The organism is Ottowia beijingensis, from assembly GCF_042680925.1.
GTDB classification, from domain to species: domain Bacteria; phylum Pseudomonadota; class Gammaproteobacteria; order Burkholderiales; family Burkholderiaceae_C; genus Ottowia; species Ottowia beijingensis.
Genome location: NZ_JBHUEP010000007.1, coordinates 608494 through 665171, shown reverse-complemented (window position 1 = coordinate 665171; position 56678 = coordinate 608494). Strand labels below are relative to the sequence as shown.

49 protein-coding genes (2 of these 49 only partly in view) are annotated in these 56678 nt (G+C 66.5%); 25 read left to right on the top strand and 24 right to left on the bottom strand.

What is annotated here, in order from left to right; genetic code table 11:
* On the bottom strand, positions 1-160 hold the start of the coding sequence (locus ACFSCU_RS12460) for an O-acetylhomoserine aminocarboxypropyltransferase/cysteine synthase family protein (protein WP_377560835.1). It extends 1139 nt beyond the left edge of the window; only the first 160 of its 1299 coding nucleotides appear in the window; the start codon lies at positions 158-160; the stop codon falls past the left edge of the window.
* 170 nt (positions 161-330) lie between these two features.
* On the bottom strand, positions 331-1416 hold the full coding sequence (locus tag ACFSCU_RS12455; protein WP_180551427.1) for a DUF6817 domain-containing protein: 1086 nt from the start codon (positions 1414-1416) through the stop codon (positions 331-333).
* Positions 1417-1538: 122 nt separating this feature from the next.
* Here ACFSCU_RS12455 and ACFSCU_RS12450 point away from each other — a divergent pair, with 122 nt between their 5' ends.
* The 3 genes from ACFSCU_RS12450 to mnmC all read left to right on the top strand — a co-directional run bounded on the left by ACFSCU_RS12450 (position 1539) and on the right by mnmC (position 4338).
* On the top strand, positions 1539-1811 hold the full coding sequence (locus ACFSCU_RS12450; RefSeq protein WP_180551426.1) for an oxidative damage protection protein: 273 nt from the start codon (positions 1539-1541) through the stop codon (positions 1809-1811).
* A 99-nt stretch (positions 1812-1910) separates the two neighbouring features.
* Positions 1911-2234, top strand: a complete 324-nt coding sequence (locus ACFSCU_RS12445) for a ParB N-terminal domain-containing protein (protein WP_257645881.1) — start codon at positions 1911-1913, stop codon at positions 2232-2234.
* A 64-nt stretch (positions 2235-2298) separates the two neighbouring features.
* A complete protein-coding gene (mnmC, locus tag ACFSCU_RS12440) occupies positions 2299-4338 on the top strand; it encodes a bifunctional tRNA (5-methylaminomethyl-2-thiouridine)(34)-methyltransferase MnmC2/FAD-dependent 5-carboxymethylaminomethyl-2-thiouridine(34) oxidoreductase MnmC1 (RefSeq protein ID WP_377560832.1) in 2040 nt (679 codons plus the stop codon).
* 78 nt (positions 4339-4416) lie between these two features.
* Here the strand turns inward: mnmC and ACFSCU_RS12435 are convergent, their stop codons facing one another.
* From ACFSCU_RS12435 to ACFSCU_RS12420, 4 genes are all read right to left on the bottom strand, one after another.
* On the bottom strand, positions 4417-5649 hold the full coding sequence (locus tag ACFSCU_RS12435) for a branched-chain amino acid ABC transporter substrate-binding protein (protein WP_377560830.1): 1233 nt from the start codon (positions 5647-5649) through the stop codon (positions 4417-4419).
* 96 nt (positions 5650-5745) lie between these two features.
* Complete coding sequence (locus tag ACFSCU_RS12430; protein WP_377560828.1) at positions 5746-6126, bottom strand: hypothetical protein; 381 nt, start codon at positions 6124-6126, stop codon at positions 5746-5748.
* Positions 6127-6129: 3 nt separating this feature from the next.
* Positions 6130-6558, bottom strand: coding sequence for a DNA polymerase III subunit chi (locus tag ACFSCU_RS12425; RefSeq protein ID WP_180551424.1), 429 nt, complete (start codon positions 6556-6558; stop codon positions 6130-6132).
* 30 nt (positions 6559-6588) lie between these two features.
* Positions 6589-8124 carry a leucyl aminopeptidase gene (locus tag ACFSCU_RS12420; RefSeq protein WP_180551423.1) on the bottom strand — a complete coding sequence of 512 codons (1536 nt, stop codon included), beginning with the start codon at positions 8122-8124 and terminating at the stop codon, positions 6589-6591.
* Positions 8125-8150: 26 nt separating this feature from the next.
* Between ACFSCU_RS12420 and lptF the strand changes: the two genes are divergently transcribed.
* The 6 genes from lptF to ACFSCU_RS12390 all read left to right on the top strand — a co-directional run bounded on the left by lptF (position 8151) and on the right by ACFSCU_RS12390 (position 13786).
* On the top strand, positions 8151-9251 hold the full coding sequence (gene lptF, locus ACFSCU_RS12415) for an LPS export ABC transporter permease LptF (protein ID WP_180551422.1): 1101 nt from the start codon (positions 8151-8153) through the stop codon (positions 9249-9251).
* Positions 9248-10357, top strand: coding sequence for an LPS export ABC transporter permease LptG (gene lptG, locus ACFSCU_RS12410; protein WP_333707117.1), 1110 nt, complete (start codon positions 9248-9250; stop codon positions 10355-10357). Before lptF ends, lptG begins: the two co-directional genes overlap by 4 nt.
* A gap of 1 nt (position 10358) precedes the next feature.
* Complete coding sequence (locus ACFSCU_RS12405; RefSeq protein WP_308645890.1) at positions 10359-10745, top strand: sirohydrochlorin chelatase; 387 nt, start codon at positions 10359-10361, stop codon at positions 10743-10745.
* 44 nt (positions 10746-10789) lie between these two features.
* Positions 10790-11731 carry a CysB family HTH-type transcriptional regulator gene (locus ACFSCU_RS12400; RefSeq protein ID WP_180551420.1) on the top strand — a complete coding sequence of 314 codons (942 nt, stop codon included), beginning with the start codon at positions 10790-10792 and terminating at the stop codon, positions 11729-11731.
* A gap of 234 nt (positions 11732-11965) precedes the next feature.
* Positions 11966-13129 (top strand): pyridoxal phosphate-dependent aminotransferase, encoded by a 1164-nt coding sequence (locus ACFSCU_RS12395; protein WP_180551419.1) that lies wholly within the window; start codon positions 11966-11968, stop codon positions 13127-13129.
* A 144-nt stretch (positions 13130-13273) separates the two neighbouring features.
* Positions 13274-13786, top strand: a complete 513-nt coding sequence (locus ACFSCU_RS12390) for an EVE domain-containing protein (protein WP_377560826.1) — start codon at positions 13274-13276, stop codon at positions 13784-13786.
* A gap of 80 nt (positions 13787-13866) precedes the next feature.
* Here the strand turns inward: ACFSCU_RS12390 and ACFSCU_RS12385 are convergent, their stop codons facing one another.
* Complete coding sequence (locus ACFSCU_RS12385) at positions 13867-14823, bottom strand: class I SAM-dependent methyltransferase (RefSeq protein ID WP_377560825.1); 957 nt, start codon at positions 14821-14823, stop codon at positions 13867-13869.
* A 296-nt stretch (positions 14824-15119) separates the two neighbouring features.
* Between ACFSCU_RS12385 and ACFSCU_RS12380 the strand changes: the two genes are divergently transcribed.
* Positions 15120-16109, top strand: coding sequence for a Bug family tripartite tricarboxylate transporter substrate binding protein (locus tag ACFSCU_RS12380; protein ID WP_377560823.1), 990 nt, complete (start codon positions 15120-15122; stop codon positions 16107-16109).
* 154 nt (positions 16110-16263) lie between these two features.
* Here the strand turns inward: ACFSCU_RS12380 and ACFSCU_RS12375 are convergent, their stop codons facing one another.
* The 8 genes from ACFSCU_RS12375 to aceE form a co-directional block, all read right to left on the bottom strand.
* On the bottom strand, positions 16264-17871 hold the full coding sequence (locus tag ACFSCU_RS12375; protein ID WP_377560822.1) for a type I restriction-modification system subunit M: 1608 nt from the start codon (positions 17869-17871) through the stop codon (positions 16264-16266).
* Positions 17868-18878, bottom strand: coding sequence for a virulence RhuM family protein (locus tag ACFSCU_RS12370; protein ID WP_377560821.1), 1011 nt, complete (start codon positions 18876-18878; stop codon positions 17868-17870). Before ACFSCU_RS12370 ends, ACFSCU_RS12375 begins: the two co-directional genes overlap by 4 nt.
* Complete coding sequence (locus ACFSCU_RS12365; protein WP_377560819.1) at positions 18875-20017, bottom strand: restriction endonuclease subunit S; 1143 nt, start codon at positions 20015-20017, stop codon at positions 18875-18877. Before ACFSCU_RS12365 ends, ACFSCU_RS12370 begins: the two co-directional genes overlap by 4 nt.
* Positions 20014-21513 (bottom strand): Fic family protein, encoded by a 1500-nt coding sequence (locus tag ACFSCU_RS12360; RefSeq protein WP_180551416.1) that lies wholly within the window; start codon positions 21511-21513, stop codon positions 20014-20016. Before ACFSCU_RS12360 ends, ACFSCU_RS12365 begins: the two co-directional genes overlap by 4 nt.
* On the bottom strand, positions 21506-24610 hold the full coding sequence (locus tag ACFSCU_RS12355; protein WP_377560817.1) for a type I restriction endonuclease subunit R: 3105 nt from the start codon (positions 24608-24610) through the stop codon (positions 21506-21508). The genes ACFSCU_RS12360 and ACFSCU_RS12355 overlap by 8 nt, the downstream gene beginning before the upstream one ends.
* 123 nt (positions 24611-24733) lie before the next feature.
* A complete protein-coding gene (gene lpdA, locus ACFSCU_RS12350) occupies positions 24734-26599 on the bottom strand; it encodes a dihydrolipoyl dehydrogenase (RefSeq protein ID WP_377560816.1) in 1866 nt (621 codons plus the stop codon).
* 13 nt (positions 26600-26612) lie between these two features.
* Positions 26613-28307 carry a dihydrolipoyllysine-residue acetyltransferase gene (gene aceF / locus ACFSCU_RS12345; protein WP_377560814.1) on the bottom strand — a complete coding sequence of 565 codons (1695 nt, stop codon included), beginning with the start codon at positions 28305-28307 and terminating at the stop codon, positions 26613-26615.
* A gap of 13 nt (positions 28308-28320) precedes the next feature.
* Entirely contained in the window at positions 28321-31038 is a 2718-nt protein-coding gene (gene aceE / locus ACFSCU_RS12340; RefSeq protein ID WP_333707001.1) for a pyruvate dehydrogenase (acetyl-transferring), homodimeric type, read from the bottom strand.
* 180 nt (positions 31039-31218) lie between these two features.
* Here aceE and ACFSCU_RS12335 point away from each other — a divergent pair, with 180 nt between their 5' ends.
* From ACFSCU_RS12335 to ACFSCU_RS12310, 6 genes are all read left to right on the top strand, one after another.
* Entirely contained in the window at positions 31219-33741 is a 2523-nt protein-coding gene (locus ACFSCU_RS12335; protein ID WP_377560813.1) for a PAS domain-containing sensor histidine kinase, read from the top strand.
* Positions 33738-34364 (top strand): response regulator transcription factor, encoded by a 627-nt coding sequence (locus tag ACFSCU_RS12330; RefSeq protein WP_180551415.1) that lies wholly within the window; start codon positions 33738-33740, stop codon positions 34362-34364. Before ACFSCU_RS12335 ends, ACFSCU_RS12330 begins: the two co-directional genes overlap by 4 nt.
* Before the next feature lie 79 nt (positions 34365-34443).
* Positions 34444-35298 (top strand): bifunctional methylenetetrahydrofolate dehydrogenase/methenyltetrahydrofolate cyclohydrolase FolD, encoded by an 855-nt coding sequence (folD, locus tag ACFSCU_RS12325; protein ID WP_180551414.1) that lies wholly within the window; start codon positions 34444-34446, stop codon positions 35296-35298.
* 131 nt (positions 35299-35429) lie between these two features.
* Positions 35430-35561: a hypothetical protein gene (locus ACFSCU_RS12320; RefSeq protein ID WP_257645876.1), complete on the top strand. Its 132-nt coding sequence runs from the start codon at positions 35430-35432 to the stop codon at positions 35559-35561.
* Positions 35562-35834: 273 nt separating this feature from the next.
* The gene (locus ACFSCU_RS12315; RefSeq protein WP_377560811.1) at positions 35835-37865 is read left to right on the top strand and encodes a M3 family metallopeptidase; all 2031 of its coding nucleotides are present in this window, start codon (positions 35835-35837) and stop codon (positions 37863-37865) included.
* A gap of 38 nt (positions 37866-37903) precedes the next feature.
* The gene (locus ACFSCU_RS12310) at positions 37904-38548 is read left to right on the top strand and encodes a DUF4124 domain-containing protein (RefSeq protein WP_180551413.1); all 645 of its coding nucleotides are present in this window, start codon (positions 37904-37906) and stop codon (positions 38546-38548) included.
* 49 nt (positions 38549-38597) lie between these two features.
* Here the strand turns inward: ACFSCU_RS12310 and ACFSCU_RS12305 are convergent, their stop codons facing one another.
* The 7 genes from ACFSCU_RS12305 to ACFSCU_RS12275 form a co-directional block, all read right to left on the bottom strand.
* Positions 38598-39545 (bottom strand): AEC family transporter, encoded by a 948-nt coding sequence (locus ACFSCU_RS12305; protein WP_180551412.1) that lies wholly within the window; start codon positions 39543-39545, stop codon positions 38598-38600.
* A gap of 164 nt (positions 39546-39709) precedes the next feature.
* Positions 39710-40612 (bottom strand): DUF1932 domain-containing protein, encoded by a 903-nt coding sequence (locus ACFSCU_RS12300; RefSeq protein ID WP_180551411.1) that lies wholly within the window; start codon positions 40610-40612, stop codon positions 39710-39712.
* 106 nt (positions 40613-40718) lie between these two features.
* Entirely contained in the window at positions 40719-41876 is a 1158-nt protein-coding gene (locus ACFSCU_RS12295) for an ABC transporter substrate-binding protein (protein ID WP_180551410.1), read from the bottom strand.
* A gap of 55 nt (positions 41877-41931) precedes the next feature.
* Positions 41932-42639 (bottom strand): ABC transporter ATP-binding protein, encoded by a 708-nt coding sequence (locus ACFSCU_RS12290; RefSeq protein ID WP_180551409.1) that lies wholly within the window; start codon positions 42637-42639, stop codon positions 41932-41934.
* Positions 42626-43390, bottom strand: coding sequence for an ABC transporter ATP-binding protein (locus ACFSCU_RS12285; protein ID WP_180551408.1), 765 nt, complete (start codon positions 43388-43390; stop codon positions 42626-42628). Before ACFSCU_RS12285 ends, ACFSCU_RS12290 begins: the two co-directional genes overlap by 14 nt.
* Entirely contained in the window at positions 43377-44345 is a 969-nt protein-coding gene (locus ACFSCU_RS12280; RefSeq protein ID WP_180551407.1) for a branched-chain amino acid ABC transporter permease, read from the bottom strand. The genes ACFSCU_RS12285 and ACFSCU_RS12280 overlap by 14 nt, the downstream gene beginning before the upstream one ends.
* On the bottom strand, positions 44345-45208 hold the full coding sequence (locus ACFSCU_RS12275; RefSeq protein ID WP_333707194.1) for a branched-chain amino acid ABC transporter permease: 864 nt from the start codon (positions 45206-45208) through the stop codon (positions 44345-44347). The genes ACFSCU_RS12280 and ACFSCU_RS12275 overlap by 1 nt, the downstream gene beginning before the upstream one ends.
* Positions 45209-45537: 329 nt before the next feature.
* On the opposite strand from ACFSCU_RS12275, the gene ACFSCU_RS12270 reads away from it, so the two are divergent.
* Complete coding sequence (locus ACFSCU_RS12270) at positions 45538-46371, top strand: IclR family transcriptional regulator (protein WP_180551405.1); 834 nt, start codon at positions 45538-45540, stop codon at positions 46369-46371.
* Between the two features lie 98 nt (positions 46372-46469).
* Here ACFSCU_RS12270 and ACFSCU_RS12265 read toward each other — a convergent pair whose 3' ends face one another.
* Complete coding sequence (locus tag ACFSCU_RS12265; RefSeq protein ID WP_180551404.1) at positions 46470-47438, bottom strand: Bug family tripartite tricarboxylate transporter substrate binding protein; 969 nt, start codon at positions 47436-47438, stop codon at positions 46470-46472.
* 170 nt (positions 47439-47608) lie between these two features.
* On the opposite strand from ACFSCU_RS12265, the gene ACFSCU_RS12260 reads away from it, so the two are divergent.
* From ACFSCU_RS12260 to ACFSCU_RS12235, 6 genes are all read left to right on the top strand, one after another.
* A complete protein-coding gene (locus tag ACFSCU_RS12260; RefSeq protein ID WP_180551403.1) occupies positions 47609-48400 on the top strand; it encodes a crotonase/enoyl-CoA hydratase family protein in 792 nt (263 codons plus the stop codon).
* 72 nt (positions 48401-48472) lie between these two features.
* On the top strand, positions 48473-50374 hold the full coding sequence (locus ACFSCU_RS12255) for a feruloyl-CoA synthase (RefSeq protein WP_180551402.1): 1902 nt from the start codon (positions 48473-48475) through the stop codon (positions 50372-50374).
* Between the two features lie 226 nt (positions 50375-50600).
* Positions 50601-51848, top strand: coding sequence for a thiolase family protein (locus tag ACFSCU_RS12250; protein WP_377560808.1), 1248 nt, complete (start codon positions 50601-50603; stop codon positions 51846-51848).
* A 196-nt stretch (positions 51849-52044) separates the two neighbouring features.
* The gene (locus ACFSCU_RS12245; RefSeq protein ID WP_180551400.1) at positions 52045-52809 is read left to right on the top strand and encodes an SDR family NAD(P)-dependent oxidoreductase; all 765 of its coding nucleotides are present in this window, start codon (positions 52045-52047) and stop codon (positions 52807-52809) included.
* A 114-nt stretch (positions 52810-52923) separates the two neighbouring features.
* On the top strand, positions 52924-53337 hold the full coding sequence (locus ACFSCU_RS12240) for an acyl-CoA thioesterase (protein ID WP_180551399.1): 414 nt from the start codon (positions 52924-52926) through the stop codon (positions 53335-53337).
* A gap of 42 nt (positions 53338-53379) precedes the next feature.
* Positions 53380-54519 carry an ABC transporter substrate-binding protein gene (locus tag ACFSCU_RS12235; protein WP_377560807.1) on the top strand — a complete coding sequence of 380 codons (1140 nt, stop codon included), beginning with the start codon at positions 53380-53382 and terminating at the stop codon, positions 54517-54519.
* A 153-nt stretch (positions 54520-54672) separates the two neighbouring features.
* Here ACFSCU_RS12235 and ACFSCU_RS12230 read toward each other — a convergent pair whose 3' ends face one another.
* Entirely contained in the window at positions 54673-54840 is a 168-nt protein-coding gene (locus ACFSCU_RS12230) for a hypothetical protein (RefSeq protein ID WP_377560805.1), read from the bottom strand.
* Positions 54841-54860: 20 nt separating this feature from the next.
* Between ACFSCU_RS12230 and ACFSCU_RS12225 the strand changes: the two genes are divergently transcribed.
* Positions 54861-56645, top strand: coding sequence for an acyl-CoA dehydrogenase family protein (locus tag ACFSCU_RS12225; RefSeq protein ID WP_377560803.1), 1785 nt, complete (start codon positions 54861-54863; stop codon positions 56643-56645).
* Positions 56642-56678, top strand: the beginning of a protein-coding gene (locus tag ACFSCU_RS12220) for a MarR family winged helix-turn-helix transcriptional regulator (protein WP_308645889.1). Its footprint extends 446 nt past the window's final position; only the first 37 of its 483 coding nucleotides appear in the window; it begins with the start codon at positions 56642-56644; its stop codon lies beyond the right edge, outside the window. The genes ACFSCU_RS12225 and ACFSCU_RS12220 overlap by 4 nt, the downstream gene beginning before the upstream one ends.

Below are 56678 nucleotides of genomic sequence, written 5' to 3'. Positions count from 1 at the left end.
TGCCCGGCACCTTGAGGTCGAACAGGTCGGCGCCGTGCTGCGCGCTGTCGAAGGCATAGGCCACGGTCTGGTAGATCGGCACGGCGACCGACTTGTTGGTCGGGTCGGGCGAATAGCCGGCGTGGACGGACTGGGTTTCAAACTTCCATTGCTGCGACATGGGGTTCTCCTGAAAGGTCGATAACTATAAAAAAAATAGCTGCCAGCGCTTGCTGGATAAGCGCTGGAGGCCAAAAACACTTGAAAACCTGAAATCCAGGCGGTATCGCCGCAGTCTAGCCGCCGATCACGTGGTGCCACGCACCGCGCTCAGACGATTTCGTCATGCGCTTATGCAGCGTCCGGTCGCAGCGCCACGTTGTTGAGCTTGTCCAGCCGCTCGGGCCAGTCGCGGGTGATGGCGCCCTGGCGCAGGATGCGCGCCCAGGCGATCCAGGCGTCCCACTGCACGCGCTTGTCCCAGGCGTTGCCCCAGCTGCTGTAGCACTGCAGCGCGCCCTCGGCGGCGGCGCGCGCATCGTCGTGGCGGCCGGCGATCAGGTACAGCTGCGCCAGCAGCATCTGCGGCTCGCCCACCCACGGGTTCAGGCGCACGGCCTGCTCCAGCGTGGCGATGCTGGCCTGCGGCTGCACCAGCGGTTGCTGCTGCTGCACCACCGACCAGTACAGCGCCGAGGCGGCGGCCTCGTCGGCTTCGGGCAGCACGCGGGTGCAGTGGTCGAACACCGGCGGCATGGGCAGCCGCCCCTGCAGCGCCGGGTGCCGCAGTGCCGCGCCCAGGCGGCTGATCAGCGCATAAATGCGGCTGGGCGTGCGCATCGGCCCCGGCCACAGCGCGGCGGCCCAGTGCACGGCTTGCGGCGTCTGGTGCAGGAAGGGAAAGCCGGCGTAAATGTCTTCCTGCCAGGCAAACCATTGCTCGCAGAAGTCGGCCATGCTGACCACGGTGAAGGCGGCCACCACATCGGGCGGCAGCGTGCGGTCATCCAGCACCACGCTGCCGTCGGGCTCGATCTGCCCAGCCTGCACCTTCTGCGTGAACTGCGTGCGCGAGGCGGTGCAGAACAGGTGCACCAGCTCCTCCGCCGGCTCGCCCACGGCCTCGCGCAGGCGGGCGCGCTCGCTGGCGGCGTCGAACTTCACCAGATCGACATAGGCGTTGCCGTACACGCTGTGCAGCAGGCCCAGCAGGCGCACGTCGCGCGGCTGCCGCCACAGCGCCAGGCTGCGTGCCACGCCCACCAGGTGGTGGCGGAAGGTGCCGGCCTTGTGCCAGTCCTGCCCCACGCCGCGCGCCAGCACGATGGGCAGCACGGGTGCCAGGTCGGGGTCGGCCGACAGCCATTCGTCGTCCAGCAGCGCTTGTGCGCGGGCGAACAGGTCGGCATCGAGGGTGGGCAGCGGCAGGTCGGTCATGGCGATCATCCGGAAGGGGCGCGAAAGCAGCGGCCAGTGTAGTCAGCATGCGGATCAGGGCTTGGGCAAACTTGCTAAAGTCCCGTGACCCCCCAAGACACACGAACAACGCAAGGATTTACATGGCACGCATGGTCAACTGCATCAAGCTCGGCAAGGAAGCCGAGGGCCTGGACTTTCCGCCCTACCCCGGCGAGCTGGGCAAGCGCATCTGGGAAAGCGTCAGCAAGGAAGCCTGGCAGCAATGGCTGGGCCACCAGACCATGCTGGTGAACGAGAACCGCCTGAACCTGGCCGACCAGCGGGCGCGCGAATACCTCAAGCGCCAGATGGAGAACCACTTCTTCGGCGCCGGCGCCGACCAGGCCGCGGGCTACGTGCCGCCCAGCGCCTGAGCCGTTGCAGCCCACGGCCGACGCTCCGAAGCCGAACTGGCGCGCCTGCGCCGCCAGTACCACTTTCGCCCCGGCCCCGACGGCCTGCGCGCCTGGGACGTGCACCGGCTGATCCGCCTGGCGCGCCACCTGCCGGTAACCCAGGTGCCGCTGACCGACATCCGCGAACTGGACGAGCCCTACTGGTTCAGCCACGAGGGCGACGCGCCCACGCCGCGCGCCATCGCCCTTCACGTGCAGTTGATGGACGCCTGCGACCTGCGCTGGCCCATCATCCTGAGCGCCGACGGCGGCGTGATGGACGGCATGCACCGCGTGGCCCAGGCGCTGCGGCTGGGACACACGCACATCAGCGCACAGCGCTTTGCGACCGACCCGGCGCCCGACTACGTCGGCATGGGGCCGCAGGAACTGCCTTATTGATCAAATTGGCCTCCAGCGCCCGTCTGACAAGCGCGAGCAGCTATCAATTGATTAGCAAAAAAGGATGACCAACCCGACCATCCAGTGGCGCGACGATGGCACGCCCTTCAGCCCGCGTTTCGGTGACATCTACCGCAACACGGGCAGTGACGGTCGCGGCGGCCTCGCCCAGGCGCGTCAAGTGTTCCTGCAGGGCTGTGGCCTGCTGTCGACGGCTGAAGAAGCCACGGCATGGGCAGGCGCCCCCTGCTGGGCCGTGCTGGAGACAGGTTTTGGCCTCGGCCTCAACTTCCTCGCCACCTGGCACACATGGCGGCAAGACCCCAGGCGCCCGGCCCGCCTGTTCTACAGCGCGGTCGAAGCCTTCCCGCCCGAGCCCGCCGACCTGATCCGCAGCGTCGCCGCCTTCCCCGAACTGGCACCGCTGGCCGCCGAACTGGCGGCCCGGTGGCATGGCCTGCTGCCGGGCGTGCACCGCCTGCGGCTGGATGACGAGCGCGTGCAGCTGACGCTGTCCATCGGCGATGTGCAACCCGCGCTGGCGGAGCTGACGGGTGAGCACGACACCATCTACCTCGACGGTTTCGACCCCGTGCGCAACCCCGCCATGTGGAGCCTGCACACACTCAAGGCCGTGGCGCGGCTGGCGCGGCGCGGTGCCCGTGCGGCCACCTGGTGCGTGGCGCGCGAGGTGCGTGAAGCCATGACGGCGGCCGGCTTCGACGTCGAGCGCGTGCCCGGCCTGCCCCCCAAGCGGCACGCACTGCAGGCCCGCTATGCGCCGCGCTGGGCGGCACGCCGTCGCACCCTCGCCGATGAGCCAGCGCGTGTGGCGGGGCCGGGGCGCTGCGTGGTCATCGGCGCCGGTCTGGCAGGCGCCTCGGTGGCGTACAGCCTGGCGCAGCGCGGCTGGCAGGTGACAGTGCTGGACCGCGCCGCCGAGCCTGCCAGTGGTGCGAGCGGCCTGCCGGCCGGCGTGGTGGCGCCGCATGTCTCGCCCGACGATCGCCCGCTGTCGCGCCTCACACGCGCCGGCGTGCGCGCCACCTTGCAGCGCGCGCAGGCGCTGCTGCGCGAAGGCACCGACTTCGGTGCGACCGGCGTTCTGGAGCGCCACGCACCCGGCGAACGCCGGTTGCCGCCGAGCTGGCAGGATGCCCCGCAAACCGAAGCGACTCGTACCGATTCTGTGGCCTCCGACAACCAGGAAACCATTGAAAACGCGGCCATCGCTGGCGTACGGCTGGACGACGCCCACCAGGCCCTGTGGCATGCACAGGCCGGGTGGATTCGACCGGCCACCCTGGTGCGCGCCATGCTAAAGGCCCCACGCATCACCTGGCGCGGCGACACAGCCGTGTCCCGCATCGAGTCGCACGGGGCGCTGTGGCGCGTGGTAGACGCAGGCGGCGAGTTCATCACCGAGGCCGAACAGGTGTTCATCACCGCCGGTTTCGATTCGCTGGCGCTGCTGCAGACAGCCGCGCCCGCCGCACCACCATTGCACGCGCTGCGCGGCCAGGTCGCCTTCGGTCTCATGCCCGATGGCACGGCCGCCGATGCGCTGCCGCCCTTCCCGGTCAACGGCCAGGGCAGCCTGATCGCGCATCTGCCGGGCGAGCACGGGCCTTGGTGGATCACCGGCTCCACCTTCGAGCGTGGCAACACGCAGCCCGAACTGCTGCCCGCCGATCACGACGCCAACCTCGAACGCCTGTCCGAGCTGCTGCCGCGCGCCGCCGAGGCGCTGCAAGGCCAATGGTCCGACGGCCGCGCCCAGGCCTGGGCTGCGGTGCGCGCCACCCTGCCCGATCGCCTGCCCGCCGTTGGCGCGTGGGGTGCTGCCAGCAACGCGGCTTCAGTAGAAAAAGTGGCCATAAGCGCCACCGACAAAGCGCCAGCAGCTATTGAAATAGAAGCAAACGAGCAACCCCTGCCGCTGCATCTGTTGGCCGGCCTGGGAGCCCGCGGCCTGACGCTGGCCGTGCTGTGTGGCGAGATTGCGGCAGCGCAGTTGCACGGTGAACCCTTGCCGGTGGCCGCATCGCTGGCCCGGCGTCTCCGTGCAGACCGCTGGTGGCCGCGCGACACGGGGAATCACTGACGCCCACGAAAAAGGCCACCCGAAGGTGGCCTGTGTCGCCAACCGCAACCGCGTGCGCGGTTGCGGTGACGGACAGCATCAATCCAGCGGCGTCTTCTTGCCGTCCACGTAGTGGTGCAGCGTGATGGCGGCGTTCTTCATCTCGCCGTTGGGCTCGAACTGGATGTTGGCGGTGACGCCCTTGTAGTCCGACTCGGCCAGCTTGGCCGTGTAAACCGCCGGATCGACCGAGTCGGCACGCTTCATGGCGTCCGCCAGCAGCATGGTCGCGTCGTAGGTGTACGGGCTGTAGATCTGGTATTGATTGGGGTACTTGGCGTCGTAGCGGGCCTTCCACTCCACGCCGCCCGGCATCTTCTGGATCGAAGAGCCGCCTTCGGCGCAGATCATCTTGCCCAGCGTCTTGGCGCCAGCAGCCAGCTTGGCGATCTCGGTGGTGCAGATGCCGTCGCCACCGAAATAGTTGACTTCACCCAGGCCCAGTTGCTCCATCTGGCGCAGCATGGGGCCCGCCTGGGCGTCCATGCCACCGAAGAAGATGCCGTCGGGATTCTTCGACTTGATGGCCGTCAGGATGGCCATGAAGTCGGTGGCCTTGTCGGTGGTGAACTGCTCGTCCACGATCTCGATGCCCTTGGTCTTGGCGGTCTCGGCAAACACCTTCGCCACGCCCTGGCCGTAGGCCGTGCGGTCGTCGATGACGGCGATCCGCTTCAGCTTCAGGTTGTCGGCAGCGTAGTTGGCCAGGCCAGCACCCAGCGCCAGGTCGTTGGCGATGATGCGGTAGGTGGTCTTGTAGCCGGGCTTGGTCAGGTCAGGGTTGGTGGCCGCGCCGGTGACGTGCGGGATGCCGCAGTCGTTGTAGACCTTCGAAGCCGGGATGGTGGTGCCCGAGTTCAGGTGACCCACCACGCCGTTCACCTTGGCGTCGCACAGCTTCTGCGCGGCGGCGGTGCCCTGCTTGGGATCGGCGGCGTCGTCCTCGGCCTGGATCTCGAACTTGATGGTCTTGCCGCCGATGACGATGTTCTGCGTGTTCAGATCCTCGATCGCCATGCGCGAGCCGTTCTCGTTGTCCTTGCCGTAGTGCGCCTGCGGGCCCGACACCGGCGCCACGTGGCCGATCTTGACGACCTGCGTCTCACCCCCTGCGGCGGCTGCGGGCGCTGGGGCCGGTGCAGGCGCGGCGGCAGGTGCCTCGGCGGCTGGCGCGGGCGCTGGTGCGGGGGCTGGGGCCTCTTCCTTCTTGCTGCAGCCCACGGCAACAAAGGCACCCACCACGGCCGCGGCCCAAGTCAGCTTCAAATTCATTTCACTACCTCCAAGGTGTTGGTTAAGCCGGAAACGTTAGCGCATGCGGCCGGTCAGCGACATCAGGGAACACGCTAGTGTCTGACCGATGCCGAATTACGGGTTTTCACCTAGAGGGCGCGCCCCCGAATCGCCCTGAACCAGCGACTTGGCCACGGCCTCGCGCACCACGTCGGCCACGGCTTTCTGCACCCGGCCGTTGAAGCCCAGCATCTGCTCATGCAGCACGCGGCCGATGGCTTCGCTGATCAGGCGGTCGAGATCGGGGCCCAGGCGGGCCAGCAGCTCGTCGGCCGTGGCCATGGCGTGATCGGCGGCGCTGACGGCCGGGGGCACGGCGGGGACCGGATTTGCCGCGGCTTCGGCGGCGGCCGGCGGCACCTGCGCGGGCTCGGGCGCGGTGTCGATCTTCACCACTTCGGTCAGCGTGGGCACGAAGCGCGGGGGCTGTGCGGCGGGGGCGTCTTCGTTCGACAAGGCTTACTCCTTGGCGGCCAGGTCGTGCCGCTTGATCTGGTAGCCGCGGTCGGCATAGTGGCGCCAGCGCTGGCGTGCGTGGGCGCGGTCGGTGTCGTCGGTGGCCACCAGCTCGATCAGGCGCTCGAAGCGCTCGAAGCCCGACGGCACGGCAGCACCCAGGTGCACCAGCACCCCGGCCTGGGGCAGCTGCGCACAGTTTTCGGCCAGCACGATGGGCGTGGCGCCCAGAACGGGTGCGGGCGCAGTGGCCAGGCAGTGCGGGATGAAATCCAGCGCCGAAAAGCTCCACAGCTGGGTGTTCAGCGCGTCCAGCGTATCGGCCGGCGCCACCACGCCCACCGGCCCGCCCGCGGCATAGGCCTTGCGCAGCAAACGGCAGGCGTAGCCCAGCTTGTCGGGCACGTTGAAATGAAAGGCCACCTCAGTCATGACTTCCGACCCCTTGCGGCCGCAGGCGGATCAGCCGCGCTTGCCCTTGCCGGACTTGCGCCTGGCGGCCTTGGCCGGCTTGGGCTCGGCTGCCGCCACGCCCTCCTGCCCCAGCAGGTAATGCACCAGCAGGCCCACCGGTCGGCCGGTGGCGCCCTTGGCGGCGCCACCCTTCCAGGCCGTGCCGGCGATGTCCAGGTGCGCCCAGGCGAACTCGGATGCAAAGCGTTGCAGGAATTTCGCCGCCGTCACCGCACCGGCCGGGCGGCCGCCCACGTTGGCCACATCGGCAAAGTTGGTTTTCAGCGCCTCGGCGTAGTCGTCGTCCAGCGGCAGGCGCCAGCACAGGTCGCCGGCGCGGTCGCCAGCGGCCAGCAGGGCATCGGCCAGCCCATCGTCGCTGGCGAACAGGCCGCTGCGCACGCCACCCAGCGCGATCACGCAGGCGCCGGTCAGCGTGGCGATGTCGATCACGGCGCGTGGCTTGAAGCGCTCGGCGTAGGTCAGCGCATCGCACAGCACCAGGCGGCCTTCGGCATCGGTGTTCAGCACCTCGATGGTCTGGCCGCTCATGCTCGTGACCACGTCGCCGGGTTTCAGCGCGCCGCCATCGGGCATGTTTTCGCACGCGGGGATCAGGCCGACCACGTTCACCGCCGGCTTCAGCTCGCCCAGCGTGCGGAACACGCCCAGCACGCTGGCCGCGCCGCTCATGTCGAACTTCATCTCGTCCATCTCGGGCGCCGGCTTCAGCGACACGCCACCCGTGTCGAACGTGATGCCCTTGCCCACCAGCACCACCGGCGCCTGCGACTTGGCGGCGCCGTCGTAGCGCAGCACGATGAAGCGCAATTCTTCCTTCGAACCCTGCGCCACGGCCTGGAACGAGCCCATGCCCAGCCTGGCCACTTCCTTCGGACCCAGCACCTCGCAGTTCACGCGCGGTAGCTTGCCCAGCGCCTGCGCTGCCTCGCCCAGCATCGTGGGCGTGGCGTGGTTGGCCGGGCGGTTGGCCCATTCGCGCGCCTCCCGCACGCCGCTGGCAATGGCCACGGCCTGGCGGAACGGCTCGCGCAGCGCCTCGGCCTCGGGCACGCCGATGACGGCCTCGGTGATGCGTGGCGGCTCCTTGGCCTTGTCCTTGTCGCCCTTCGGCTTCTTGCTGCTCTTGGTGGCGGTGTAGACGTAGCACGCGTCGGCCAGCGCCAGCGTGGCGGCGCGCAGGGCGCCTTCGTCGGCCGACTGGGCAAAGCACAGCGTCAGCGCCTTGGCCGGGCTACCCTTGAGCGCGCCCACGGCGGCGCCCACGGCCTTGCGCACCTTGGCGGCGCTGCCATCGCCCACGCCGGCCAGCACCACGCGCTCGGCCGCCACGCGGGCGGCGCCATAGCTCGACAGCACCGAACCGGCCTCGGTCTTGAAGTCCTCGCTGCCGCGGGCGCGTTCGATGAGCGCCGACAGCGCGTCGTCGCCGGGTTCAAAGCCATCGGCCACCAGCACGATCAGGGCGGGTGTCTTGCCGGCGGCGGCTTCCGCCAGGCGGAGCGGTCTGAGTTCGAGGTGCATAATCCAGTTTTTCCTTCTCTCGCGCGATGTTATTCGATTCCTCCCTGCGCAAAGAGCTGGGCCGCAGCTTCGGCGCGACCCTGGTGGTGCTGGTCACCATCGTGATGACGGTGATGCTGATCCGCACGCTGGGCCAGGCCTCGGTGGGGCGCGTCAACCCGTCCGAGGTGATGCTGGTGATGGGCTTCACGGTGCTCGGCCACCTGCCCACCATCCTCACGCTCAGCCTGTTCGTGGCCATCACCGCCACGCTGACGCGCATGTACGCCGCCAGCGAGATGGTGGTGTGGTTCGCCAGCGGCCAGGGGCTGTTCACCTTTCTCAAGCCCATCCTGCGCTTTGCCTGGCCGGTGCTGCTGGCGGTGGCGGTGCTGGCCATCGTGGTGTGGCCGTGGTCCAACCACCAGATCCGCGAGTTGCGCGACCGCTACCAGGGGCGGGGCGACATTGAGCGCGTGGCGCCCGGCCGCTTCATCGAATCGGCCGGCGGCCAGCGCGTGTTCTTCATCGACAAGGACACGGCCGACGCGCAGACCGGCAACAACATCTTCATCGCCGCCAACGAGCGCGGCATGGAGACCGTGACCTCCGCCCAGAGCGGCCGGCTCGACGTGGTCAAGGGCGAGCGCTTCGTGATCCTGGACAAGGGCTACCGCCTGGAGACCGACACCGCCAGCGGCGAAACCCGCGTGAGCAACTTCGTCGAATACGGCAACCGCATCAGCCCGCAGATCGTCGGCCCCACCGACAACGATTCGCCGCGCATGAAGCGCACCACCGTGCTGATGGGCGACCCCACGCCGCGCCACAAGGCCGAGCTGTCGTGGCGCCTGGGGCTGACGCTGGCGGCGCTCAACTGCGTCATCATCGCCCTGGCCGCCACGCGCGTGAACCCGCGCGTGGGCCGCAGCGCGGGGCTGATGTTCGCGCTGTTCGCCTTCGCCACCTACTACAACCTGATCGGCGTTGGCGAGAGCTGGATCGGCCACGGCAAGATCGGGCTGCTGCCCTTCATGCTGCTGCTGCACGGCGGCATCTTCGCGCTGGCCATGGGGGCGCTGCTGGCGCGCCATGCCGGCTGGTTCAGCGTGCGGCGCCTGCTGCCGGCGCGCCGGGGCACCGCATGAGAACCATCCGCCGCCTGATCTACAGCGAGGTGCTGCGCGCCGTCGGCTTCGTCACCCTGGCCTTCCTGGCGCTGTTCTTCTTTTTCGACATGGTCGACCAGATGGGCGAGCTGAACCAGGGTGCATCGCGCGGCTACACCGTGGGCTATGCGCTGCTGTACGTGGCGCTGCAGGTGCCCAACCACCTGTACGAGCTGCTGCCCATCGCCGTGCTGATCGGCACCATCTTCGTCATGGCGCGGCTGGCCAGCAGCTCCGAGTTCACCATCCTGCGCACCAGCGGGCTGGGGCCGCTGCGCGCGCTGGGCACGCTGCTGCTGCTCGGCGTGGCGTTCGTGGCCGTCACCTTCGTGTTCGGCGACTACGTGGCTCCCGCTGCCAACCGCACGGCGCAGACGCTGCAGGCGCGCTTTCTGGGCGACATCACCGTGGGCCGCACCGGCGCCTGGATGAAGGACCGGCAGGAGGGCCGCAACTACTCGGTCAACGTCGGCGCGCTCGCGTCCGACGGCACCCTGAACCAGGTGCGCATCTACGAGTTCGCCAACGACAGCGGGCGCCTGCTGTCCACCACCAAGGCCGCGCACGGCCGCTTTGGCGATCATGGCTGGGACCTGCAGGACGTGGAGCGCCGCAGCTTCGAGCAGGCCACCCAGGCCGCACAGCCGCGCGTCGAAGTCGTCCGGCTGGCCGAGTGGCAATGGCCCACCGGGCTCTCGCTCGACATGGTGGCCGCTGCCCTGCTGAGCCCCGACCGCATGCAGACGGTGGACCTGTTCCAGTACATCAACCACCTGCAGGACAACGGCCAGAACGCCCAGCGCTACGAGATCGAGTTCTGGCGCAAGGTGTTCTACCCGCTCAGTTGCCTGGTGATGATGGTGCTGGCCCTGCCCTTCGCCTACCTGCACTTCCGCGCCGGCAACATCGCCGGCTACGTGTTCGTGGGCGTGCTGGTGGGCATCAGCTTCTTCCTGCTGAACAACGTGTTCGGCTTTGTCGGCAACCTGCGCAACTGGGAGCCCTGGCTGGCCGCCGCCGCGCCGGGCATCATCTATTCGCTGCTGTCGCTGGGCGCCTTCGGCTGGCTGGTATTGAGGCAGTAACGTGACCGCGCCATCAACCCGCCCCGCCATCGTGCTGTTCGCCCACGGCTCGCGCGATCCGCTGTGGCGCGCACCCATCGAGGCCGTGGCCGAGCGCATCCGCACCCTGGCACCCGGTGCCGCCGTGGCCTGCGCCTATCTTGAATACACCGAGCCGACGCTGGAGACCGTGGTGGCGCAGCTGGCCGGCAGCGGCGCCACCGCCATCGCCGTGTGGCCCATGTTCCTGGGCACCGGGCGGCACGCGCGCGACGATCTGCCGCGCCTCGTCGATGCCCTGCGCGCCCAGCATCCGGGCATTGATTTCACGCTGCAAGCCGCGATTGCCGAGCACCCCGACGTGCTGCACGCCATGGCCGCCGCCGCCCTGCAGAGCGGCCACCCTTAGACGGGTTTCGGCATAATGATGGGGTTCTATATTCAACAAACCCCATGAACCTGCACCAATTCCGCTTCGTGCAAGAAGCCGCGCGCCGGGGCCTGAACCTGACCGAAGCGGCCAAGGCCCTGCACACCTCGCAGCCCGGCGTCTCCAAGGCCATCATCGAGCTGGAAGAAGAACTGGGCATCGACATTTTCACCCGCCACGGCAAGCGCCTGAAGCGCATCACCGAACCCGGCCAGCACGTGCTCGACAGCATCGCCATCATCATGCGCGAGGTCGGCAACCTCAAGCGCATTGGCGAGCAATACAGCGCGCAGGACACCGGCACGCTGTCGATCGCCACCACCCACACCCAGGCGCGCTACGTGCTGCCACTGCCCGTGGCCAAACTGCGCGAGCAATACCCCAAGGTCAACATCAGCCTGCACCAGGGCGCGCCCGACCAGGTGGCGCGCATGGTGATCGAGGAAACGGCCGAAATCGGCATCGCCACCGAATCGCTGGCCAACTACCCCGAACTCGTCACCCTGCCCTGCTACGAATGGCAGCACGTGCTGGTGCTGCCTGCCACCCACCCGCTGGCGAAGAAGGAGCGCCTGACGCTGGAGGACATTGCGTCCGAGCCGCTCATCACCTATCACCCCTCGTTCACCGGCCGCACCCGCATCGACAACGCCTTCGCCCAGCGCCAGCTCACGCCCCGCGTCGTGCTGGAGGCCATCGACTCCGACGTCATCAAGACCTACGTGCGCCTGGGGCTGGGCATCGGCATCGTGGCCGAGATGGCCGTGGCCGCCGACAAGGACACCGACCTCGCCACCCGCCCGCTGGGCCAGCTGCTGGGCCAGAACGTGGCGCGCATCGCCCTCAAGCGCGGCGCCTACCTGCGCGACTTCGTCTACCACTTCGCCAGCCTGCTGTCCGACCGGCTCGACAAGAACCTGATCCTCAAAGCCATGACCGGCCACGTGGCCGACTATGAGCTGTGAGCACGATGGCACCGCCGATGATGAAGCCCTCGTGCTGTGGGAGCGGGCTTGCCCGCGATGGCAGCGCATCACCCACACGCAGGCCCCATCGCGGGCAAGCCCGCTCCCTCAACACTGCCAAGAATCATCAATAACAATAGCTGCTTGCGCCCGTCAATAGCCATTTTCAGATATTTTTCTCTTGAAACCATTACCTGACAAGCGCAACCCACTATCAAAATTTCACTTCGCCCCATGACCACCCCCACCTTCCCCTCGCGCCTGCCCAACGTCGGCACCACCATCTTCACCGTCATGTCGGCGCTGGCCGTGCAGCACAAGGCCGTCAACCTGGGCCAGGGCTTCCCGGATTTCGATTGCGACCCCAAGCTGGTCGACGGCGTCACCACCGCCATGCAGCAGGGCCACAACCAGTACCCGCCCATGACCGGCATCGCCCCGCTGCGCGAGGCCATTGCTGCAAAAATCGAAGCGCTCTACGCCCGCCGCTACGATGCCGCGGCAGAAATCACCGTCACCGCCGGCGCCACCCAGGCCATCCTCACCGCCATCCTGTGCTGCGTCGGCCCCGGCGACGAAGTCATCGTGCTCGAGCCCTGCTACGACAGCTACGTCCCCAACATCGAGTTGGCCGGCGCCACCGTCGTGCGCGTGCCCCTCACCCCCGGCACCTTCCGCCCCGATTTCGACAAGATCGCCGCCGCTTTGAGCCCCAAGACCCGCGCCATCATCATCAACACCCCGCACAACCCCAGCGGCACCGTCTGGTCGCCCGCCGACATGCGCCGGCTGGATGAACTGCTCGCCCCCACCAACGTGCTGGTGATCAGCGACGAGGTGTACGAACACATGGTCTACGCCCCGCTGCAACACGAAAGCGTGGCGCGCTATCCGGGCCTCGCCGCGCGCAGCTTCATCGTCAGCAGCTTCGGCAAGACGTACCACGTCACCGGCTGGAAGGTCGGCTACGTCGCCGCCCCCGCCGCGCTCACCGCCGAATTCCGCAAAGTGCACCAGTTCAACGTGTTCACCGTCAACACCCCCATGCAGCACGGCCTGGCCAGCTACATGCAGGACCCGGCGCCGTACCTGAACCTGCCCGCGTTCTACGCCGCCAAGCGCGATCTGTTCCGCGCCGGGCTGGCCCGCACCAAGTTCCGCCTGCTGCCGTGCGAAGGCACTTACTTCCAGAGCGTCGCCATCGATCAGCTGGCCGTGCCGGAGCGCGAGCTGAGCGAAGCCGACTTCTGCCAGTGGCTGACACGCGAGATCGGCGTGGCCGCCATCCCGCTGTCGGCCTTCTACGGCGATGGCTTCGACCAGAAAGTGGTGCGCTTTTGCTTCGCCAAGAAGGACGACACCTTGCGCGCCGCGCTGGAGCGGCTGGCGCGGCTCTGACTCGGCAGGCCGCAGCGCCTCATCCGCTATACCGTTGATAGCTTCTGGCGCAGGTCCAGCCTGCTTCAACGCCTGATTTCTTTGAAATTCTTGGCGTGGTGACGGGTCTGCGCCAAGCGCCGCCCTGGCGCGCACAATTGCCCCATGCCCGCTCGACCCACCTGCGCCGCCGCACCGCCGCTGACCACCGCCAACCGCGCCCCGCGCTACTGGCTGATGAAATCCGAGCCGGCGGAGTGCAGCATCGACGACGCCCTGGCCGCGCCCGGCCAGACCGTTCCCTGGACCGGCGTGCGCAATTACCAGGCACGCAACTTCATGCGCGATGCGATGCAGGTCGGCGACGGCGTGCTGTTCTACCACTCCAGTTGCCCGGCGCCGGGCATTGCCGGGCTGGCGCGCGTCGCTTCGCCCACCCGCGCGGACCCGACGCAGTTCGACCCCGCATCGCCCTACCACGACCCCCGATCGCCGACCGACAAGCCGCGCTGGCTGCTGCTGGACGTGCAGGCGCTGCGCAAGACGCGCCTGGTTTCGCTGGCCGACCTGCGCGCCGTGCCCGAACTGGCCGACATGCGCGCGCTGCAGCGCGGTAACCGCCTGTCGATCACGCCGGTCACCGCGGCCGAGTGGGAACGCATCCAGGCGCTGATCTGACGGTCGGCGCGCGCCGGCGGCAACGCGGCCAGTAAGGCTGACCAGGGCGGCAGGCTGATCAAGCGCAGCGCGTGCGCCGCTCAGGCCGGTGCGCGGTAGACGATCACCTTCAGCGAGCGCGCTTCGTCGCGGTCGGCAAACACCGGCGGGTTCGGCAGCCGACCGACGCGCTGCAGGCCGGGCGCCTGTTCGCGCATCGCGTCGTCCAGGAACGCGGGGCCCAGTTCCGGTGCGTTCAGGCACAGCAGCGCCTGGCCGCCGGGCGCCAGCAGGTCGGGCAGGCGCCGCATCAGCCGCGGGTAGTCCTTGGTGGCGACGAAACTGCCCTTCTGGTAACTGGGCGGATCAACAATCACCAGATCGTAGGGACCGCTGCGCGTCAGCTTGCCCCAGGACGAAAAGACGTCGTGCGCCAGGAAACTGGCGCCGCTGGCGATGCCGTTCAGGCGGTGGTTCTGTTGCCCGGCGGCCAGCGCGCCGCGGCTCATGTCCACGTTGACAACCTGCGCTGCACCGGCCTGCATTGCCACCACGGAAAACGCGCAGGTGTAGGCAAACAGGTTCAGCACCTTGGGGCCGCGCCCTGGCGCGCGAGCGGCGTGCCCGGCCACTTGCTCGCGCACCCAGCGCCGGCCCTCCGCCATGTCCAGAAACAGGCCATGGTTCTGGCCGCGCAGCACGTGCACGCCGTAGCGCGTGGCGCCTTCCGTGACCACCTGCGGATCGGGCACGCTGCCGCTCATCAAGCGGGTGGCGTCCGCCCCCGCGCCGCGTGCCGCCTCGCCGCGCTGCTGAAAGACCCAGTTCAGCGGCACGCCGCCCGGTGCGATCTGCGCCCAGCGCCGCTGCAGCGCATCGCCGATGGTGGCGAGCTGCGCATCCGTCACCGGCGCGAAGCTGGTGAGGACGAAAACCGGCGGGTAGGCGTCCAGCACCCAGTGCTCCTCACCTGGGTAGCGCCCTCCGCGGCCGTGAAAGATGCGGACGGCATCGCCGGGCCAGGCCATGCCGTCAATGGCGCGCAGGAGTTCGTTCATCGTGTGAGGAGATGGATGGGAAATTTAAAGCAAAAAGTGGCTGAAACGCCCGTCCACCGGGCGCGAGCAGCTATCGTTTTCATGACATATCAATGCCGTCCACGACCCGGTGGGAGGATTGTCGCGGCATTCACCACGCGTGCCGAAAGCGCGGGTGCCACGCCCGGCCCGCACCGTGCATCACCCGCGGATCGGGCATCAGAGGGAAACACCTCTTGCCAGACGCTCAACGATCTTCCTAAAGTGAGCTTTGCCGCCCACCGTGGGCTTCACCCCAGCGAAAGGAACCGTTGTTCATGAAGGCATTCAACACCCTGTCCCGTCGCCAGCTCGCCCGCGTTGCCGGGGCCTGTTTCGCGCTCTGCGCACTGGGGGCTGCCGCGCAAGGCAGCTACCCGACCAAGCCGGTACGCATCGTGGTGGGCTTCTCGGCGGGCGGCACCACCGACATCGTGGCGCGCATCATGGCCAGGGAGCTCACCGCCGATCTGGGCCAGTCCTTCGTGGTGGACAACAAACCGGGCGGTGGCAGCAACATCGCGACGGACATGGTGGCCGCGGCGGCGCCCGATGGCTACACCCTGCTGTTCGTGGCGGTGACCAGCGCGATCAACCAGACGCTCTACCCCAACGTCAAGTTCGACCTGAACCGCGACTTCGAGGCCGTGGCGCTGGGCGCCAAAGTGCCCAACATGCTGGTCGTCCACCCCAGCGTGCCCGCCAGAAACGTCAAGGAATTCATCGACTGGGCGCGCGCCAACGAAGGCAAGATTTCCTACGCCTCGTCCGGCAGCGGCACGTCCATCCACATGGCGGGCGAAATGTTCAAGGTGCGCACCGGGCTGAAAACGCAGCACATCCCCTACAAGGGCAGCGCCCCGGCCGTGACCGACCTGATCGGCAACCAGGTGCAGTTCATGTTCGACAACATGCCCGCGTCGTGGCCACACGTGCAGTCGGGCAAGCTGAAGGCGCTGGCCGTCACCACCAAGACGCGGTCCGCCACCGCGCCCGACGTGCCCACGCTGGAGGAAAGCGGCGTCAAGCCCTTCGACGTCAGTTCCTGGTTCGGCCTGATCGCGCCCAAGGGCACGCCCAAGGACATCGTCGACAAGCTCAACAAGGCCATGAACGCGGCCTTCGACAAACCCGAAGTGAAGGAGGCCTACGCCAAGCTCGGCGCCGTGGCCGAAAAGAACAGCCCGCAGGACTTCAGCAAGTTCATCGCCGCCGAAGTGCACAACTGGGCCCCGATCGTGAAGGCGTCGGGGGCGAAGGTGGATTGACGCGCGCCCGGCGTCAGAACGACGACGAGATTGTTCGTCCCCACTCTGCGCTGGAGTGGGCCACACCCGCCAAATTTGCCCGCCGTTGCGGCCTGCAGGCCGCAACGGTGATGTCAAAGGATCACAGCGTCGTGCCTTCGTGCAACCAGCGTCGTCACGGCAGCAGTTTCAGCCCAAGCTCCCTCAAAAAAGCATTGTGCTTGTCCCTGGCGGCCGTGATCGCCTCTTCGATGTCCACCAGCTCGCGGTGGGTCACCTCCAGGTCAATCTCCGCCTCGCCCACCGCGGTGCTGATGTAGCGCGAGATGTTCAGGTTGAAGTCGTTCTTTTCAATCTCGGCCATTCCCACCCGGCGTGAGTAGCGGGCCTCTTCCTCGCGGAACTGGTAGGTCTGGATGATCTTGGCGATGTGCTCATCCGTCAGTTGATTCTGGCGCTTGCCTTTGGCAAAGTGCTCGGCGGCGTTGATGAACAGCACGTCGTCCGGCTTCTTGCACTTCTTCAGCACCAGGATGCACACGGGAATACCGGTGGAATAGAACAGGTTGGCCGGCAAGCCAATCACCGTGTCGATGTGGCCATCCTTCAGCAGCTTGGTGCGAATGCGCTCCTCCGCCCCGCCCCGGAACAGCACCCCATGCGGCAGGATGATGGCCATCACGCCCTCGTCCTTCAGAAAGTGAAAGCCGTGCAGCAAAAAGGCGAAGTCCGCTGCGGACTTGGGCGCCAGGCCGTGGCTTTTAAAGCGCACATCGTCTGCCATGGCCTCGTTGGGCTCCCAGCGATAGCTGAAAGGCGGGTTGGCCACGATGGCATCGAACGCGGGCTTCTTGGCCGGGTTCAGCTCGCGCAGCATGTCCCAGTCGTTGGCCAGCGTGTCACCGTGGAAGATTTCAAACTCCGTGTCCTTCACCCCGTGCAGCAGCATGTTCATGCGCGCCAGGTTGTAGGTGGTGATGTTCTTTTCCTGACCGTAAATCTTGCCAATGCCATGCGGCCCCATGCGCTTGCGCACGTTCAGCAGCAGCGAGCCCGACCCACACGCAAAGTCCATCACGCTGTCGAGCCGCTGCTTGGCGCCGGTTTTGGGCTCCTGGCTGTCCAGCGTGACGATGGCGGAGAGGATGTCCGAGATTTGCTGCGGCGTATAAAACTCGCCCGCCTTCTTGCCCGAGCCCGCCGCAAACTGGCCGATCAGGTATTCATAGGCATCGCCCAGCGCATCCACGCTGGTGGAAAAATCGGCCAGCCCCTCTGCAATCTTCTGAATCACCACGCACAGCTTGGCATTGCGCTCGGTGTAGGTCTTGCCCAGCTTGGGCGAGGCCAGGTCGATTTCGGAAAACAGCCCCCCAAACGCGCTCTGGAACGACTCGGTTTCGATGTATTTGAAGCCCTCTTGCAGCGTATCGAGCAAACCCGGGTGCTGCGTGCGCGCCATGTGCGCAATGCTGCTCCACAGGTAATCCGGCTTGATCACATAGTGCACCTTGCGGCGCATCTGCTTTTCAAACGCGGGCACATCCGCCGCGTTGTCGGCGTACCAAACGGCCAAGGGCACCCGCCCGTCATCGTCCGCCAGCTGGGGGTAATCGCTGCCCAGCTCCTTTTTGGCGGCGGTCTCGTAGTTGTCTGACAGATAGCGCAGAAACAGAAACGACAGCATGTAATCGCGGAAATCGTCCGCGTCCATGGCCCCGCGCAGCTGGTCGGCAATGGCCCACAGGGTCTTGCCCAGTTGTATTTGGTTTTGTTCGGTCATTTTTTGGGGCGGTTCTTGATGGTGCTTTCCAGCGCCTTCAATTCAGCGTCATCCTGCGCGTCCGCAACACGCGCTTCATCGGCCTTGCGGCGCTGGTCAAAGTCCAGGTACAGCGGCTCCAGCTTTTGCCCCATGCGGGCGTGGCTGACGGTGCCTGCCCCGCTGAGCAGCGGAAACCCGTTGGACAAAATGATCTGCCCCACGTTCTCGCGCCAGAAGCCCATGCTGGTGATGGTCTGCCGCTTGGCGCGCAACTCTGCCGTTTCCAGAAAGATGACCACCAACCGGTTCAAGGTGTCCACTTCGTCTTCGGTCAGGTAGTTTTTGGCCACCACAATGTCCTGCTTGCGCACCTGGGCGCCCTTCCAGGTCAGCAGGCCGAAATGCGGGTCGGCAGGGTTGGCCCGGCTCACGATCAATTCCGCGGCCGTCTTTTGCGTTACCGCATACAGCAGCAGGTTCTGCACCGTGGCAAAAAAGGTCTGCGTGGCTTCATCGGTCTTGTCGTAGTCCGCCGCCAGGGCAAACAGGTCGCGCAGCTTTTGGTAGAAGCGCTTTTCCGAAGCCCGAATGTCCCGGATGCGCGCCAGCATCTCGTCAAAATAGTCCGGGCGGCCGTCCGGGTTCTTCAGCCGCTCGTCGTCCATCACAAAGCCCTTGACCAGATACTCCTTGAGCACCGTGGACGCCCAGCGGCGGAACTGCACGCCACGCGGCGAGCGCACGCGGTAGCCCACGGACAGGATGGCGTCGAGGTTGTAGAGCGTGACGGGGCGCTGCACCTGGCGCGTGCCCTCGGTTTGAACTGTCAAGGATTCCTTGACAGTTGCCGCCGCATCCAATTCACCATCCTCAAAGATGTTTTTGAGGTGCAGCGAGATGTTCTGCTTGGTGGCGTCAAACAGTTCTGCCATCTCCAACTGGGTCAGCCACACCGTACCCAAGTCGGCCCGAAGCTGAATCTGGCTCTTGCCGTCGTCGGTGGTGTACAGAATCAGGCTGTTCATGCGGCCACCTCCTGCGCCGGAGGAAAAAGCTGCTGCATCAACCCTTTTTTGTGGGTCTTGAAGGTTTCGAGTTCTTGCGTGGCGGTGGTGATGAGGGTGTCGAGGGAATTGAGACAGTCGGCGATTCGCTGTTGTTCTTTCGCATTTGGAACTTGAATGGTCAACGCTTTCAGTTGTCCACCGGTAATTAGCGGTTGACCAGAGCCGAAGATCATTTTGTTCAGGCCAACCTGATAGAGATAGAAGAAAATGAAGTCTAGGCCTATGACTTGCCGTTTCTTGAGCGTAATGACGAGCGTGTTGTCGGTGACGCCGAACTCCCCGGTAGCTTTAGTTAAAAGCCCAGCATTCGCACCGACACGTGCAACCAAAATATAAATGCCACTGAAGCTGCCGCTATTTGTCCTGCCGATGACCCCTGTTGAGCCGTACAAGTCAAAAGCGCCATCTTGTGCAGACTTGTCTTTCCCCGATGAAATCGTCTCGCTCAAATCCTCCAGGTTTTGTCTCTTCCACTCGCCCGCATTCCGAAACTCAGGAAACCGCAGACGCGGTTGGGTTTCGCCTTCGCGGGGGAAAAGCTGCTGCATCAGCCCTTTTTTATGGGTCTTGAGGGCATGAACTTTGCGGGCTTGCGCGGCGATCAGTTCGTCCAAGGAACTCAGGCAGTCGGCGATTTTTTGTTGTTCGGCAGTTTTAGGTATGGGCACCAGCATAGGTGCAAAGGTGGAAATCCAATGCCGCTCATGTGCACCAACTTCGAATGAAACATTTCGCAGTGTTTCAAACATGAACTTGATGTTCGCTCCATCCTTGGCCAGCAATATTTTCATTGCGGAAGATTTGGCTTTGAACGGGAAATCAACGAACTGCGTAGCCGTTGTAAAGTCGTCAAAGATGATTACGGGCAAACCTTCGCGGAAGATTCCATGCTCTTCATTCGTATATCCAAGAATGAAAGTCTTCCCAGCAGTTAAAACGGGAGTCTTAAAGATTGGGCTGTATCGTTCATCTTTAACGAGATACGGAGTTGGTTGTTGATAGCCTAGGCACTTCTCAAGCAGAGTCATCTCCCACCCTTCAGCCCTCCGAAACTCCGGAAACCGCAGCTTAGGCACCAATTTCTTCTCTTCATTCATTTCAATGCACTCCGGCCTTTGTCCGTCAGGCGGTATTTCTGTGTAGGGCTGCGGGGCGAGTCGGGCTGGGTCATCTCCACCAGGTGCTGTTGCAAGGCTGGGTTTAAGTAGCCGTCCAAAAAGCTGGGGCGGTGTTTGAGATCGAGCATTTGCATGAGCTCCTTGGTCCCCTTGGCACCCTGCTGCAAGGCCAGGCACAAGCGGCGAACTTGTTCGGTTACTTGTTCGGTTACTTGTTCGGTTACTTGTTCGGTTACTTGTTCGGTTGCTTGTTCGGTTGCTTGTTCGGTTGCTGGGGTCTCGACTTGTTCGGAGGCACTCTCCCACAGCCCTTGGGGCCGCCGAACCAGGGCCGTGAACTGGTTGCCGCTGAGCTCGCTGATCAGCTCGATCTGCGGCCACTCGCCCAGCGCCCTGGGGATGCCGCTGCCCATGCCACGGTAGGGCAGCAGGCGAAAGGCGTGCTCGCTGAGCGTGGGGTTGCGGCGGTTGCTTTTGCCGTGGCGGATGTCGTCAATGCTCAGGCTGTCGGACAGGGGGCCGGGGCTGATGATTTCGATGCGGTCGCGAAACACCAGAATGCGGATGGAGGCGCTGGTGAAGTAGTCGCGGTGCACCAGCGCATTGACCAGCAGTTCTTGCAGGGCGATTTCTGGCACTTCCAAAATGCCCGGCGAGTTGAAGCCCTGGCTGCCTTGCACGCGGCGCAGGTTGCGTTTGATGAAGGCCAGCGCCTCGGCGTACTGGGTGGGCAGGGTGCCGCTGAAGTCCTGGCTGTCTTGGTAGTGGGTGTCGGCAATGCTGGTGCCATAAAACGCGACGGCCTTGATGGTGAACGCGGGCCGCCAGCGCAGCGGGTTGTGGCCAAACAGCATGAGGCCGGCCAAGGTGAGTTCATGGCCATCGCCCAGGCCCAGGTTTTGCAGCACGGCGTCCAGCGGCAGCCCGGCTTGGGCGGTGTCTGCGCTGTAGTGCTGGGCCAGGTAGCGGCGAAAGGCGGGTTCATCCAGATCGGCGCTGGTGGTGCCTGCCACGGGCACCACATCGGCATAGACCAGGCCACCGCTTTGGAACATGCGCTGCATTTCTTCGCGCGCGGTCACATGGCGTTTGTCGGCCCCTTGTTTGACCCAGATGCGGCCCTGGCGGTCCAGGTAAGGCTTGGCCAGGCCGTTGGGCACGGTGACCACCATGACCAGCCCGGCGCGGGTTGGCACGTTTTCGGTGCGGGGGTGAATGGGAGGGCGCACATGCTGGCTGCTGGCGTTGCTGAGCATTTGGTTCAGGTGGCGCACATCGGCGGCGCTGAGCCCGGCGATGGAGCCGTCGTCGTCCACACCGATCAACAAGGTGCCCCCACCGCTGTTGGCAAAGGCGGCCAGTTCGGCGGCCATAGCGTCGGGGCTGTGGAAGCTGCGCTTGAACTGCTGGCGGGTGTGCTCGCCCAGGGCTATGCGCTCCAGCAGCGCGGCCTCGGTCAAGGCTTGCTCACTCATACGCACTCAGCCCCGAAATTTCGCGCCCACCGTGTTGTTCGGCCCGCTTTTGCAGCAACGGCACCAGCTCTTTCATCAACGCCGTTTCTGCCTGCGCCCTGGCCTTCCAGCCCAGCTCCAGCGGGGCCATCAAATCGCTCAGCACCTCGCCATCAAAAATCATGCGCTGCAAGATGCCGTCCACAAAGGTTTGCAGCGCGGCGGGGGCCAGGTGGTGGCGGGTGGCGATGTCGGTCAGCTCGGCGCTGTCTTTTTCCTTCTTGAACTTTGTGTAGCCCTCGCGGATGGCGGCTTCGCTCAGGCCCTCGCCCGCCTTCAGGGTGTGGATGTAGGCGGCAATGTCGTCGCGCTCGTTCATGAATTTGGCGTCGGACAGGATCAAGCCCAGCAGCTCGTCCTTGGTCATCTTCTGCTTGCCGCCGCCCTGCAGCCCCTGCTGCGAAAAACGCGACATGAGGCCCATGATGTAGTCGTAGTCGATGACGCTGCTGGCAAACAGCACAAATTCAAAGTCGAGCTGGTCCACCGCATCGGCTGCGCCGCCCTGCCCTTCGCTGCCTTTGTCGTGCTGGGCTTGTTGGGCTTTGAGGCGCTGGGCGGTTTCGAGGTAAGCACCGCGAAAGGCTTGCAATTGCTCGGCAGGCAGGATGTGTTCGATGGCGGTGGCGTTGTCTTCCGTCAGGTCGGTGTACTGGTCGAGCTGGGTTTTGAGGCGCTGCACTTCTTTGAAGTTGTGGATGAAGGCGGCGCGGGCGTCGTCGCCCTTCAGGCTGTGCACGGCGTCAGGCGTGCAGGCCAGGCCCTGGCTTTGCATGAAGTCGGCCAGTTTTTGCACGGCGGCGTCCAGCTTCTGGATGACGACCGGGGCTTTGTCCACCAGCCAGATCTTGCGGGCCTCTTCGCCCGACTTCTCACCTGAAAACAGGGCAATGGCGGCGTCCACACTGGCTTGCTGCTGGCGAAAGTCCAGGATGTTGCCGTAGGGCTTGGTGCCGTTCAGCACGCGGTTGGTGCGCGAGAAAGCCTGTATCAAGCCGTGGTGCTTGAGGTTTTTGTCGACATACAGGGTGTTGAGGTATTTGCTGTCAAACCCGGTGAGCAGCATGTCCACCACGATGGTGATGTCGATTTTGTGGTGCGGGGCCGCCGGAAAAGCCTTGCGCAAGTCTGCGTCTGGCCACTGGTGGTCTTTGATGCGCTTTTGCACATCCTGGTAGTACAGGTCGAACTCGGCTGTGGTGTGGTTGGTGCCGTAGCGGGCGTTGTAGCGGGCCAGGATGGCTTTGAGGGCGGCCTTTTTGCCCTCGGGGTCCACCTGGTTGTCTTCTTTTTCCTGGGGCAGGTCTTCCTGGATTTGCCGCACATCGGCATCGCCCTCTGCCGGGGGCGAGAACACGCAGGCGATGTTGAGCGGCACAAAGGCGGGGTCTGCCTTCTGCCTGGCGTGCTGCAGCTCGTCAAACAGGCGGTGGTATTCAATGGCGTCGTTGATGCTGGCGGTGGCCAGCACGGCGTTGAAGCGGCGGTGGGCGGTGGCCGTGTCGTGTTTGGCCAGAATGGCCTCGATCACGGCCTTTTTGGCCAGGGCCTCGCCGGGCCTGGGCGGGTTCTTGCCCTCGGGTTTGTAGTAGTCCACATGAAAGCGCAGCACGTTGGCGTCTTCAATCGCGTGGGTGATGGTGTAGGCGTGCAGTTGTTTCTGGAACAGGTCTTCCGTGGTTTTCATGGAAGCCTGTTCGTCCTCGATCTGCGTGCGGCTGGAGTTGGCCTCAAAAATGGGCGTGCCGGTAAAGCCGAACAGTTGCGCCTTGGGGAAGAACTCTTTGATGGCCTGGTGGTTGTCGCCAAACTGCGAGCGGTGGCATTCGTCAAAGATGAAGACGATGCGTTTGTTGGCCAGCGGTGCCAGTTGCTCTTTGTAGGTGGCCTTGCCGTCTTTCTTTTGCTGCTTGTTGCGGCGGCTGTTTTCATCCAGCGCCAGGCCCAGCTTCTGGATGGTGGTGACGATGACCTTGTCGGCGTAGTCATCCGACAGCAGGCGGCGCACCAGCGTGGCGGTGTTGGTGTTTTCCTCCACACAGCCTTCTTGAAAGCGGTTGAATTCTTCGCGGGTCTGGCGGTCCAGGTCTTTGCGGTCCACCACAAAGAGGCATTTCTCCACATCGGGGTTGTCCTTGAGCAGCGTGGAGGCCTTGAAGGACGTGAGCGTTTTGCCGCTGCCTGTGGTGTGCCAGATGTAGCCGTTGCCGCAGTTCTGGTGAATGCAGTCCACGATGGCCTTGACGGCATAGACCTGGTAGGGCCGCATCATGAGCAGCTTTTGCTCCGATGCCACCAGCACCATGTAGCGGCTGATGGTCTGGCCCAGGGTGCACTTGCCCAGGAACTTGTCGGCAAACTCGTCGAGCTGGGTGATCTTCTTGTTGGCCTCGTCCGCAAACTGGTAGATGGGCAAAAACCGCTCGTCCGCATTGAACGCAAAGTGCCGCGCGTTGTTGTTGGCGAAGTAGTAGGTGTTGGTGCGGTTGCTGACGATGAAGAGCTGCAAAAAGCTCAGCAGCGTTTTGGTGTAGCCGTTGCCTGGGTCGTTTTTGTAGTCAACGATCTGCTCCATGGCCCGGCGGGGGTTGATGGTGAGCGTTTTCAGCTCCACCTGCACACACGGCACGCCGTTGATGAGGATGAGCACGTCATACCGGTGGTGGCTGTAGTCGGTGCTGATGCGCAGCTGGTTGACCACCTCGAAGGTGTTCTTGCACCAGTCCTTGATGTTGACCAGGGTGTAGTTCAGCGGCGTGCCGTCTTCGCGGGTGAAGGCGTTGATGCTGCGCAGGGTTTTGGCAGCGGTGAATACGTCGGGGGTGACGATCTCGTCCAGCAGGCGGGCGAATTCGCCATCGGTCAGGTGAACGCGGTTCAGGGCCTCGAACTTCTCGCGGAAGTTGCGCTCCAGTGCGGCGCGGTCGCGGATGTCGGGGCGGTATTCGTATTTGAGGCCCTGGAGCTTGCCGATGAAGCCGTATTCGATCTGGTCCTCTTTGACTGCGAGGCTTGGCTTGACAGGCGCGGGAGCGTAGGAGGTCGTGAGGGAGGACATGGCTGCCAATTGTGACTGCTGGATTGGCGATGCTAGCCCCTGACGGGGCAGCATCCATCCCATGCATGAAAAAGCCGCGCAGCCCTTTCGGGGCATGCGCGGCCAGCTATCGGATAAGTAGCGCTATTTGCGCTGCGGCGGCAGATCCGTGCAGCTGCCGTGCGCCACCTCCGCCGCCATGCCGATGCTTTCGCCCAGCGTGGGGTGTGGGTGGATGGTCTTGCCGATGTCCACCGCGTCGGCGCCCATTTCGATGGCCAGGGCGATCTCGCCGATCATGTCGCCGGCATGCGTGCCGACGATGCCGCCGCCCAGGATGCGGCCGTGGCCGTGTGCCTCGGGACTGTCGTCGAAGAGCAACTTGGTGAAGCCTTCGTCGCGGCCGTTGGCGATGGCGCGGCCCGAGGCGTTCCAGGGGAACAGGCCTTTCTTGACCGCGATGCCCTGGGCCTTGGCCTGGTCTTCGGTCAGGCCGACCCAGGCGACTTCGGGGTCGGTGTAGGCCACGCTGGGGATGACGCGGGCATTGAACGCGCTGCGCGCCAGCGCCTCGTCGCCCTTCAGCTCGCCGGCGATGACCTCAGCGGCCACGTGCGCCTCGTGCACCGCCTTGTGCGCCAGCATGGGCTGGCCGACGATGTCGCCGATGGCGAAGATGTGCGGCACGTTGGTGCGCATCTGGATATCGACGTCGATGAAGCCACGCTCGGTGACGGCGACACCGGCCTGGTCGGCACCGATCTTATTGCCGTTGGGGCTGCGGCCCACGGCCTGCAGCACCAGGTCATAGGTTTGCGGCGCGGGGGCGCCCTCGCCTTCGAACGTCACCTCGATGCCCGCGTCGGTGGCCTTGGCGCCCACCGTCTTGGTCTTGAGCATGATGTTGTCAAAGCGCGGCGCGTTCATCTTCTGCCAGACCTTGACCAGGTCGCGGTCGGCGCCCTGCATCAGGCCGTCCAGCATCTCGACCACGTCGAGGCGCGCGCCCAGGGTGCTGTACACCGTGCCCATCTCCAGGCCGATGATGCCGCCGCCCAGGATCAGCATGCGCTGGGGGACGCCCGCCAGCGCCAGCGCGCCGGTGGAGTCGACCACGCGCGGGTCTTCGGGCATGAAGGGCAGGTGCACGGCCTGGCTGCCGGCGGCAATGATGGCCTTCTGGAACTGCACGACCTTTTTACCGCCGGTCTTGTCCTGGGCGGTGCCCGTGGTTTCTTCCACGGAAAGGTGGTGGGCGCCGACGAAGCTGCCGTAACCGCGCAGGACCGTGACCTTGCGCATCTTGGCCATGGCGCCCAGGCCGCCGGTCAGCTTGGCGATGACCTTTTCCTTGTGCGTGCGCAGCTGGTCGATGTTCACCTTCGGCGCGCCGCCGTAGTCGATGCCGAGCGCCGCCAGGTGGCTGACTTCGTCCATCACGGCGGCCACATGCAGCAGCGCCTTGGACGGGATGCAGCCGACGTTGAGGCACACGCCGCCGAGTTGGGCGTAACGCTCGACCAGCACGACCTTCAGGCCCAGGTCGGCCGCACGGAAGGCGGCCGAGTAGCCACCGGGGCCGCCGCCGAGGACGAGGACGTCGCAGTCCAGGTCGGTCTGGCCGCTGTAGCTGGCGGCAGCGGGCACAGGCTGCTTGCTCCCTCCCCCGCTGGGGGAGGGTTGGGGTGGGGGCTCGGCGACGGAGCTGGAAGCCGGGGCAGCCCCCACCCTGCCCTCCCCCAGAGGGGGAGGGGTTGGCGCAGCAGCGGCTTCAGCCGCGTCGAGCGTCAGTACCACCGAGCCTTCGTTGACGGTGTCGCCCAGCTTCACCGCCAGCGACTTGACGACGCCCGCATGGCTCGACGGAATCTCCATCGACGCCTTGTCGCTCTCGACGGTGATCAGCGACTGCTCCACCTTCACGGTGTCGCCCGGCTTGACCAGCAGCTCGATGACGGCGACGTCCTTGAAGTCGCCGATGTCGGGCACCTTGACCTGAATTTCGCTCATGTCGTGGTTCCCTTCACAGCAGCACGCGGCGGAAGTCCGCCAGCACCTGGCCCAGATAAGCGTTGAAGCGCGCCGCAGCCGCGCCGTCGATGACGCGGTGGTCGTAGCTCAAGGACAGCGGCAACATCAGGCGCGGCTCGAAGTCCTTGCCGTTCCAGCGCGGCTTCATCTCGCTGCGGCACACACCCAGAATCGCCACCTCGGGCGCGTTGATGATCGGCGTGAAGTAGGTGCCGCCAATGCCGCCCAGGCTGCTGATGGTGAAGGTGGCGCCGCTCATGTCGGCGGGGCTGGCCTTGCCGTCGCGCGCCTTCTTGCTCAACTCGCCCAGTTCCTGGCTGATCTGCATCACGCCTTTCTGGTCGGCGTTCTTGATGACAGGCACCACCAGGCCGTTCGGCGTGTCGGCGGCGAAGCCGATGTTCCAGTACTGTTTGTAGACCAGGCTGTCGCCGTCGATGCTGGCGTTGAACTCGGGGAACTTCTTCAGCGCCGCCACGCAGGCCTTGATGAGGAAGGCGAGCATCGTCACCTTGATGCCGGCCTTGGCGTTCTCCTGGTTGAGCTGCACGCGCAGCGCTTCCAGTTCGGTGATGTCGGCATCGTCGTTGTTGGTGACGTGCGGGATCATCACCCAGTTGCGGTGCAGGTTGGCGCCGCTGATCTTCTTGATGCGCGAAAGCGGCTTCGGCTCGATAGGGCCGAACTTGGCGAAGTCGACCTTGGGCCAGGGGATCAGGCCCAGCGCCGCGCCATCGCCGCCAGCCGGTGCCGCAGCGCCCTGCGCCTGCGTGCGCTGGGTGCCGGCCATCACGGCCTTGGTGAAGGCCTGCACGTCTTCCTGCGTGATGCGGCCCTTGGCGCCGCTGCCCTTCACCTCGGCCAGCGGCACGCCCAGCTCACGCGCGAACTTGCGCACGCTGGGGCTGGCGTGCGGCAGGCCCAGTGGTGGCTTGGTGGGATCATGCGGCGCAGCGGCAATCACTTCTGATTTGATAGCTGCTTGCGCTTGTGGGGCGGGCGCTGGAGCCTGTTTTGACTCTGAACCTGATGGCGCGGCTGCAGGTGCAGGTGCAGGTGTCGGGGCCGGTGCGGCGCCCGCGCCTTCGACGATGGCCAGCAGGTCGCCCTGGTTGATCTTGTCACCCAGCTTGACTTTCAGTTCCTTGAGCACGCCGGCGGCGCTGGACGGGATCTCCATCGAAGCCTTGTCGGATTCGACCGTGATCAGGCTCTGCTCGACCTTGATGGTGTCGCCGGGTTGGACGAACACCTCGATCACGGCGACGTCCTTGAAGTCGCCGATGTCAGGCACGCGCACTTCGACCAGACCGCCGGGTGCAGGCGTGCCGGCACCTGCCGTGTCGGCAGCACGCGCAGCCGCCGATGCCTGGCTGGCACCCGGCACCACTTCGCTACCGCCGACGGGCGCCTCTGCGTTGGCCGCGGCGGGCGCGGCGGCACCAGCGCCCTCGCCTTCCAGCAACACCACAACGCTGCCCTCGTTGACCGTGTCGCCGAGCTTGACCTTGACCTCCTTCACCACGCCGGCGGCGCTGGAGGGGATTTCCATCGAGGCCTTGTCGCTCTCGACGGTGATGAGCGACTGCTCCACCTTCACCGTGTCGCCGGGCTTGACCAGCAGCTCGATCACGGCCACGTCCTTGAAGTCGCCGATGTCGGGGACCTTGACTTCCACCAATGCCATGACGGGTCTCCCTTTAGGCGTACAGCGGGTTGATCTTGTCGGCCTGGATGCCGTACTGCTTGATGGCGGCGCTCACGCGGTCCATCGGCACCTTGCCCTCGTCGGCCAGCGCACGCAGCGCCGCCACGGTGATGTAGTGGCGGTTGATCTCGAAGTGCTCGCGCAGGCGGTAGCGGAAGTCGCTGCGGCCAAAGCCGTCGGTGCCCAGCACGGTGTAGCTGCGCCCGGCGGGGATGAAGGCGCGAATCTGGTCGACGTAGTTCTTCATGTAGTCGGTGGACGCCACCACCGGGCCGGCGTGCGGCTCGAGCTGCTGCGTGACGAAGGGCACGCGCTGTTGCTCGGTGGGGTGCAGCAAGTTCCAGCGCGCGACATCCTGGCCGTCGCGCGCCAGCTGGTTGAAGCTGGGGCAGCTCCAGACGTCGGCGGCCACGCCCCAGTCCTTCAGCAGCAGCTCCTGCGCGGCGATGGATTCGCGCAGGATGGAGCCCGAGCCGAGCAGTTGCACGCGCGGCGCGCCGCCCTTGTCGGCTGAGTCGCTGCCGGGCTTGCACAGGTACATGCCCTTGATGATCTGCTCCTCGGTGCCGGGCGTGAGGCCGGGCATGGCGTAGTTCTCGTTCAGCAGGGTCAGGTAGTAGAAGACGTTCTCCTGCTTTTCCACCATGCGCTTCAGGCCATGGTGCAGGATGATGCCGACCTCGTGCCCGAAGGTCGGGTCGTAGGTGATGCAGTTGGGGATGGTGCCGGCCAGGATGTGGCTGTGGCCGTCCTCGTGCTGCAGGCCCTCGCCGTTCAGCGTGGTGCGCCCCGAGGTCCCGCCCAGCAGGAAGCCGCGCGCCTGCATGTCGCCCGCGGCCCAGGCCAGGTCGCCCACGCGCTGGAAGCCGAACATGCTGTAGTACACGTAGAACGGCATCATGATGCGGTTGCTGGTGCTGTAGCTGGTGGCGGCGGCGATCCAGCTGGCCATGCCGCCGGCCTCGTTGATGCCCTCCTGCAGGATCTGGCCGTCTTTCGCTTCCTTGTAGTACATCACCTGGTCGCGGTCGACCGGGGTGTAGAGCTGGCCCTTGGGGTTGTAGATGCCGATCTGGCGGAACAGCCCCTCCATGCCGAAGGTGCGGGCCTCGTCCACCAGGATGGGCACCACGCGCGGGCCGAAGGCCTTGTCGCGCAGCAGCTGCGTGAGAAAGCGCACGAAGGCCTGGGTGGTGCTGATCTCGCGCCCTTCGGCGGTGGGCTCCAGCACGGCCTTGAAGGTGTCGAGCGAGGGGATGGTGAAGCTCTCGTCGGCCCTGGCGCGGCGCGTGGGCAGGTAGCCGCCCAGCGCCTGGCGGCGTTCATGCAGGTACTTCATCTCCGGCGTGTCGTCGGCCGGCTTGTAATAGGGCAGTTGCTCCAGCTCGCTGTCGGGAATCGGGATGTTGAAGCGGTCGCGGATGTAGCGGATGTCCTCGTCGGCCAGCTTCTTGGTCTGGTGCACGGTGTTCTTGCCCTCGCCGGCCTGGCCCATGCCGTAGCCCTTGATGGTCTTGACCAGCAGCACCGTGGGCTGGCCCTTGTGGTGGTGGGCGTTGTGGAAGGCGGCGTACACCTTCTCGGGGTCGTGGCCGCCGCGGCGCAGCTCCCAGATCTCGTCGTCGGTCATGTGCTCGACCAGCGCGGCGGTTTCGGGGTACTTGCCGAAGAAATGCTTGCGCACCCAGGCACCGTCGTTGGCCTTCATGGCCTGGTAGTCGCCGTCGAGCGTCTCCATCATCACCTGCTTGAGCTTGCCGGACTTGTCGCGGCGCAGCAGTTCGTCCCAGCCCTTGCCCCAGATCAGCTTGACGACGTGCCAGCCGCTGCCGCGGAAGTCGCCCTCCAGCTCCTGGATGATCTTGCCGTTGCCGCGCACCGGACCGTCCAGGCGCTGCAGGTTGCAGTTGATGACGAAGATCAGGTTGTCGAGTTTTTCGCGCGCCGCCAGGCTGATGGCGCCCATGCTCTCGGGCTCGTCCATCTCGCCGTCGCCCAGGAACACCCAGACCTTGCGGTTGGCGGTGTCGGCAATGCCGCGGGCGTGCAGATACTTCAGAAAGCGCGCCTGGTAGATGGCCATCAGCGGCCCCAGGCCCATGCTGACGGTGGGGAACTGCCAGAAGCCCGGCATCAGCTTGGGGTGCGGGTAGCTGGACAGGCCCTTGCCCCCGACCTCCTGGCGGAAGTGCTCCAGTTGATCCTCGGTGATGCGCCCTTCCAGGTAGGCGCGGGCGTAGATGCCGGGCGCGCTGTGGCCCTGGAAGTAGATGCAGTCGCCGCCGTGGCCTTCGCTCTCGGCGTGCCAGAAGTGGTTGAAGCCGGCGCCCCACATGCTGGCCAGCGAGGCGAAGGAGCCGATGTGGCCGCCCAGATCGCCCCCGTCTTCGGGGTTCAGGCGGTTGGCGCGCACCACCATGGCCATCGCGTTCCAGCGCATGTAGGCGCGCAGGCGCTTTTCGATGGCGATGTTGCCGGGGCTGCGGGCTTCCTGCTCGGGCTCGATGGTGTTGACGTAGCCGGTGGTGGCCGAGAACGGCAAGTCGATGCTGTTCTGGCGCGCATGTTCAAGCAGTTCCTCCAGCAGCGCATGGGCGCGCTCCGGGCCCTCGCGCTCGATGACGGCAGACAGCGCATCCAGCCATTCACGGGTTTCCTGGGCGTCGATTTCGGCGGCGGCAGCGGCCTGCGCCCGCGATTCTTCGGACATCTGCTTGTCTCCTCTTGTTTATGGGGTGATGAAAGTCATTGTGAACCAAGCGGAATCATCCCACAAAGCCACGTTTTTTTCAAATAGAGATTTATATATTCACAATATGAAATTCAATCGCACCCAGAGATCGCTCGTTCGTTGAGAAGGCCGCGGCACCCCTGCCACTACACTGCCGCCATGGCGTCCGATCTCGCGTCCACCCTGCTCGATACCGGGCCCCCGCTGCCCTGGTGGCAACGGCTCGTTCGTGGGCAGGACCGCCTCATCCACCTGGCCCCGCTGGCGGCCGTGCTGCTGTTTCTGGCCGCCATCGCCACGGCGTTCTGGTATCTGCGGCTGGAGGAAGTGCACCGCGAGCAGGAGGCCGTGAAGCGCGACGTGGAATACAGCCAGCAGCGCCTGCGCCTGCGCCTGCTGGAGCGCCAGGAGCAGTTCATGCGCCTGGCGCGCGACATCTCGGACCGCGACATGTCGCCCATGCAGTTCGACATCCGCGCCGAATCGCTGGTGTTGCAGTACCCCGAGCTGATGGCGCTGAGCTGGATCGACGACCAGCGCCGCTTGATGGCGACGCAGACCTCGCCCAGCGTGCCGCGCCAGCGCGCCTGGGTGGCCGACGGGCAGCTGAAGCGGGGCGAGGTGCTGGAAGGCTTCGACCTGGCGCGCGACCTGCGCCAGCCGGTGTACACGCAGCCGCTGTCCGAAAAAGGCGTGGAACCTGTGCTGTACATGCACGTGCCGATCACGCCGCGCGCGCACTTCGCCGGCGAGTTGCTGGCCGAGTTCTCGGTCGACGGCCTGCTGCGCTACGGCGTGCCCGCCGAGGTGCTGGCCAAGTACGCCGTGGCGCTGTTCGACGGCAAGGACCAGCTGCTGGCCGGCCAGAGCATCCCGGAACGCCCTGGCCTGTCGGACCGACTGCCCTGGAGCGGCAAGGTCAACGAATTCGACATTCCCGTCTCGCCGGTGGGCAACGGCCTGGTGCTGCGGGCGCAGGCCTGGCGCACGTCGCAGGGCGTGGTGGGCGGCACGCTGTTCTGGCTGGTGGCGGTGCTGGCGGCCATGACGACCTGGATGCTGATCGCCAACTGGCGCCAGTCGCAGCGCCGGCAGCAGGCCCAGCAGGCGCTGATGGCCGAAACCACCTTCCGCCGCGCGATGGAAAACTCCATGCTGACCGGCATGCGTGCGCTCGACATGCAGGGCCGCATCATTTACGTCAACCCGGCCTTCTGCCAGATGACCGGCTGGACCGAGGACGAGCTGATCGGCCAGACCGAGCCGTTCTCCTACTGGCCCGACGAAGACCGCGAGGCGCTGGCCGCGCGGCTCAGCGACGAGCTGATCGGCAGCTCCGACCCGGCGGGCTTTCAGATGCGCGTCAAGCGCAGGGACGGCACGCTGTTCGATGCGCGCTTCTACGTGTCGCCGCTGATCGACGCCACCGGCAAGCAGACCGGCTGGATGGCGTCGATGACCGACATCACCGAGCCCAACCGCGTGCGACGCCAGCTTTCGGCCTCTTACGAGCGCTTCACCACCGTGCTGGAAGCGCTGGATGCTTCTGTTTCTGTAGCACCCCTGGGCAGCCAGGAGCTGCTGTTCGCCAACAAGCTGTACCGCCAGTGGTTCGGCGGCACCACCGACGGGCACCTGCAGCTGGTGGTGCGCGCCGGCACGCCCGAGACACAGCTGTCCGACGAAAGCCTGGATGCCGTCGATTCCTTCGCCGGCCTGCCGCTCGACAGCATCGCCACCGGCTCGCTGGCCGAGCATGCCGAGATCTACATCGAACGCTTGGGCAAATGGCTGGAAGTGCGCTCGCGCTACCTGAACTGGGTCGACAGCCGCCTGGCGCAGATGGTGATCGCCACCGACATCACTGCGCGCCGCCAGGCCGAGGAACAGGCCGCCGCGCAGGCCGAGCGCGCGCAGACCGCCAGCCGCCTGATCACCATGGGCGAGATGGCCTCCAGCGTGGCGCACGAGCTGAACCAGCCGCTGACGGCCATCAGCAACTACTGCACCGGCATGATCTCGCGCATCCGGGGCGGCAGCATCAGCGAGGACGACCTGCTGGGCGCGCTGGACAAGACCGCACGCCAGGCGCAGCGCGCCGGCCAGGTGGTGCAGCACATCCGCAGCTTCGTCAAGCGCAGCGAGCCGCGCCGCCAGTGGTCGGAGGTGATGCCGATGGTCGAGCAGGTGGTGGAGCTGGCCGAGATCGAACTGCGCCGCCGCCAGGTGCGCCTGAGCCATTACGTGGCGCCGCGCCTGCCGGCGCTGCACGTCGACCCGATCCTGATCGAGCAGGTGCTGATCAACCTGATCAAGAACGGTGCCGAATCCATCGACGTGGCGCAGCGCGCCACCGGCAACCGCCTGGTCGATCTGCGCGTGACCCAGCGCGAGGTCGACGAGCAGCCGGCGGTGCAGTTCAGCGTCACCGATACCGGCCGCGGCCTGACCGAAGAAGCGCTGGCCCGGCTGTACGAAGCCTTCTTCTCGACCAAGAACGACGGCATGGGCATCGGCCTCAATCTGTGCCGCTCCATCGTCGAGTCGCACCAGGGCCGGATCCATGCCGAGAACCTCTACAATGCCGGCCAGGTCGTGGGCTGCCGCTTCAGTTTTTGGATTCCGGTCGGCCCGGTGCAGGACGCCAGCCCGTCCGACAACAACACCAAGGTAGTGGCATGAGTCTGATTCCGAAGCGAGGAACGGTGTATGTGGTGGACGACGACGAAGCCGTTCGCGATTCGGTTCAATGGTTGCTCGAAGGGCAGGATTTCCGCGTGCGCTGCTTCGAGTCGGCCGAGGTCTTCCTGGCCCGCTACGACCCGCGCGAAGTCGCCTGCCTGATCGTCGACATCCGCATGGACGGCATGAGCGGCCTGGAACTGCAGGACCGCCTGCTCGAGCGCAAGTCGCCCCTGCCCATCGCCTTCATCACCGGCCACGGCGACGTGCCGCTGGCCGTCGACACCATGAAGAAAGGCGCGATGGATTTCATCCAGAAGCCGTTCAAGGAAGAACAGCTGGTGCCGCTGGTCGAGCGCATGCTGGAGCAGGCCCGCGCCCTGTTCACCGAGCACCAGCAGGCCGCCAGCCGCGACGCGCTGCTGGCCAAGCTCACCGGGCGCGAGGCGCAGGTGCTCGAGCGCATCGTCGCCGGCCGCCTGAACAAGCAGATCGCCGACGACCTGGGCATCAGCATCAAGACGGTGGAGGCGCACCGCGCCAACATCATGGAAAAGCTGGGCGCCAATACGGTGGCCGACCTGCTGAAGATCGCCCTGGGGCAGAACGCCCCGAAGGCCTGAGCCCGCTTTGCTTCTATTTCAATAGCTGCTCGCGCTTGATGGACGGGCGTTGCAGCCATTTTTCTTGTAAATCCGAATCATGACTGCCCAGCTGATCGACGGCAACGCCCTGGCCGCCCAAGTCCGCGCCGACGTGGCGCACCGCGTGCAGGCGCTCAAGGCTCGCGGCGTGCAGCCGCACCTCACCGTGATCCTGGTCGGCGAAGACCCGGCCAGCCAGGTCTACACGCGCAACAAGGTGGCCGACAGCGAGCAGACGGGCCTGGGCGCCACGCTGGAGCGCTACCCGACCGACATGACCGAGGCCGACCTGCTGGCGCGCATCGCCCAGCTCAACGCCGACCCGGCGGTGCACGGCATCCTGGTGCAGCTGCCGCTGCCCCGGCACATGAACAGCCACGGCGTCATCGAAGCCATCGCGCCCGAGAAGGACGTGGACGGCTTTCACGTGGCCAGCGCCGGCGCGCTGATGGTGGGCCAGCCCGGCTTTCGCCCCTGCACGCCCTACGGTTGCATGAAGATGCTCGAATCCATCGGCATGACCGACCTGAAGGGCAAGCACGCCGTGGTCATCGGCCGCAGCAACATCGTCGGCAAGCCCATGGCGCTGATGCTGCTGCAAGCCAACGCCACCGTCACCGTGTGCCACAGCGGCACGCCCGACCTGGCGGCGCAGACACGGCAGGCCGACATCGTGGTCGCCGCCGTGGGCAAGCGCAACGTGCTGACGGCCGACATGGTCAAGCCCGGTGCGGTGGTCATTGACGTCGGCATGAACCGCGACGACGCCGGCAAGCTGTGCGGCGACGTGGACTTTGCCGGCGTGAAGGATGTGGCCAGCTGGATCACCCCGGTGCCCGGCGGTGTCGGCCCCATGACACGCGCCATGCTGCTGGTCAACACCATCGAGGCGGCCGAGCGCGCCAGCGCTTGAAGCGAAACACCCCCTGAGACGCTTCGCGTCTTCCCCCCTCTTACTCCGCGAGGGGTCGTCGCCAGTGTCCGGTACAAGCCTAAACCGAACGTTCCCCAACGCTGCAGACAAGACCGCTAGGCGTTGCGTTCGTGCGCATCGACAACCTCGGCAACCGCCGTTACGCGGGTTCGGTCATCGTCAACGAGGGCAACGGCCGCTTCTTCGAGCCGGCGGCCGGGCGCTCGGTGTTCGTCGGGGTGGATGTGCGGGCGCGGCGCTGAGGCGGCCGGCGCGTGGGCTGCCGCGTACCGAAAACCAGATACCGGACGCAGAGGACGCAGAGATTTCGCAGAGGACGCAGAAGAATTCAAAAAAGATCAGGTTTTACTTTTGCGTCCTCTGCGAATCCTTTGCGTCCTCTGCGTCCGGCTGTTTCAGCGACCGAAGATTGACAGGCGAAATTGGGCTTCAGCGCACGTCCCACAAGCGCAAGCAGCTATCATTTTTATACCTTTATGCTTGACATTCTCACCTCCGTCCCCAACTGACGCGCCATGGCCAATCCCCTCCTCGACTTCTCCGACCTTCCCCTGTTCGACCAGATTCGCCCCGAGCACGTGGCCCCGGCCATCGACGACTTGCTGGGCGGTGCCGAAGCCGGCCTGGAGGCCGCCGTGGCGCCCGAGCTGCCCGCCGACTGGGCCACGCTGGCGCGCACGCTGGACGTGGCGACCGAACGCCTGGGCCGCGCCTGGGGCGCCGTCAGCCACCTCAACGCCGTGATGGACACGCCCGAGCTGCGCGCCGCCTACAACGCCGCCCTGCCCGCCATCACCGAGTTCTGGACCCGTCTGGGCAGCGACGAGCGCCTGTACGCCAAGTACAAGGCCATGAACCCCGACGCGCTGACGCCAGAGCAGCGCCAGGCGCACAAGAACGCGCTGCGCGGCTTCGTGCTGGGCGGCGCCGAATTGCAGGGCGAGGCCAAGGCGCGCTACGCCGCCATCCAGGAGCGCCAGGCCGAGCTGGGCCAGAAGTTCAGCGAGAACGCACTCGACGCCACCGACGCCTATGCGTACTACGCCACCGAGGACGAGGTGGACGGCGTGCCGCCCGACGTGAAGGCTGCCGCCCGCGCTGCGGCTGAAACCGATGGCATGAAGGGCTACAAGCTCACCCTCAAGCTGCCCAGCTACCTGCCCGTGATGCAGTTCGCGCACGACCGCGCGTTGCGCCAGCGCCTGTACCGTGCCTACGTCACGCGCGCCTCCGACCAGGCCGAGGGCGACGGCGTGAAGTACGACAACGCGCCGCTGATCCGCGAGATTCTGGCGCTGCGCCGCGAAGAGGCGCAGCTGCTGGGCTACGCCAACTTCGGCGAGGTGTCGGTGGTGCCCAAGATGGCCGACTCGCCCACCGAAGTCATCGACTTCCTGCGCCAGCTGGCCGCCAAGGCCAGGCCCTACGCCGAGCGCGACGTGCAGGATCTGCGCGACTTCGCCGCCAAGGAACTGCAACTGGCCGACCCGCAGCCCTGGGACTGGGCCTACATCGGCGAGAAGCTCAAGGAAGCGCGCTACGCCTTCAGCGAGCAGGAGCTGAAGCAGTACTTCCAGGCGCCCAAGGTGCTGGCAGGCCTGTTCAAGATCGTCGAGACGCTGTTCGAGGTCGTCATCCGCCGCGACAGCGCGCCCGTGTGGCATCCCTCGGTCGAGTTCTACCGCATCGAGCGCGACGGAAAACTGCTCGGCCAGTTCTACCTCGACCCCGGCGCGCGCGCCGGCAAGCGCGGCGGCGCCTGGATGGACGACGTGCGCGCCCGCTGGCTGCGGCCCGACAACGCGCAGTTGCAGACGCCCGTGGCGCAACTGGTGTGCAACTTCGCCGAGGGCGTGGATGGCAAGCCGCCCCTGCTGACGCACGACGACGTGATCACCCTGTTCCACGAATTCGGCCACGGCCTGCACCACATGCTGACGCAGGTGAACGAACGCGATGTCTCGGGCATCAGCGGTGTGGAGTGGGACGCGGTGGAACTGCCCAGCCAGTTCATGGAGAACTTCTGCTGGGAATGGGACGTGCTCAAGCACATGACGGCGCACGTGGATACGGGCGAGCCGCTGCCCCGCGCCCTGTTCGACAAGATGCTGGCCGCCAGGAACTTCCAGGCCGGCATGCAGACCGTGCGGCAGATCGAGTTCGCCCTGTTCGACATGCTGCTGCACACCGAGCACGACCCGGCGGATGACTTCCAGCCGCTGCTCGATGAAGTGCGCGCCGAGGTCGCCGTGATCCAACCGGCGCCCTTTGCGCGCACCGCGCAGACCTTCAGCCACATCTTCGCCGGCGGCTACGCGGCGGGCTACTACAGCTACAAGTGGGCCGAGGTGCTGAGCGCCGACGCCTACGCCGCTTTCGAGGAAAGCGTCACACCCGATGGCTTGCCCAGCGTGGAAACGGGGCGAAAATACCGCCGCGAGATTCTGGAAGCCGGCGGCAGCCGCCCGGCCATGGAATCGTTCAAGGCCTTCCGCGGCCGCGAGCCCACGATGGACGCGCTGCTGCGCCATCAGGGCATGGCCTGATCCCGACACACATCCACCACCGCACCAAGGAGTTGCCCGTGCCCCACCGCCCTTCCGCCCGATTGCTCGCCGCTGCCGCCGGCGCCCTGCTGCTGGCCGGCGTGGCGCAGGCGCAGGTCTACCGCGTGGTGGGGCCGGATGGCCGGGTCACCTTCTCCGACAAGCCGCCCACGCAGGCCGCACCGGCGGTGTCCAGTGGCGGCGCGGCGGCGTCGGGCGGTGGTGGCGCACTGCCCTACCAGCTCAACCAGACCGTGCAGCGCTACCCGGTCACGCTGTACACCTCGTCCACCTGCGCACCCTGCAACAGCGGCCGCAACCTGCTGAGCAACCGCGGCGTGCCCTTCACCGAGAAGACGGTGGAGACCAACGACGACATCGCCGCCCTGCAGCGCCTGGCCGGCAACAACAGCCTGCCGCTGCTGACCATCGGCGGCCAGCAGCTCAAGGGCTTTTCGGACAGCGAGTGGAGCCAGTACCTCGACGCGGCCGGTTACCCCAAGGCCTCGCAACTGCCCGCCAGCTACCGCCGCCCCGCCGCCACGCCGCTGGTGGCGCGCACAGCGGCGGCGGCTGCGCCCGCCGCCCAGGCCGCCGAGCCGGCCGAGCCTGCGCCAGCGCCCGCCGGCCCCAGCGTGGCGCCCCAGCGCACCACCACCAACCCGACCGGCATTCGCTTCTGATTTGATAGCTGCCTGCGCCCGCCACAAAAGCGCTGCAGGCACTTTTCACTCATGAACCCGTCAGCAGCCACAACGCGGCGCTGATGGTGAAGAACGAGGCCACCGTGGTGCCCAGCAGGGCCGCGGCGGCCAGCCCGTCGTGGCCGTGCTTCTGCGCCAGAATGGGGTAGATGCCGAACATCGGGCACGCCGCAGCCAGCACCACGCCGGTGCGCAGGGCGGCATCCATTGGCGGCATGCCCAGTGCCTCCAGAGCCAGCAGCGCACCCACCGTGAGCAGCGGGTGCACGAGCAGCTTGCCCGCGGCGATCTGCGCCACCTGCGCGCCCAGCCCCTTGATCCGCAGCCCCGCCAGCGAGCCGCCGATGACGAACAGCGACACCGCCGCGCTGGCCTGCGCGAACAGGCCCACCGTGCGGTCGGCCACCGCCGGCAGGGGCAGGCCCAGCAGCGACACCAGCAGCCCAGCCGACAGGCCCAGCACCATCGGGTTGCGCAGCAGCCCCGCCGCGGCACCGCGCACCACCGCACGCCAGTGCCCCGCGCCGCTGGCTGCGTCCATCAGCGCCAGCAGCAGCGGGATCAGCAGCAGGTTCTCCACCAGCATGTTCATGCCCAGGATCAAGCCCGCCACCGGGCCCAGCAGCAGCAGGTTGATGGGGTAGCCGACAAAGCCCGAGTTGGGGCAGCACATGCCCATGGTCTGCACCACGCTCAGCACGGCGGGCTGGCGCGCCACGCGGCGCATCCACCACAGGCCGACCGCCATGGTGGCCAGCGCGCCCAGCGCGAACACGGCCATGTAGCGCCACTCCAGAATCTCGTCCAGACGCCGCTTGGCCACGGCATCGAACAGCAGCGCCGGCAGCGCCACGTACAGCACGAACTTGCCCAGCACCCGCATGTCGCCGCGGTCGAACAGGCCGGCCCGCTTGGCCAGCCAGCCCAGCGCGATGGTGATGTAGATGGGGCCGGTGATGGAAAGAATGTCGAGCATGGGCAAGCAACAGGGCCGGCGTGCGCGTCATCGATCTGCCCCGACGCGAGCAACTGACGCGCCCCCGGGTCGCACGCCGCGCACCGCGCGTGGATTATTCAACAGCGTGCGACCTCAGCGCCGATGCCTTGCTCGCCCGCCGCTCCGTGCGTCGATGGGGACGCTCAGCCCTTGCGCGCCGCGATCAAGGCATCGGCAAAGGCCTGCCACGCAGCGCCCGCTGGCAATTCCTTGAACACGCCAGCCCGTGCCTGGTCGGCCACCCACTGCTGCTTGTCGGCGATGGCCCGGGTCATGAGGGGCTCGAAGCCGGCCTCCTGCACCGTGCGGGCGGATTCGCGCATCTCCTCGGCGCGGCGCTGGCCGTGCTGCACCACGCGGCTGAAGAAATAGGCGCCCTGCTGGGTCCAGTCGATGCCCGGAAACGTTTCCTGCAAGGTGGGCAGCACATGGTCCTCGACGCCGTAGGCGCGGGCGGCCGCATAACTCTCGATCACCAGCGCCTCCAGCCCCTTGATCATCACGCTGCGGCACATCTTGATGGCGCTGGCCACGCCCAGCTGCGCGCTCACCACCTTCACATCCATGCCCCAGGCGCTCAGCCGCTCGGCCAGCGCGCCCGCGCGGGCACCGCCCAGCAGCATGGGCACCCGGATGCCGTAGGGCGGCACCGAGGTCATCACGCCCGCTTCGATGTAATGCGCCCCGGCACCCTCGATGAGCGCGGCACACTGCTGCTTGGTGCCGGGCGAGGCGGAATTGAGGTCGAGAAACCAGGTGCCGGGGCGAACATGGCGTGCGGCCTCTTCGGCCACCGCCAGCGTGCTGGAGGCGGTGACGGCGGAAACGAGCACATCGCTCGCCGCACACAGGCTGGACGATGAATCGTGCGCCTGCACGCCGGCCTGCGCGGCGTGGCGGCGCTCGGCCTCGCGCGTGTCTGCCCGGTCGAACTTCAGGTCCCACGCGCCCACCTGCGCCACGCCGGGCTGGGCGCGCAGACCGGCGCTGAATATCTTGCCGACTTCACCGTAGCCGATGAAGCCCAGGTGGACCATCTCACTCATTTTTCGGTCGCTCCAAAAAAACAGGAGGTCCTCGGCACAGCCGGGACCTCCTGCAGCTGGCGGCCTGGCGTGGTGCCTGCGCCGCGCTGGCCATCAATGGCTGGGTTTACTTGATCGCAATTTCCTTGACTTTACCGCCTTCCACCACGGCGATGCGGCCGTTGGCGGTGGTGCCACCCTTGTCATCCACGCCGGTGAAGCCGAACGGGTTGGTGCTGGGCGGCATGGCCTTGAAAGCCTTGTCCAGGTTCGCGCGGATGGCCATGGCGTCGGTGGTGGTGCCGGCCAGCTTCATGGCGTCCACGGTCACATGCACGGCGGTGTAGTTGAACATGGCCTCGGTGCCGGGGTCACGGCCATTGGCGAACTTGCGGTAACGGGCCACGAAGTCCTTGGCGGCGGGCTTCTGATCGTCCACGACTGGCAGCACGCCCACCGCGCCTTCGAGCGGGCCCAGGCCGCCGGTGATCTTGGCAATCTCGTCGATCTTGGCCTGGTCGATGATCATGAAGCCGCCCTTGAAGCCCAGTTCGCGCGCCTGCTTGATGACCAGGCCGGTGGGCTCGGAGGCGCCGCCGATGAACATCAGGTCCGGCTTGGCCGCCAGCACGCGGCTGACGCCGCTGTAGAAGTCGGTGGCGCGGTTGTAGGACATCAGGTTCTCGGCCACCACCTTGCCGCCAGCGGCTTCCCAGGCCGGCTTGAACGCGGCCACCCAGGCCTTGCCGTAGTCGTGGTCCGCGCTGGCGATGGCCACGTTCTTGCCGAACTTGGCCATGGTCTGCTCGATGAACGGCTTGATGTAGACCGTGTACTCGGGCGGGATGCGCAGCGTCAGCTTGTTGCCGCGCGCGGTGATCTGCGGCACGCTGGAATAGCCCAGCACCAGCACCTTGAGCTGCTCGTTGATGGCCTGCATGGCGAAGATGCCGCCCGAGTGCGGTGTCAGCACCGCCGGCGTCTTGTGCTGCTGCACCAGGCGCTGGGTGTTGGTGGCGGCTTCGCTGGGGTTGTACTTGTCGTCCAGCGCCACCAGCTCCAGCTTGTACTTCTTGCCGGCCACGTCGAAGCCGCCGGCGTCATTCACTTCCTTGACGGCCATCTCCATGCCGCTGAGCACGTTCTTGCCGTACTGCGCGGCGCCGCCGCTCAGCGGGCCGGTGTAGCCGATCTTGACGACCTCCTGCGCCAGCGCCGGGGCGGCACCGAGGGCGCCTGCGGTCAGCAGGCCGGCGCACAGGCGGATCGTGGTCTTGAACTTCATGGGTGTCTCCTTGGGTCAGTTCAGGTGAAAAACTCGGGTCAACGCTGCGAAAAGGCTACGCGCCGATGTAGGCACGACGCACCTCGTCGTTGTGCAACAGGCTCTCGGGATCGCCTTCCATGACGATGCGGCCGTTCTCCAGCACATAGGCGCGGTGGGCAATTTTGAGCGCGGCGAAGGCGTTTTGTTCCGCCAGCAGCACGGTGGTGCCGGCCTGGTTGATGCGCTGGATGACCTCGAAGGTCTGCTTGATCACCAGCGGCGCCAGGCCGAGCGAGGGTTCATCGAGCAGCAGCATCTTGGGGCGGCCCATCAGCGCGCGGCCGATGGCCACCATCTGCTGCTGCCCGCCCGAGAGCGAACCGGCCGGGTCGTCCTTCTTCTCGCGCAGGATGGGGAACAGCTGGTAGACGTCCTCCAGCCGCTGGCGGTTGCCCTCGCCATCGCGGCGGTGCACGTAGGCCCCCAGCATCAGGTTCTTCTGCACCGACATCATGGGGAACAGCTTGCGCCCCTCGGGGCACTGCACCACGCCCGCCTGCACGATGGCCGAGGGCTTGCGGCCGATCAGCTGCTGCCCGTCGTACTGGATGCTGCCGCCGGCGGCGCGGTGGATGCCGCTGATGGTGAGGAAGATCGAGCTCTTGCCCGCGCCGTTGGCGCCCAGCAGCACCACCAGTTCACCCTGCTTCGCGTGCAGCGTGACGCCGTCGAGCGCCTTGAAGCTGCCATAGTTGAGCGATACGTTCTCAAGCGTCAGCATGGTCGCTCCCCAGGTAGGCGTCGATGACGACGGGGTTGGCGCGGATTTCGGCCGGCGTGCCCTCGGCGATCTTCTCGCCGTAGCTCAGCACCATGATCTTGTCGGCCAGGCTCATGATCATGTTCATCTTGTGCTCGATCAGGCACACGGTGATGCCGCTCTTGACGATCTTGCGGATCAGCTCGGCCAGGCCTTGGGTCTCGTCGGGGTTTACGCCACCGGCCGGCTCGTCGAGCAGCAGCAGGCGCGGGTTGGTGGCCAGCGCCAGCGCAAAGGCGACGCGCTTGCGCTCTTCCTGAGAGATGTCACCGGCCATGCGGTTTTCCAGGTGCGAGCCGCCGACGAAGTTGAGCGCGTCGCGCGCCTTCTCGCGGCAGATGCGCTCTTCCTCGCGCAGCAGGCTGGAGCCGCGCAGCACGTCCAGCAGGCCCGACCTGGTGCGCAGGCGGTGGCCGACGATCAGGTTGTCGAGCACCGTGGCCATGTCGAACAGCGACGTGGTCTGGAAGGTGCGTGCCACGCCCAGCTGCGCCACCTGGTCGGGCCGCAGCGAGGTCACGTCGTCACCCTGCAGCGTGATGGTGCCCGAGGTGGGCTTGTGCACGCCGGCGATCAGGTTGAAGAAGGTGGTCTTGCCGGCGCCGTTGGGGCCGATGATGGCGTTGATCTTGCCCGTCTCGATGGTGGTGCTGACGTCGTTGACCGCCAGCAGCCCGCCGAAGCGCTTGGTCAGGTGTTCAATCTTGAGCACGGCGCGCCTCCGACTTCTGCGCGGCCTGGCGCGCGCGCCAGCCCAGGTAGGTGCCCACGATGCCGTGCGGCACGAAGATGACCAGAAACACCAGCAGCGGCCCGAACACCAGGAAGCGGTATTCCTGCAGGAACTGCAGGTACTGCGTCAGCCACGGCATGCCCAGCGCGCCCAGCAGCGGGCCCAGCACCGTGCCCAGGCCGCCGACGATCATGAACATGGTCATGTCGAAGGTGTGCTCCACCGCCGCGATGTCGGGGCCGATGAAACGCACGTAGCCCGCGTACAGCGCACCGGCGATACCGGCGTAGAACACCGACAGCATGAAGGACAGCGTCTTGGTGCGCATCAGGTTGGTGCCCAGCGCCTCGGCCAACTCTTCACTGTTGCGCACCGCCATGAAGGTGCGGCCCAGCAGCGAGCCGACGATGCGACGCATGGCCCACACGCCCACCACCAGAAACAGCAGCGCCAGGTAGTACAGCGACAGCGGCGAGTCGAAGGTGATGAAGCCCAGCGACGGTGCGGGGATGCCCATGATGCCGACGGTGCCGTGCGTCAGGCCCTCCCACTTCTCGATCACCAGGAACATGATGTAGCCCACGCACAGCGTGAAGATCGAGAAGTAGTGCCCGCGCAGCCGCAGCGACAGGATGCCGATGAAATAGCCCAGCACCGTGGTGACGACGCCGGCCAGCGCGAAGGCGATCCAGTACGGCACCTGGTGGTCGACGGTCAGGATGCCCACCGTGTAGGCACCCACGGCCATGAAGCCGGCGTGCGCCAGGTTGAACTGCCCGGTGTAGCCCGTGATCAGGTTCAGCCCCAGCGTGGCGATGGCGAAGATGAAGGCCTTGCCCATCACCGTCAGCAGGTAGTCGTTGCTGGCCAGCAGCGGAAACGCCAGGCCAGCGGCGATCAGCAGCCACCAGCCCCATTTTTCAAGCCAGGCCATCAGCGTGCTCCCTTGGCGAACAGGCCCTGCGGGCGCACCGACAGGATCACCACCAGCAGCACGAAGGCGATGATGTCCTTGTAGTCGGTCGAGATGTAGAACGCGCCGAAGCTCTCGGCAAAGCCGATGATCAGCCCGCCCACGATGGCACCCGGCACGCTGCCCATGCCACCCAGGATGATGATGACGAAGGCCTTGGTGATCACCAGGTGCCCCATGGCCGGAAACACCAGGTTGATGGGCGCGTACAGCGTGGCCGCGATGGCCGCCAGCGCGCCCGAGATGGCGAAGGTGAGCATGGCCACGCGGTTGGCGTCGATGCCCACCAGCGAGGCGCCGTCGCGGTTCTGCGCCATGGCGATGATGGTCGAGCCCATCACCGTGCGCGTCAGGAACAGGTGCAGCACCACCATCAGCGCAAAGGCCGCGCCGATGATCATCAGCCGCTGGATCGGCGCCGTGACACCCGCCAGGTCGATGATGCCGGGGTAAGGCGTCTGCATGCGCTGGAAGTCGGCGCCCCAGATGGCCTGCGCCGCCGCCTCGAGGAACAGCAGCACGCCGATGGCCGCCACCATGGGGTGCAGGCCCGAGGCGTTGCGCAGCGGGTGGAACACGATGCGCTCGGCCAGCACCGACAGCGCCGCCACCGCCAGTGCCGACACGCCCATCGCCACCCAATAGTTGAAGCCCCAGGCCGTCATGGCATGGAACGAAACGAACGCCCCCACCATGTAGAACGCGCCATGGGCGAAGTTGGGCACGTGCAGGATGCCGTACACCAGCGTCAGGCCCAGCGCCACCAGCCCGTAGACGCCGCCCAGCGTGAGGCCGTTGAGCACCTGCTGCAGGAACATGTCCATCAGGCGCCACTCCTGTTCATGTACAAGTCGCCGCGCCGCCACGCTTGGCGCTTGGTGCGCCGCAGGCCTGGCGGGGCCACGCTGGTCTCCATCGTTCTGTTCTGCATCCTGGCGGATTCCTTCCAACAAGTCACCGTGAGAGAGGGAATTCAGCTTAACCAGCGCCCTTCTGCCGTAGGATCGTGGTTCTGCACTGCAGAACGATATCGGGTAAACCCCGAAAAAAATGAACGCATCGAAGTCACGTGGATGACTCGGCTTTGCGCAGGCCGCAGATGCGGCCGCCGTGCCGGCAGCCCACCGAAGCGTGCACCCGACCCCATCACGACATGAACGAAAACCCCGCCGGCCCCGCCAAGGAAGACCGCCACTTCGTCACCGCCCTGGCGCGCGGCATGGAGGTGCTGGCCTGCTTCCGCGCCGGCGACCGGCTGCTGGGCAACCAGGAGATCGCGCAGCGCTGCAGGCTTCCCAAGTCCACGGTGTCTCGGCTGACGTATACGCTGACCCGGCTGGGCTACCTGAACCACGTCGAGGAACTGGGCAAGTACCGCCTGGGCGTGGCCACCTTCGCGCTCAGCAGCACCATGGTGGCGAACCTCGACGTGAACGACGTGGCCGGCCCCTTGATGCAGGAGCTGGCCGACTTCGCGCGGGCCGAGGTGGCGCTGGGCGCGCGCGACCGCCTGTCGATGGTGTACCTCGTGCATTGCCGCAGCAAGGACCTGCACAACCGCGAGTTGCGCATCGGCTCGCGCTTGCCTCTGGCGGTCACGTCGATGGGCCGCGCCTGGCTGGCCGGCTGCGAGCCCAAGGACCGCGACGCCGTGCTGCGCAGCCTGCAGAACCGCCGCCCCAGGGATTGGCCACGGCTTTCGTCCGAGATCGACGAGGCGCTGCAGCAGCACCGCCGCGATGGGGTCACGATGGTGGTGGGCGGCTGGCAGGCCGGCATCAACGCCATTGCGCGGCCGTTGCGGCTCGGCAGCGGTCGGCCGCTGCTGTCGCTCAGTTGCGGCGGCCCCGGCTTCGTGCTGCCGCCGGACTACCTGCTGCACAGCATCCGGCCGCGCCTGATCGAGCTGGCGGCGCGCATCGAAACCGCCATGCTGCGCCTGCCGGCCACCGCGGTGCGTACCCGACGCGCCGCTGGCACGACCTGAGCGCTCGCCGCCGACGCCGCATCCGGCGCCATTGCTATCAATAAAAGAGCTGCTTGCGCTTTACTGGCGGGCGCTCAGGCCCTAAATGGCTTGAAAACTCATTGCCGGGCAATGCCCGCCCTGTCGATCACCTCGCTCCAGCGCCGGATGTCGCCCGACAGCATGCGGGCCGCGTCCTGCGGCGTGCCAGGGTGCGGATCGAGGTTCAGCGCCTCCAGCTTCTGGCGCACGCCGGCATCGGCCAGCGCAGCATTCACGGCCTTGTTCAGTTGCTCGACCACCGCCGCGGGCGTCCTGGCCGGCACGGCCAGCCCGTTCCACGATGCGGCGTTCAGGCCCTTCACGCCCAGTTCCTGCGCCGTGGGTACATCGGGCAGCACGCGCGAACGCCGGGCACCCGTCACCGCCAGGGGCCGCAGCGCCTTGCCCTGGATCTGCGCCAGCAGCGGGCTCAGGATGTCCAGCCCGGCGTGCAGCTGGCCGCTGCGGATGGCGGTGATCACGTCGGGCGTGCCCTTGAACGGCACCACCTGCAAGTCCAGCCCCGCCGCGCTCTTGAACAGCTCGGCCGCCAGGTGCTGGGTGGTGCCGATGATGGGCGTGCCCAGGTTGAGCTTGCCCGGGTTCTGGCGCGCGAACTGGAGCAGATCGCCCAGCGTACGGAAGTCGCCGCCCTCGTTGGCGACGATGACCAGATCGAAGGTGGCCAGCGGCGCCACGGGCGTGAAGGCCTTGAGGGTGTCGAACGGCAGCGCCTTGAACAACGCCGCGCTGACCGCCGTGCCGCTGGAGATCAGCAGCAGCGTGTGACCATCGGGCGCTGCGTTGGCCACCGTCTGCCCTGCCACCACGCCACCGGCGCCGGGGCGGTTGTCAATCACCACGGGCTGGCCCAGCGTGCGGGCCATGTGCTCGCCCACCGCGCGGGCGGTGATGTCGGCCGCGCCGCCGGGCGCATTGGGCACCACGATGCGCACGGCTTTGGCGGGGAATTTGGTCGCAGCGACGGCGGCGGTCGGGCAGAGTGCGGCAGCGGCGCTGGCAAGCAGAAACTGGCGTCGGGTCATGAAGGCTCCTGAACTGCCGACCACTGGCGCCCACGCGCTGCCGACATCGCTTGCATTTTGCCAAGCGCGCTTGGTCTGGATGAATCAAGGGAAAACCCTCCCCGGGAAGACCGCCAGACAGCTTGTTTTTAGTTATCGTTGATAACCATAATGACGCCCAAGGAGACCCCATGGCCAAGCCCAGTCAAGACATTTCGCTCGAACTCGCGGGCAAGAAGAAGGAAATCGCCGTCGTTCGTCTGACGCGCGCCGCCAAGCGCAACGCGCTGTCGGACGGCCTCATCGCCGCGCTGCGCGACACCTTCCAGAACCTGCCTTCCAGCGTGCGCGCCGCCGTGATCGACGGTGAAGGCGAGCATTTCTGCGCCGGGCTCGACCTGTCGGAACTGAAGGAGCGCGATGCCGGCGAGGGCCTGCACCATTCGCGCAGCTGGCACATGGCGCTGGACGCGGTGCAGTACGGCCCGGTGCCGGTGGTCGCCGCGCTGCACGGCGCTGTGGTCGGCGGCGGGCTGGAGCTGGCCAGCGCCGCGCACATCCGCGTGGCCGACGCCACCACTTTCTACGCCCTGCCCGAAGGCACGCGCGGCATCTTCGTCGGCGGCGGCGGCTCGGTGCGCATCCCCAAGCTGATCGGCGTGGCGCGCATGACCGACATGATGCTCACGGGCCGCGTCTACAACGCGCAGGACGGCGAGCGCCTGGGTTTTGCGCAGTACCTGGTGGCCGAAGGCCAGGCCTTCGACAAGGCCATGGAACTGGCCGAGCGCATCGCCACCAACGCGCCGCTGACCAACTACGCGCTGATGCACGCCCTGCCCCGCATCGCCGAGCAGCCGGCCGACCACGGCTTCATGACCGAGGCGCTGATCAGCGCCATCGCCCAGGCCGCGCCTGAAGCGAAACAGCGTGTGCGCGATTTTCTTGAAGGCAAGGCCGGCACCAAGGTGAAGAAGGCTTGAAGCCTTTTTGACCTCCAGCGCCTGATGGACAAGCGCGAGCAGCTATCAAAAAAAGAGTGGAGTGAGACAAGCATGAGCAACGCGACCGGCGCTGCGGCAGCGCCACCGAAGTACCGCCCCTTGACCTTCGGCGTCACCCGGGTGAACGTGCGCGGCGAAGACGGCGGCGTGCAGCACCTGGCCGCCGACGTGCCGCTGCAGCCTTTTGGCGAGCGCATGTCCGACCGCCTGGTCCACTGGGCGAAAACGACCCCCGACGAAACCTTCGTCGCCCAGCGTGAGCGCCTGACGGGCGGTCAGCTGGGCGACTGGCGCCGCGTGAGCTACGCCCAGACGCTGGACGCTGCACGCCGCATCGGCCAGGCGCTCATCGACCGCGGCCTGTCGCAGGAGCGCCCCGTCGTCATCCTCAGCGACAACGGCATCGACCACGCGCTGCTGGCGCTGGGCTGCATCTACGCGGGCATTCCGTTCTCGCCGGCTTCGCCCGCCTACTCCACCATCAGCAAGGACTACGGCAAGCTGCGCCACGTGATCGACACGCTGACGCCCGGGCTGATCTGGGCCGAGGACGGCGAGCGCTACGGCCCGGCGCTGGCGGCCACTGCGCCGGCCGATTGCGAGATCGCGGTCTCGCGCCACGCCGACCACCCGAACCTGAAGGGCCGAAAGGCCACGCTGCTGTCCGAGCTGCTGGCCACCGAGCCGACGCCCGCGGTGGATGCCGCGCAGCAAGCCACCACGCCCGACACCATCGTCAAGTTCCTGTTCACCAGCGGCTCGACCAAGCTGCCGAAGGCGGTCATCAACACCCACCGCATGTGGTGCGCCAACCAGCAGCAGATGCGGCAGTCGATGCCGATCCTGACCGAGGAGCGCCCCGTACTGATCGACTGGCTGCCCTGGAACCACACCTTCGGCGGCAACCACAATGTCGGCATGGTGCTGAACAACGGCGGCACGCTCTACATCGACGAGGGCAAGCCCACGCCCGCGCTGGTGGGCGAAACGCTGCGCAACCTGCGCGAGATCGCGCCCACGATGTACTTCAACGTGCCGACCGGCTTCGAGGCGATTGCCAACGCCATGAAGACGGACGACGCGCTGCGCCGCAACTTCCTCTCGCGCGTCAAGATGTTCTTCTTCGCCGGTGCCTCGCTGGCGCAGCCGGTGTGGGATTCGCTGTTCGAGAGCGCCGAGCGCGAGGTCGGCGAGCGCATCGTCATGACCTGCGGCTTCGGCATGACCGAATCCAGCCCCTACGGCCTGTTCCCCACCAGTCCCGACATCAAGGCCGGCGAACTGGGCCTGCCCACGCCGGGCATGGAATGCAAGCTGGTGCCCATCGACGGCAAGACCGAACTGCGCTACCGCGGCCCCAACATCACGCCCGGCTACTGGCGCGCGCCCGAGGCCACGGCCGAGGCGTTTGACGAGGAAGGCTTCTTCTGCACCGGCGACGCCGTGCTGTGGGTCGACGTGGCGGACAAGCACAAGGGCCTGCGCTTCGACGGCCGCATCGCGGAAGACTTCAAACTGGCCACCGGCACCTTCGTCAGCGTCGGTCCGCTGCGCGGGCGCGTGATCGCCGGCGGCGCGCCGTACATCCAGGACGTGGTCGTCACCGGGCTGAACCGGCACGAAGTGGGCGCGCTGGTGTTCCCGACGCAGGCAGTGCGCTCGCTGGTCGATCTGCCGCCCGATGCGCCTTTTGAAACGGTGCTGAAGCAGCACGCCGTGCTGCAGAAGTTCCAGAGCCTGGTCACCGACCTCTCGCTCACCGCCACCGGCAGCGCCAACCGTGTCACGCGCCTCATGCTGATGGCCGAGCCGCCGTCGATCGACCTGGGTGAAGTCACCGACAAGGGGTCGATCAATCAGCGCGCCGTGCTGAAACACCGCGACGATCTGGTGCAGGCGCTGTATGACGAGCCGCCAGGGCACATCGTCATCAAGCCGGGCGTGAACCTGTGACCTGCTCGGTATTCACTCCCTCGCCCCTCTGGGGAGAGGGCCCGGGGTCCCCGCGAAGCTCTGCTTCGTGCGGTGGAGGTGGGGGTGAGGGGCTGGCGTCCATGCGCACTGGTGCATGGTCAGCCCCCACCCCAACCCTCCCCCAGCGGGGGAGGGAGTAAAGCACCCTCACCCCTGCCCTCTCCCGCGCGCGGGAGAGGGAGTAAGAGAAAGACAAGGACAAACAATGGCCACCCAAGGATTCTTCACCCCCTTCAACGACGTCTGGATGCTCGACGGCGTGCGCACACCGATGGTCGATTACTGCGGCGCGCTGGGCCACATCTCGCCCACCGACCTCGGGATCAAGGCGGCGCGCGAAGCACTCAAGCGCGCCGGCGTGGCGCCGTCGGACATCGGCTCGGTCGTCACCGGCAACATGGCGCCGGGCGATTTCGATCAGTTCTTTCTGCCGCGCCACATCGGCCTGTACGCCGGCGTGCCAGTGGCGGTGCCGGCCATCATGGCGCAGCGCATCTGCGGCACCGGCTTCGAGTTGTTCCGCCAGGCGGGCGAGCACATCCAGGGCGGCGCTTGCGAGGCGGCGCTGGTCGTCGGCACCGAGAGCATGACGCGCAACCCCATCGCCGCCTTCGACCACCGCACCGGCTTCAAGCTGGGTGCGCCGGTGGGCTTCAAGGACTACATGTGGGAGGCGCTGAAGGACCCGGCCGCCGGCATCAACATGATCCAGACCGCCGAGAACCTGGCCAGGAAATACGGCATCACGCGCGAACAGGTGGATGAGTTCGCGCACCAGTCCTTCGCCAAGGCGGTGGCGGCACAGGAAAGCGGCTTCCTGGCCGGCGAGATCGTGCCGGTGGTCACCGAGAAGTTCGAGTTAGACGGCTACAAGCCACGCGGCATCAAGCTGCAAGGCAAGGTGACTGAAGTGGCGCAGGACACGCACCCGCGGCCCTCGCCCATCGAGGTGCTGGCCAAGCTGCGGCCGGTGTTCGAGGGCGGCGTGCAGACCGGCGGCAATTCGTCGGCGCTGGTGGATGCGGCCGCCGCGGCCGTGGTCGCCTCGGGTGCGTATGCCAAGGCCCATGGCAAGCAGCCGCTGGCGCGCATCATCGGCGCGGCGGCGGTCGGCGTACCGCCCGAGATCATGGGCATCGGCCCCGCGCCGGCCATCCGCCTGCTGCTGGAGCGCACCGGCCTCAAGCTCGACGACATTGGTCGCTTCGAGGTCAACGAGGCGCAAGGCGCGCAAACGCTGGCCGTGGCCAAGGAACTGGGCATGGATTTGGACAAGCTCAACGTCAACGGCGGCGCCATCGCGCTCGGCCATCCGCTGGCGGCCACGGGCGTGCGGCTGACGATCACGGTGGCGCGCGCCATGCAGCGCGATGGCGTCAAGTACGGTATCTCGTCAGCTTGTGTGGGCGGCGGCCAAGGCATCGCGCTGCTGCTCGAAAACCCGGGCGCCTGACAAGACCACCAACAGCCGGACGCAGAGGACGCAAAGATTCCGCAGAGGACGCAGAAAAAACCGAAAAAATTTTTGGCTGTTCTTTTGCGCCCTCTGCGAAACCTCTGCGCCCTCTGCGTACGGAAGTTTTTAAGCCTTTCAAGCTATCAGCCCCTTCCCACCAGCGCAGGCAGCTATTAATTCAGGAGAAACCAAGATGCAGATCAAAGGACAAGCAGCCCTCGTCACCGGCGGTGGCTCGGGCCTGGGCGAGGCCACGGCGCGCGAGCTGGCGCGCCTGGGCGCCAAGGTGGCGGTGCTCGACGTGAACCTCGACAACGCCAAGAAAGTGGCGGCCGACATCGGTGGCATCGCGCTGCAGGCCGACGTGACCAGCGGCCCCAGCATGGAAGCCGCCCTCGCCGAAGCCGCCGCCGCGCACGGCCCGGCGCGCATCCTGATGCAGATCGCCGGCATCGGCACCGCCAAGCGCGTGATCGGCAAGGACGGCAATGCCGCCTCGCTGGAAGACTTCGCCAAGGTCGTCAACGTCAACCTGATCGGCACCTACAACGCCGCGCGCCTGTTCGCAGCCGCCTGCGCCAAATTGGAGCCGATGGAAGACGGCGAGCGCGGCGCCATGGTGTTCACCGCCAGCGTGGCCGCGTTCGACGGCCAGGTGGGCCAGCAGGCCTACAGCGCGTCGAAGGGCGGCGTGGTCGGCATGACGCTGCCCATGGCGCGCGACCTGGCCCAGCATGGCATCCGCGTGTGCACCATCGCGCCCGGTCTGTTCAACACGCCGCTGATGCGCACGCTGCCCGAGCCCGTGCAGCAGTCGCTGGCCGCGTCGATCCCCTTCCCGTCGCGCCTGGGCAAGCCGGAAGAGTTCGCCGAGCTGGCCTGCCACATCGTCAGCAACGGCCACCTGAACGGCGAGGTGATCCGCCTGGATGGCGCGCTGCGCATGGCGCCGCGCTGATGACGAAACGATCTCGCTGCGCTTCGATGACGGACGAGTCATTTCGTCATTGAAGCCGCGCAGCGGCAAAGTCATTCCGTCATCGAACAACCTCGTGAAAACCCCAGCAACCCCATGAGCAAAGAAACCGTTTACGACGTGAAGGTGATGTTCGGCGACTGCGATCCCGCCGGCATCGTGTTCTTTCCCAATTTCAGCAAGTGGATGGACGCGGCCTCGCTGCACTTCTTCGTCGAGTGTGGCATCCCGCCCTGGCGCGAGCTGAAGAAAACCACCGGCATCATCGGCACGCCCCTGCTGGAGATCCACACCAAGTTCATGAAACCGGCCACCTACGGCGACCTGATCCACGTGCACACCAGCATCGAAAGCTGGGCCGCCAAGACCTTCGTGCAGAAGCACGTGGTCAAGAAGGACGGCGTGGTGCTGTGCGAAGGCCGCGAGACGCGCGCCTTCTGCATCCACCCCGAGGGCGGCCGCCTGCAGGCCATTCCTGTCCCGGACTTCATCAAGGAAGCCTGTTCCTGATCCGCAGTCACTTTTTTAAACCACCCACCAAGGAGACGACCCATGACCCGCTACACCCTCAAGGCCATCGTGGCCGCCACCGCCATCGCCGCCAGCGGCGCCGCGATGGCGCAGATCACCATCGGCGTCATCGCGCCCATGACCGGCCCGGCCTCGGGCCTGGGCATTCCGGCCGGCAACCAGGCCAAGCTGTGGCCCAAGGAGATCGCCGGCCAGAAGCTCAACGTGATCGTGCTCGACGACGCCACCGACCCGACCCAGGGCGTGCAGCACGCCAAGAAGCTGGTCACCGCCGACAAGGTCGACGTGCTGATGAGCTCGGTGGCCACGCCGGTGGCCGCCGCCATGGCCCAGGTGGCCGAGGAATCGGCCACGCCGCAGATCGCCTGGTCGCCGGTGGCCGTGCCCGCGGGCAAGGACAAGTGGCTGTTCCGCATGCCGCAGTCCAACGCCGTGATGGGCCACGCCATCATCGAGCACATGAAAAAGCAGGGCGTCAAGAGCGTCGGCTTCCTGGGCTACAGCGACGCCTATGGCGAGACCTGGCTCAACGACTTCCGCCCGCAGGCCGAAAAGGCCGGCATCAAGTTCGGCCCGGTCGAGCGCTTTGCCCGCGCCGACACCAGCGTGACCGGCCAGGTGCTCAAGCTCGTGTCGGCCAACCCCGATGCGATGCTGGTCGTCGCCTCCGGCTCGGGCGCGGCCATGCCGCAGATGGCGCTGGTCGAGCGCGGCTACAAGGGCAAGATCTACCAGACCCACGCCGCCGCCACGCGCGATTTGATGCGCGTGGGCGGCAAGTCGGTCGAGGGCGGCTTCGTTGTCAGCGGCCCGGCGGTGCTGGCCGAGCAGCTGCCCGATTCGCACCCCGCCCGCGGCGAGGCGATCAAGTTCGTGCAGCAGTACGAGAAGGCCTACGGCCCCGGCTCGCGCAACCAGTTCGCCGGCCACGCCTACGACTCCATCATCGTGATGGAAAAGGCCGTGCCGATTGCGCTGAAAACCGCCAAGCCCGGCACGCCCGAGTTCCGCGCCGCCCTGCGCGACGCCTTCGAGAAGATTGGCAAGACCACCCTGGCCCACGGCGTGCTGAACTGGACGGCGCAGGACCACTGGGGCTACACCGACGACACCGGCGTGATGATGCGGGTGACCGGCGGCGAGTTCAAGGTGGAGAAGTAAACCAACCGACGCGCGCGGCGATGGCGGCGATGACGGCGCTGGCGCGCCATGACTTCGCCGCTGCGCGGCGTGGATGACGGCGGCTGCGCCGCCATGACAGGGCGCGGCCCGCCAAGCACAAGCGCTGGCGTCATGAAAGTGGGGGGGGACCTTCTAAATTTTTCTCTCCATGAAAAAGGCCGCTAGCGCCCATCCACCGGGCGCAAGCAGCTTCTTTTTTGATATTGGCATGCTGCGCCAAATGGCTATCGCCTGATCTGTCTCATCCACCCCGCCCGTCTCCTTCATTTCGTCCTGCCCGCCGCGCAGCGGCGGCGTCATTGCAGTCATTTGACCAGCCCATGAACGCCTACCAAGTCCCCGTCGATGCGCTGAACCACATCCTGTTCAATGTGCTGCAGGCGCCTCGGCAATTGGCCGCCCTGCCCGCCTTCGCCGAGGCCGACGAGGCGCTGATGCGCCAGCTGCTCGATGAGATGGGCAAGCTCGTCAGCGGCCGCATCGCCCCGCTCAACCGCGTGGGCGACGAGCTCGGAGCCCAGTGGCACGGCGGCGCCGTCACCATGCCGCCCGGCTTTCGCGACGCCTACCAGGCCTTCTGGCAGGCCGGCTGGCCGGCGCTCAGCGCCGCGCCCGAAGACGGCGGCCAGGGCCTGCCCGCAGTGCTTGATGCGGCGCTGTACGAAAGCCTCTCCGCCGCCAACCACGGCTGGACCATGGCGCCCGGCCTGCTGCACGGCGCCTACGAATGCCTGAAGCACCACGGCAGCGAGGCGCTGAAAAGCCAGTACCTGCAGAAGATCGCCACAGGCGAATGGCTGGCCACCATGTGCCTGACCGAGCCGCACGCCGGCAGCGACCTGGGCCTGTGCGCCACCCGCGCGCTGCCGCAGGCCGACGGCACTTATCTGCTCAACGGCACCAAGATCTTCATCAGCGGCGGCGAGCACGATTTGACCGACAACATCGTGCACCTGGTGCTGGCCCGCCTGCCCGACGCACCGCCGGGGCCCAAGGGCCTGTCGCTGTTCCTGGTGCCGAAGTTCTACGCCGACGGCTCGCGCAGTGCCGTGGTGTGCGAGCGCATAGAGGAAAAGATGGGCCTGCACGGCTCGCCCACCTGCGTCATGCGCTTCGACGACGCGCGCGGCTGGATCGTCGGCGCGCCCGGCAAGGGCCTGAATGCGATGTTCGTGATGATGAACGCCGCCCGCCTGCACGTGGCGCTGCAAGGCATCGGCCTGCTGTCGGCCGCCTGGCAGAAGGCCGACGCCTACGCGCACGAGCGCAAGCAGATGCGCGCGCCGGGGGCGAAGGAAACCAGCCCGAGCGGCGACGGGCCGCCCCGAGCCGCGAGCGCCCCCTCGGGGGGCAGCGCAGCCCGCGCAGCGGCAAGCGTGGGGGCCAGTTTCATCATCGAACACCCCGCCATGCAGCGCACGCTGAACACCCAGCGCGCCTGGCTCGACGCCAGCCGCGTGCTGGCCTACCAGACCGCGCTGGAACTCGACATCGCCAAACACCACCCCGACCCGGCGCGCCGCCAGCAGGCCGAGCGCTGGTGCGCGCTGACCACACCCGTGCTGAAAAGCGCCTGCACCCACCAGGCCTTCCACGGCGGATCGGACTGCCTGCAGGTCTTCGGCGGCCACGGCTACGTGCGCGAATGGGGCATCGAGCAGCATGTGCGCGACGCGCGCGTGGCCATGATCTACGAGGGCACCAACGAAATCCAGGCCATCGACCTGCTGGTGCGCAAGGTGCTGGCCGACGGCGGCGCCGGCCTGTGCGCGCTGCTGGACCACGCCTGCGCCGACCTGGGCTCGGGCGCCCTGGCCGCCCCCGTGTCGGCCTGCTTCGACCGCCTGCAGGCCCTTACCCGCGCGCTGGCCGGCGCCTGCGCGCACGACGCCACCCTGGCCTACTGGGTGGCCGACGACTACCTGCGCGCCGTCGCCATCGCCCTGCTCGGCTGGGCCGGCGCGCGCCTTGAGGCCGCCGCCGACGCGGCGCCCGAGCCGCAGCGCTGGCGCGCCGCGACCCAGGCCCTGGGCCGCTGGGTGCTGCCCGAGTTCGACATGCGCTGCGCCATCATCAGCCAGCGACTGCCCGTGGCCGCCCCGTGAACACCGCCGCCGACCCCAGCGCCGACCTCGACC

Bases quoted from the DNA above. Each gene is read 5' to 3' on its own strand.
- ACFSCU_RS12455 (WP_180551427.1), bottom strand. From the start codon at position 1,416: ATGACCGACCTGCCGCTGCCCACCCTCGATGCCGACCTGTTCGCCCGC.
- ACFSCU_RS12450 (WP_180551426.1), top strand. From the start codon at position 1,539: ATGGCACGCATGGTCAACTGCATCAAGCTCGGCAAGGAAGCCGAGGGC.
- mnmC (WP_377560832.1), top strand. From the start codon at position 2,299: ATGACCAACCCGACCATCCAGTGGCGCGACGATGGCACGCCCTTCAGC.
- ACFSCU_RS12435 (WP_377560830.1), bottom strand. From the start codon at position 5,649: ATGAATTTGAAGCTGACTTGGGCCGCGGCCGTGGTGGGTGCCTTTGTT.
- ACFSCU_RS12425 (WP_180551424.1), bottom strand. From the start codon at position 6,558: ATGACTGAGGTGGCCTTTCATTTCAACGTGCCCGACAAGCTGGGCTAC.
- ACFSCU_RS12420 (WP_180551423.1), bottom strand. From the start codon at position 8,124: ATGCACCTCGAACTCAGACCGCTCCGCCTGGCGGAAGCCGCCGCCGGC.
- lptF (WP_180551422.1), top strand. From the start codon at position 8,151: ATGTTATTCGATTCCTCCCTGCGCAAAGAGCTGGGCCGCAGCTTCGGC.
- lptG (WP_333707117.1), top strand. From the start codon at position 9,248: ATGAGAACCATCCGCCGCCTGATCTACAGCGAGGTGCTGCGCGCCGTC.
- ACFSCU_RS12400 (WP_180551420.1), top strand. From the start codon at position 10,790: ATGAACCTGCACCAATTCCGCTTCGTGCAAGAAGCCGCGCGCCGGGGC.
- ACFSCU_RS12395 (WP_180551419.1), top strand. From the start codon at position 11,966: ATGACCACCCCCACCTTCCCCTCGCGCCTGCCCAACGTCGGCACCACC.
- ACFSCU_RS12390 (WP_377560826.1), top strand. From the start codon at position 13,274: ATGCCCGCTCGACCCACCTGCGCCGCCGCACCGCCGCTGACCACCGCC.
- ACFSCU_RS12385 (WP_377560825.1), bottom strand. From the start codon at position 14,823: ATGAACGAACTCCTGCGCGCCATTGACGGCATGGCCTGGCCCGGCGAT.
- ACFSCU_RS12380 (WP_377560823.1), top strand. From the start codon at position 15,120: ATGAAGGCATTCAACACCCTGTCCCGTCGCCAGCTCGCCCGCGTTGCC.
- ACFSCU_RS12375 (WP_377560822.1), bottom strand. From the start codon at position 17,871: ATGACCGAACAAAACCAAATACAACTGGGCAAGACCCTGTGGGCCATT.
- ACFSCU_RS12370 (WP_377560821.1), bottom strand. From the start codon at position 18,878: ATGAACAGCCTGATTCTGTACACCACCGACGACGGCAAGAGCCAGATT.
- ACFSCU_RS12365 (WP_377560819.1), bottom strand. From the start codon at position 20,017: ATGAATGAAGAGAAGAAATTGGTGCCTAAGCTGCGGTTTCCGGAGTTT.
- ACFSCU_RS12360 (WP_180551416.1), bottom strand. From the start codon at position 21,513: ATGAGTGAGCAAGCCTTGACCGAGGCCGCGCTGCTGGAGCGCATAGCC.
- ACFSCU_RS12355 (WP_377560817.1), bottom strand. From the start codon at position 24,610: ATGTCCTCCCTCACGACCTCCTACGCTCCCGCGCCTGTCAAGCCAAGC.
- lpdA (WP_377560816.1), bottom strand. From the start codon at position 26,599: ATGAGCGAAATTCAGGTCAAGGTGCCCGACATCGGCGACTTCAAGGAC.
- aceF (WP_377560814.1), bottom strand. From the start codon at position 28,307: ATGGCATTGGTGGAAGTCAAGGTCCCCGACATCGGCGACTTCAAGGAC.
- aceE (WP_333707001.1), bottom strand. From the start codon at position 31,038: ATGTCCGAAGAATCGCGGGCGCAGGCCGCTGCCGCCGCCGAAATCGAC.
- ACFSCU_RS12335 (WP_377560813.1), top strand. From the start codon at position 31,219: ATGGCGTCCGATCTCGCGTCCACCCTGCTCGATACCGGGCCCCCGCTG.
- ACFSCU_RS12330 (WP_180551415.1), top strand. From the start codon at position 33,738: ATGAGTCTGATTCCGAAGCGAGGAACGGTGTATGTGGTGGACGACGAC.
- folD (WP_180551414.1), top strand. From the start codon at position 34,444: ATGACTGCCCAGCTGATCGACGGCAACGCCCTGGCCGCCCAAGTCCGC.
- ACFSCU_RS12315 (WP_377560811.1), top strand. From the start codon at position 35,835: ATGGCCAATCCCCTCCTCGACTTCTCCGACCTTCCCCTGTTCGACCAG.
- ACFSCU_RS12305 (WP_180551412.1), bottom strand. From the start codon at position 39,545: ATGCTCGACATTCTTTCCATCACCGGCCCCATCTACATCACCATCGCG.
- ACFSCU_RS12300 (WP_180551411.1), bottom strand. From the start codon at position 40,612: ATGAGTGAGATGGTCCACCTGGGCTTCATCGGCTACGGTGAAGTCGGC.
- ACFSCU_RS12295 (WP_180551410.1), bottom strand. From the start codon at position 41,876: ATGAAGTTCAAGACCACGATCCGCCTGTGCGCCGGCCTGCTGACCGCA.
- ACFSCU_RS12290 (WP_180551409.1), bottom strand. From the start codon at position 42,639: ATGCTGACGCTTGAGAACGTATCGCTCAACTATGGCAGCTTCAAGGCG.
- ACFSCU_RS12280 (WP_180551407.1), bottom strand. From the start codon at position 44,345: ATGGCCTGGCTTGAAAAATGGGGCTGGTGGCTGCTGATCGCCGCTGGC.
- ACFSCU_RS12275 (WP_333707194.1), bottom strand. From the start codon at position 45,208: ATGGACATGTTCCTGCAGCAGGTGCTCAACGGCCTCACGCTGGGCGGC.
- ACFSCU_RS12270 (WP_180551405.1), top strand. From the start codon at position 45,538: ATGAACGAAAACCCCGCCGGCCCCGCCAAGGAAGACCGCCACTTCGTC.
- ACFSCU_RS12265 (WP_180551404.1), bottom strand. From the start codon at position 47,438: ATGACCCGACGCCAGTTTCTGCTTGCCAGCGCCGCTGCCGCACTCTGC.
- ACFSCU_RS12260 (WP_180551403.1), top strand. From the start codon at position 47,609: ATGGCCAAGCCCAGTCAAGACATTTCGCTCGAACTCGCGGGCAAGAAG.
- ACFSCU_RS12255 (WP_180551402.1), top strand. From the start codon at position 48,473: ATGAGCAACGCGACCGGCGCTGCGGCAGCGCCACCGAAGTACCGCCCC.
- ACFSCU_RS12250 (WP_377560808.1), top strand. From the start codon at position 50,601: ATGGCCACCCAAGGATTCTTCACCCCCTTCAACGACGTCTGGATGCTC.
- ACFSCU_RS12245 (WP_180551400.1), top strand. From the start codon at position 52,045: ATGCAGATCAAAGGACAAGCAGCCCTCGTCACCGGCGGTGGCTCGGGC.
- ACFSCU_RS12240 (WP_180551399.1), top strand. From the start codon at position 52,924: ATGAGCAAAGAAACCGTTTACGACGTGAAGGTGATGTTCGGCGACTGC.
- ACFSCU_RS12235 (WP_377560807.1), top strand. From the start codon at position 53,380: ATGACCCGCTACACCCTCAAGGCCATCGTGGCCGCCACCGCCATCGCC.
- ACFSCU_RS12230 (WP_377560805.1), bottom strand. From the start codon at position 54,840: ATGACGCCGCCGCTGCGCGGCGGGCAGGACGAAATGAAGGAGACGGGC.
- ACFSCU_RS12225 (WP_377560803.1), top strand. From the start codon at position 54,861: ATGAACGCCTACCAAGTCCCCGTCGATGCGCTGAACCACATCCTGTTC.